Origin of the sequence: Nocardia sp. NPDC056611 (genome assembly GCF_042792755.1) — a bacterium.
Classification (GTDB): domain Bacteria; phylum Actinomycetota; class Actinomycetes; order Mycobacteriales; family Mycobacteriaceae; genus Nocardia.
On record NZ_JBHTVV010000001.1, the window covers coordinates 566394 to 608316 of the forward strand.

At 68.7% G+C, this 41923-nt stretch carries 39 protein-coding genes and 1 pseudogene (1 of these 40 running past the window's edge); 15 read left to right on the plus strand and 25 right to left on the minus strand.

What is annotated here, in order from left to right:
- The 3 genes from mfd to ACFRAQ_RS02480 form a co-directional block, all read left to right on the plus strand.
- Positions 1-1677: the final stretch of a transcription-repair coupling factor gene (gene mfd / locus ACFRAQ_RS02470; protein WP_379093059.1), read on the plus strand. It extends 1941 nt beyond the left edge of the window; the window shows 1677 of its 3618 coding nt (coding positions 1942-3618); its start codon lies beyond the left edge, outside the window; the stop codon is at positions 1675-1677.
- A gap of 47 nt (positions 1678-1724) precedes the next feature.
- Positions 1725-2402, plus strand: coding sequence for a MazG family protein (locus ACFRAQ_RS02475; RefSeq protein ID WP_379095748.1), 678 nt, complete (start codon positions 1725-1727; stop codon positions 2400-2402).
- A 118-nt stretch (positions 2403-2520) separates the two neighbouring features.
- Positions 2521-3531 (plus strand): hypothetical protein, encoded by a 1011-nt coding sequence (locus tag ACFRAQ_RS02480; protein ID WP_379093062.1) that lies wholly within the window; start codon positions 2521-2523, stop codon positions 3529-3531.
- Between the two features lie 4 nt (positions 3532-3535).
- Here the strand turns inward: ACFRAQ_RS02480 and ACFRAQ_RS02485 are convergent, their stop codons facing one another.
- The 5 genes from ACFRAQ_RS02485 to ACFRAQ_RS02505 form a co-directional block, all read right to left on the minus strand.
- Positions 3536-3841 carry an antibiotic biosynthesis monooxygenase family protein gene (locus ACFRAQ_RS02485; RefSeq protein WP_379093065.1) on the minus strand — a complete coding sequence of 102 codons (306 nt, stop codon included), beginning with the start codon at positions 3839-3841 and terminating at the stop codon, positions 3536-3538.
- A gap of 2 nt (positions 3842-3843) precedes the next feature.
- A complete protein-coding gene (locus ACFRAQ_RS02490; RefSeq protein WP_379093068.1) occupies positions 3844-4434 on the minus strand; it encodes a TetR/AcrR family transcriptional regulator in 591 nt (196 codons plus the stop codon).
- A 73-nt stretch (positions 4435-4507) separates the two neighbouring features.
- The gene (locus tag ACFRAQ_RS02495) at positions 4508-4804 is read right to left on the minus strand and encodes an MTH1187 family thiamine-binding protein (RefSeq protein WP_379093071.1); all 297 of its coding nucleotides are present in this window, start codon (positions 4802-4804) and stop codon (positions 4508-4510) included.
- Positions 4801-5376: a TerD family protein gene (locus tag ACFRAQ_RS02500; protein ID WP_379093074.1), complete on the minus strand. Its 576-nt coding sequence runs from the start codon at positions 5374-5376 to the stop codon at positions 4801-4803. The genes ACFRAQ_RS02495 and ACFRAQ_RS02500 overlap by 4 nt, the downstream gene beginning before the upstream one ends.
- Positions 5377-5392: 16 nt before the next feature.
- On the minus strand, positions 5393-5881 hold the full coding sequence (locus ACFRAQ_RS02505; RefSeq protein WP_379093077.1) for a hypothetical protein: 489 nt from the start codon (positions 5879-5881) through the stop codon (positions 5393-5395).
- Between the two features lie 440 nt (positions 5882-6321).
- Here ACFRAQ_RS02505 and ACFRAQ_RS02510 point away from each other — a divergent pair, with 440 nt between their 5' ends.
- The 3 genes from ACFRAQ_RS02510 to ACFRAQ_RS02520 all read left to right on the plus strand — a co-directional run bounded on the left by ACFRAQ_RS02510 (position 6322) and on the right by ACFRAQ_RS02520 (position 9214).
- Positions 6322-7776: a stealth family protein gene (locus tag ACFRAQ_RS02510; protein ID WP_379095751.1), complete on the plus strand. Its 1455-nt coding sequence runs from the start codon at positions 6322-6324 to the stop codon at positions 7774-7776.
- Between the two features lie 80 nt (positions 7777-7856).
- Complete coding sequence (locus ACFRAQ_RS02515; protein ID WP_379093080.1) at positions 7857-8240, plus strand: hypothetical protein; 384 nt, start codon at positions 7857-7859, stop codon at positions 8238-8240.
- A gap of 179 nt (positions 8241-8419) precedes the next feature.
- Positions 8420-9214 (plus strand): DUF4389 domain-containing protein, encoded by a 795-nt coding sequence (locus tag ACFRAQ_RS02520; protein WP_379093083.1) that lies wholly within the window; start codon positions 8420-8422, stop codon positions 9212-9214.
- 17 nt (positions 9215-9231) lie between these two features.
- On the opposite strand, the gene ACFRAQ_RS02525 is transcribed toward ACFRAQ_RS02520, so the two are convergent.
- The 8 genes and pseudogenes from ACFRAQ_RS02525 to ACFRAQ_RS02560 form a co-directional block, all read right to left on the minus strand.
- Positions 9232-11316 (minus strand): hypothetical protein, encoded by a 2085-nt coding sequence (locus ACFRAQ_RS02525; RefSeq protein ID WP_379093086.1) that lies wholly within the window; start codon positions 11314-11316, stop codon positions 9232-9234.
- A 181-nt stretch (positions 11317-11497) separates the two neighbouring features.
- On the minus strand, positions 11498-12601 hold the full coding sequence (locus ACFRAQ_RS02530; protein ID WP_379093089.1) for an esterase/lipase family protein: 1104 nt from the start codon (positions 12599-12601) through the stop codon (positions 11498-11500).
- A gap of 164 nt (positions 12602-12765) precedes the next feature.
- Entirely contained in the window at positions 12766-13719 is a 954-nt protein-coding gene (locus ACFRAQ_RS02535; RefSeq protein WP_379093092.1) for a metallophosphoesterase, read from the minus strand.
- 132 nt (positions 13720-13851) lie between these two features.
- Positions 13852-15270: an MATE family efflux transporter gene (locus ACFRAQ_RS02540; protein ID WP_379093095.1), complete on the minus strand. Its 1419-nt coding sequence runs from the start codon at positions 15268-15270 to the stop codon at positions 13852-13854.
- 446 nt (positions 15271-15716) lie between these two features.
- Positions 15717-16748: pseudogene (locus ACFRAQ_RS02545) on the minus strand (PLP-dependent cysteine synthase family protein); the annotation flags it as partial.
- A gap of 60 nt (positions 16749-16808) precedes the next feature.
- Positions 16809-18185 carry a Y4yA family PLP-dependent enzyme gene (locus ACFRAQ_RS02550; protein WP_379093098.1) on the minus strand — a complete coding sequence of 459 codons (1377 nt, stop codon included), beginning with the start codon at positions 18183-18185 and terminating at the stop codon, positions 16809-16811.
- A 168-nt stretch (positions 18186-18353) separates the two neighbouring features.
- On the minus strand, positions 18354-19343 hold the full coding sequence (locus tag ACFRAQ_RS02555) for an ornithine cyclodeaminase family protein (RefSeq protein ID WP_379093101.1): 990 nt from the start codon (positions 19341-19343) through the stop codon (positions 18354-18356).
- Positions 19340-20428 (minus strand): TauD/TfdA family dioxygenase, encoded by a 1089-nt coding sequence (locus ACFRAQ_RS02560; protein WP_379095754.1) that lies wholly within the window; start codon positions 20426-20428, stop codon positions 19340-19342. The genes ACFRAQ_RS02555 and ACFRAQ_RS02560 overlap by 4 nt, the downstream gene beginning before the upstream one ends.
- 215 nt (positions 20429-20643) lie before the next feature.
- Between ACFRAQ_RS02560 and ACFRAQ_RS02565 the strand changes: the two genes are divergently transcribed.
- The 6 genes from ACFRAQ_RS02565 to ACFRAQ_RS02590 all read left to right on the plus strand — a co-directional run bounded on the left by ACFRAQ_RS02565 (position 20644) and on the right by ACFRAQ_RS02590 (position 26850).
- A complete protein-coding gene (locus ACFRAQ_RS02565; protein ID WP_379093104.1) occupies positions 20644-21396 on the plus strand; it encodes a lytic transglycosylase domain-containing protein in 753 nt (250 codons plus the stop codon).
- Between the two features lie 221 nt (positions 21397-21617).
- Positions 21618-22904: a phosphopyruvate hydratase gene (eno, locus tag ACFRAQ_RS02570; protein ID WP_379093107.1), complete on the plus strand. Its 1287-nt coding sequence runs from the start codon at positions 21618-21620 to the stop codon at positions 22902-22904.
- Positions 22905-22955: 51 nt separating this feature from the next.
- Positions 22956-23636, plus strand: coding sequence for a septum formation initiator family protein (locus ACFRAQ_RS02575; RefSeq protein ID WP_379093110.1), 681 nt, complete (start codon positions 22956-22958; stop codon positions 23634-23636).
- Entirely contained in the window at positions 23633-24181 is a 549-nt protein-coding gene (locus tag ACFRAQ_RS02580) for a DUF501 domain-containing protein (RefSeq protein WP_357091942.1), read from the plus strand. Before ACFRAQ_RS02575 ends, ACFRAQ_RS02580 begins: the two co-directional genes overlap by 4 nt.
- A 52-nt stretch (positions 24182-24233) precedes the next feature.
- Positions 24234-25250 carry an exopolyphosphatase gene (locus ACFRAQ_RS02585; protein ID WP_379093113.1) on the plus strand — a complete coding sequence of 339 codons (1017 nt, stop codon included), beginning with the start codon at positions 24234-24236 and terminating at the stop codon, positions 25248-25250.
- A 133-nt stretch (positions 25251-25383) separates the two neighbouring features.
- Entirely contained in the window at positions 25384-26850 is a 1467-nt protein-coding gene (locus tag ACFRAQ_RS02590) for a peptide MFS transporter (RefSeq protein ID WP_379093116.1), read from the plus strand.
- A 4-nt stretch (positions 26851-26854) separates the two neighbouring features.
- On the opposite strand, the gene ACFRAQ_RS02595 is transcribed toward ACFRAQ_RS02590, so the two are convergent.
- Both ACFRAQ_RS02595 and ACFRAQ_RS02600 read right to left on the minus strand, forming a co-directional pair.
- Complete coding sequence (locus ACFRAQ_RS02595; protein ID WP_379093119.1) at positions 26855-27166, minus strand: YciI family protein; 312 nt, start codon at positions 27164-27166, stop codon at positions 26855-26857.
- Positions 27167-27317: 151 nt separating this feature from the next.
- Entirely contained in the window at positions 27318-28799 is a 1482-nt protein-coding gene (locus ACFRAQ_RS02600) for an MDR family MFS transporter (RefSeq protein WP_379093122.1), read from the minus strand.
- A gap of 308 nt (positions 28800-29107) precedes the next feature.
- Between ACFRAQ_RS02600 and ACFRAQ_RS02605 the strand changes: the two genes are divergently transcribed.
- Positions 29108-31930, plus strand: a complete 2823-nt coding sequence (locus ACFRAQ_RS02605; protein WP_379093125.1) for an ATP-binding protein — start codon at positions 29108-29110, stop codon at positions 31928-31930.
- An 11-nt stretch (positions 31931-31941) separates the two neighbouring features.
- Here ACFRAQ_RS02605 and ACFRAQ_RS02610 read toward each other — a convergent pair whose 3' ends face one another.
- The 7 genes from ACFRAQ_RS02610 to ACFRAQ_RS02640 form a co-directional block, all read right to left on the minus strand.
- Positions 31942-32760, minus strand: coding sequence for an alpha/beta fold hydrolase (locus tag ACFRAQ_RS02610; RefSeq protein ID WP_379093128.1), 819 nt, complete (start codon positions 32758-32760; stop codon positions 31942-31944).
- Between the two features lie 73 nt (positions 32761-32833).
- Positions 32834-33202 carry a nuclear transport factor 2 family protein gene (locus ACFRAQ_RS02615; RefSeq protein ID WP_379093131.1) on the minus strand — a complete coding sequence of 123 codons (369 nt, stop codon included), beginning with the start codon at positions 33200-33202 and terminating at the stop codon, positions 32834-32836.
- Positions 33203-33302: 100 nt separating this feature from the next.
- Positions 33303-33713, minus strand: coding sequence for a hypothetical protein (locus ACFRAQ_RS02620; protein WP_379093134.1), 411 nt, complete (start codon positions 33711-33713; stop codon positions 33303-33305).
- Between the two features lie 205 nt (positions 33714-33918).
- Entirely contained in the window at positions 33919-34764 is an 846-nt protein-coding gene (locus ACFRAQ_RS02625; RefSeq protein WP_379093137.1) for a 3-hydroxybutyryl-CoA dehydrogenase, read from the minus strand.
- 108 nt (positions 34765-34872) lie between these two features.
- The gene (locus ACFRAQ_RS02630) at positions 34873-35553 is read right to left on the minus strand and encodes a hypothetical protein (protein WP_379093140.1); all 681 of its coding nucleotides are present in this window, start codon (positions 35551-35553) and stop codon (positions 34873-34875) included.
- Between the two features lie 9 nt (positions 35554-35562).
- Complete coding sequence (locus ACFRAQ_RS02635; protein WP_379093143.1) at positions 35563-36384, minus strand: SGNH/GDSL hydrolase family protein; 822 nt, start codon at positions 36382-36384, stop codon at positions 35563-35565.
- Positions 36385-36408: 24 nt separating this feature from the next.
- The gene (locus tag ACFRAQ_RS02640; protein WP_379093146.1) at positions 36409-37083 is read right to left on the minus strand and encodes a hypothetical protein; all 675 of its coding nucleotides are present in this window, start codon (positions 37081-37083) and stop codon (positions 36409-36411) included.
- Positions 37084-37155: 72 nt separating this feature from the next.
- Here ACFRAQ_RS02640 and ACFRAQ_RS02645 point away from each other — a divergent pair, with 72 nt between their 5' ends.
- Both ACFRAQ_RS02645 and ACFRAQ_RS02650 read left to right on the plus strand, forming a co-directional pair.
- A complete protein-coding gene (locus ACFRAQ_RS02645) occupies positions 37156-37677 on the plus strand; it encodes a MarR family winged helix-turn-helix transcriptional regulator (protein WP_379093149.1) in 522 nt (173 codons plus the stop codon).
- Between the two features lie 179 nt (positions 37678-37856).
- Entirely contained in the window at positions 37857-40001 is a 2145-nt protein-coding gene (locus tag ACFRAQ_RS02650; RefSeq protein WP_379093152.1) for a LuxR C-terminal-related transcriptional regulator, read from the plus strand.
- A gap of 17 nt (positions 40002-40018) precedes the next feature.
- Here ACFRAQ_RS02650 and ACFRAQ_RS02655 read toward each other — a convergent pair whose 3' ends face one another.
- From ACFRAQ_RS02655 to ACFRAQ_RS02665, 3 genes are all read right to left on the minus strand, one after another.
- Positions 40019-40390 (minus strand): hypothetical protein, encoded by a 372-nt coding sequence (locus ACFRAQ_RS02655; RefSeq protein WP_379093155.1) that lies wholly within the window; start codon positions 40388-40390, stop codon positions 40019-40021.
- A 129-nt stretch (positions 40391-40519) separates the two neighbouring features.
- Positions 40520-41374: a hypothetical protein gene (locus ACFRAQ_RS02660; RefSeq protein ID WP_379093158.1), complete on the minus strand. Its 855-nt coding sequence runs from the start codon at positions 41372-41374 to the stop codon at positions 40520-40522.
- 28 nt (positions 41375-41402) lie between these two features.
- Positions 41403-41923 (minus strand): hypothetical protein (locus ACFRAQ_RS02665; RefSeq protein ID WP_379093161.1); only part of this gene is annotated, 521 nt, incomplete at its 5' end.

Consider the following 41923-nt stretch of genomic DNA (forward strand, 5'->3'; position numbering starts at 1 on the left):
AAGTCCGATATGGAGAAGGCGGTCCCGATGGACCGCGTCATCTGTGGTGACGTCGGCTACGGCAAGACCGAGATCGCGGTGCGCGCGGCCTTCAAGGCGGTGCAGGACGGCAAGCAGGTGGCGGTGCTGGTGCCGACCACGCTGCTGGCGCAGCAGCATCTGCAGACCTTCACCGAGCGGATGGCCGGATTCCCGGTGGTGGTGAAGGGCTTGTCCCGGTTCACCGACGCCGCCGAATCGCGAGAGATCCTGGAGGGCATGACCACCAAGGATGTCGACATCGTGGTGGGCACGCATCGGCTGTTGCAGACGGGCGTGCGCTGGAAGGATCTCGGTCTGGTCATCGTCGACGAGGAGCAGCGTTTCGGCGTCGAGCACAAGGAGCACATCAAGGCGCTGCGCACGCACGTGGACGTGCTGACCATGTCCGCGACGCCGATTCCGCGCACCCTGGAAATGTCGCTGGCGGGCATCCGCGAGATGTCGACCATCCTCACCCCGCCCGAGGAACGGCATCCCGTCCTCACCTATGTCGGCGCCTACAACGACAAGCAGGTGGCCGCCGCCATCCGCCGTGAACTGCTGCGCGACGGCCAGGTGTTCTACGTGCACAACCGGGTGTCGTCGATCGACAAGGCGGCCAAGAAGATTCGCGATCTGGTGCCGGAGGCCCGGGTGGTGGTCGCGCACGGGCAGATGAACGAGGACATGCTCGAGAAGACCGTGCAGGGCTTCTGGGAGCGGGAATTCGATGTGCTGGTGTGCACCACCATCATCGAGACCGGTCTGGACATCTCCAACGCCAACACCTTGCTGGTGGAACGCGCCGACGCCCTGGGCCTTTCGCAGCTGCACCAGTTGCGCGGCCGCGTCGGCCGATCCCGGGAACGCGGGTACGCCTACTTCCTGTACCCGCCGGAGAAGCCGCTCACCGAGACCGCCTACGACCGGCTCGCCACCATCTCGCAGAACTCGGATCTGGGCGCGGGCATGGCGGTGGCCATGAAGGACCTGGAGATTCGCGGCGCGGGCAACGTGCTGGGCGCCGAACAGTCTGGCCACGTCGCGGGCGTCGGCTTCGACCTCTACGTGCGCCTGGTCGGGGAGGCGGTGGAGGCGTATCGCGCCGCCGCCGACGGCCGCCCGATCTCGGTGGACGAGGAGATCAAGGAGGTGCGTATCGACCTGCCCGTGGACGCGCACATTCCGCCGGACTACATCACCTCCGATCGCCTCCGTCTGGAGGCGTACCGCAAACTCGCCGCCGCCCAGGACGATTCGGGACTGTCGGCCGTGGTCGAGGAGCTGGTGGACCGGTACGGGCCGCTGCCGGTGGAGGTGGGCCGCCTGGTGTCGGTGGCCAAGCTGCGGTTGCTGGCCCGCGCCTACTCGATCGCCGAGATCGGCGTCACCGGGACCACGGTGAAGGTGTCGCCGCTGCAGCTGCCGGACTCCAAGCAGCTGCGGCTCAAGCGGCTCTACCCGAACGCCACCTACCGCGCGGCCACCGGCATCGTCCAGCTGCCGCTGCCGCGGGTGGAGGACAGTGTCGGCGCGGCCCGCGTCCGTGACGTCCAGGTGCTGCAGTTCGTGGCCGATCTGCTGCTCGCCCTGGACGGAAAGGCGCCCGGCGCCGTGGATGTCCGGGTTCCGGCCGAGGTGATGGCCGACCGATGACATCGGGGGAAGGTGTCGCCGCCGAGACCGCGGCCGATACCGCGCGCATGACCGAGGCGCTGGGCGAGGCTGTCGAGGTGATGGATCGGCTGTGGAATTTCGGCGGCTGGGAAGTGACGCAGACCCATGATTCGCTGCGCCCCTACCTGCTGGAGGAGACCTACGAGCTGCTCGACGCCATCCAGGACGAAGATGCCGAGACCATCAAGGAGGAGCTCGGCGATCTGCTGCTGCAGGTGCTGTTCCACTCCCGGATCGCCGAGGCCGCAGGCGAATTCACGGTCGCGGAGGTGGCGGCGGCGCTGGTCGCCAAGCTGGTGCATCGCAGCCCGCACCTGAGCGACGCGCTCGACGCCTTCACCGTTCCCGGCGCGTCGGTGGCGGAGAAGATCGCGGCGCAGGAAAAGGCTTGGGAGGAGCGGAAATCCGCCGAGAAGGCGCGGCGCTCCTGCCTCGACGGGATCGCCATGGCGCAGCCCGCGCTGGCGCTGGCGGAGAAGGTGCGCTCGCGCGGCATCAAAGCGGGTCTACCGGAGGAGCTGATTCCCGCTGCCCTGCGGGTGGTGGAGCTCGGCGGGCCCGACAGCGCCGAAGAACGCCTGCGCAAGGCCACTCTCGATTTCGCCGCCACGGTGCGCGCCGCCGAGGACGCCGCGGAAATCGATCGAGGCACGCGCGACGCGCTGACCGCCGAGGATTGGCATCGGTACTGGCCGCACGGCTGACCCGCCGAGCGGACCGGCCTGGAATCATGGTGATTCCTGGCAAATTCGGCATAGCGGTGGCCATGCCGGGCGATAACGGCGGTGTTGCGCGAGGCCGGTTTCGGCTAGCGTCACAGGGGTGCATGCTTCGGGGCGCGAATCGATCACCGAGTACTACCCGCGGAGAACGGGTGCGATCGTCGCGCTGGTCTTCTTCCTGGTGATGACCGTGCTACCGGGTTTCGTGGTGTTCAACGACGCGGAACATCCGGTCATGCGGGTGGTGGCCGGGGTGCTCATGGCGGTGTTCGGTTTCGGGGTCTACACCATGGCCGACGATCTGTTCCGCCCGCAGCCGACACTGCTGCTCAATGATCACGGCTTCACGTATCGCGGTTTCCCGCACGTGGCGTGGAGCGAGGTGGAGCGGATCCGGCTGGGCGTCGGCCGATTACGCAAGGGCGGGCGCACGGAACTCTTCGCCGAAGTGGTGCTGCGTGATCCGGAGGAGTTCCGGCACCGGGTCCGGGCGCTCGGCGATGTGATCGCCCGCCGCCAGGTCGACCGCCCGCTGTACATCGTCGCCGAGCGCCTACCCGTGCCGGTGCCCACGGTCGTGGAGGTCATGCGCGATCACTGTCCCGGCCTGGTGGTCAGAACCGTCGAGGACGCCCCCGGCGCCGCCCCCGAACCGCCCGCCGCGCCCCGCTCGGCCGATCGCGACATGGTGGAGACCGCCCTGGTCAGCGCCCTCACCGACGAGCTACCCACCGGCTGGACCCGCGCGGTGCTGTGGTTCTCCCTGGTCGGCGACGACGGCCACGCGGGACTCCAACTGGAGCTGTCCGGCGCCCCCGTCCCCGAGGTCCCCGAGTCCGGCGTCCCCTCCGAGGAGCTACAACCCTCCGAGGAGGTCCTCATGCTGCTCAACCGCCTCAAGGAAGTCTGCTACGACCAGATGACCGGCACCTGGCTCAGCGGCCAGGTCCTGCTCCGCGCCGACTCCACCAAGGCCCAATTCACCTTGTCCTTCAAGGAAATCCCCGACTGGCTCCCCATTCCCGAGCCCGACGAATGCCGCCGCGAACTCGCCACCTACCCGCGAGCCGGCGACGAGATCCCCGCCTGGCTCCGCCAGCGCATCTCCTGACCGGTCATTTCCCGCCGACCTCGGTCACCGTCGTATACGTGTTCAGCCGGTTGCTCCGGATCGGCGCGTGGTCGGGCCATCGATGAGCGGCGGCAAAGGCGTCCGAGGTCAGGAATTGCGCATATGCGTCCTCGTCGGCGAATTCGAGTATGGACAGGTAACCCCGGCCGTCGTCACGAGGACCGAGCAGCCGCGCGCCGAGCAGCCCCGGCACGCCGGCGAGCGTCCCGTGCATGCTCGCCCCGAAATTCCGCTCGAACACCGGTATATCGGCGTCGGCCACGAACAGTTCGTTGATGACGACGAACATTGCTACTCCTCGAGATTCGCTATCTCCAAAGCGCGACCGATGAATCGCGCGGTGCCGTCGAGAACCCGGTCGAAGCCGTCCCCGGCGTCGATCCGGTCGATGGCGCGTCCGAGCGCGCCGTCCACGAGTTCGGCCATCAGCTCCGGTTCGGCGTCCCCGCGCGCGGCCAGCGCCTGCCGCAACGGCTCCGACAGTTCCCGGTGTGCCCGCGAAATCTGTTCCCGCGCCACGCTATCGGTGAGTCCGTTGCCTCCGAGCACGGCGACGCGATGGGTCCCCGCGCGCGCCGCCTCCAGGCTGGCCCGCACATAGGTCGCGATCCGCGCGTCGGCCCCGTCCACCCGATCCATCGCGGCGCGAACGGCTTCCGCCCACTCGTCGAAGGAATCGGCGACGATGCGCGCGAGGATTTCCTCACCGGACCGGAAGTACTTGTACACACTGCTGCGCGCCAGCCCTGCCGCCGCGCCTACCGCTGCCGGGGTGACCGCTCCGACGCCCTTGTTCAGCAGCAGTTCCCGTGCGGCTCGGAGCAGCACCTGCTCCTGATTGGCGCGATGCTCGGCCACGGTCGGCGCGTCGATCCTGGGCACCGTGAACTCCTATCTTGGCGACGGTGTGTCTCCAAGATAGCACTCTTGGCGACATTCTGTCGCCAAGTTTGGATCAGTCCTCCGCGAGATACCGCTCGACGGTGTCGATCTTGGCTGTCATCGCGTCGGTGACGCCTGGGCGGATGTCGGCCTTGAGGACCAGGCTGCAGCGCGGGGCGACCGCGGTGATGGCGTCGGTGGCCTGTTTGACCACGGCCATGACCTCGTCCCATTCACCCTCGAGGGTGGTGAACATGGAGTTGGTTTCGTTGGGGAGGCCGCTGGCGCGCACGATGCGGACGGCCTCGGCGACGGCGCGGCCCACGTCCGCGCCGACGCCCAGGGGTGTCACCGAGAAGGCGACGATCATACGTTCACGCCGTAGTCGCGGGCGATGCCCGCCAGGCCGGAGGCGTAGCCCTGGCCGATGGCGCGGAACTTCCACTCGGGGCCGTGGCGGTAGAGCTCACCGAAGACCATGGCGGTTTCGGTGGACGCGTCCTCGCTGAGGTCGAAGCGGGCCAGTTCGGAGTTGGTGACCGCGTCGATGACGCGGATGTAGGCATTGCGGACCTGGCCGAAGGACTGGCGGCGGACGTCGGCCTCGTGGATGGAGACGGGGAAGAAGATATTGGTGATGGTCGGCGGCATGGCGGCCAGGTCGACATTGATCACCTCGTCGTCGCCGTCGCCCGCGCCGGTGAGGTTGTCGCCGGTGTGCTCGATGGTGCCTTCGGGGGAGCGCAGGTTGTTGTAGAAGATGAAGTGCGCGTCCGACAGCACCCGCTGATTGGATCCGCAGGCCATCGCGCTGGCGTCGAGGTCATAGTCGGCGCCGGTGGTGGTGCGCACATCCCAGCCCAGTGCCACCGCGACCTTGGTCAGATTCGGGGCCTGTTTGGACAGCGAGACATTTCCGCCCTTGGCCAAGCTGACAGACACACGATCTCCTTCGATCTCAGTTGCGGTCGGCCGCCATTGCTTCGAGGGTGGCGACCCGATTCTCCAGATAGCGTAGTTCGGTGTCGTCGATGACGGTGCGCTGAATTCCCGAGGCGACCGCGAAAGCCGACTGGCGGTGGTCGTCAATCACGTCGACGGTCAATTCCACCGCCACGTAATCGTCGGCGCCGGGCAGCGGATCCGCGATCACCTTGCCGGTGCCGCGGGCGCACAACGCCACATTGCCACCGCCCAGGATGAGCAGTGCCAGCTCCGGCCGTTCCCGCAGCCGGGCCAGCGAACCGCGATCGGACTTGAGGCTGAGCAGGATTCGCCGGTCGCCGGCGCGTACCGGCCAGGAGACGGGGATGGCGTGCGGGGCGGGATCGGTGGTCACCAGCACCGCGATGGTGTCCAGCGGCCACTCGGGTAGAACGTCCAGTTCGGGGTGGTCGGGTTGCGTGTCCGTCGAGGGCTCCTGACGTTCCCGGGCGTCGGCTACCATCTGTGTCCCCTCACCATCTGGGTCCGCACAGCGGGCTGGACTGTGCTGCCCGCAAGTGTATGCCGTTGCCGCACTGGACCGCTGGTCTCCGACGTGGAGCCCGAGCGCGCCAGATACGGGTGTTTCGTCCGTTACGACTGTGAAAACACCTCTGGACCTGCGGGGAAACAGATTGACGAGAAGCGATAACGGTTGCATCATTCGTTACAGTCCCTCGACCCAGCGAGGTCACGCGAGTAGCCGGCCGATGACCGCCCGGTGAAGATCGCCCGTGGAAACACACCCGAAGCACCGTCCGCTCCGTTCTTCTGACTGCACAACAGATTTCACGGCGTGTACCGGCCCGGGCGTGCCCCGGGCCGGTATGCGGCCCTGCCGGCGTGACGCCGCGAAGACGTGAGGTGAACAGCACGAAGAGAGCGGAGACGGCGATGGCGGATATGGGTGCGGGGCAGCAGCCGGAGATGGTGGAGATGGTGGGCAGCGCGACGGTCGCGAATCTGGTGGTGTCCCAACCGGTGATCGACGACCTGCGCTACCTGCGCGCCGAACTGGTCGCCGCGGACGTCCCCTACCTGCTGGTTCGCGATGCCGACCATCGGCTGGTGCTGGCCGTGGACAGTGGTCACCGAGCCGCGCTCAGACGGGTGCTGGGGGCGGCCATGGTCGCCGGATTCTCCTGCAATGAGAAGCCGCACAATGTCTTCCGGCTCGGCCGCGACCTGGATCCGGCGCATCACGTGGAACTGGAACTGTGGGAGTACCACGGCGACACCGTGGAATGCCCACGCCCGAACGCGCTGACCCGCATGGTCTTCGACGTCGCCGACGTGGAGCCCTCGACCGTGCTCCTCTATGACGCCAGCTGGCCCACCCTGGCCGGCATGTTCACCCCCAACACCGCCGACGTCGGCTTCGACATCGACATCGTGTTCTCCTGGGTGGACGGCTCCGACCCCGAATTCCGGGCCCGCCGTGCGGGAATGCTGGCGCAGGTGGTGGTCGGCGAGGGGGACGAGGCCGACGCCCGCATCCGCCAGATCGACGAACTGCGCTACGCCCTGCGCTCGGTGCACAAGAACGCTCCGTGGATCCGCCGCATCTTCATCGCCACCGATTCCCGTGTCCCCGACTGGCTCGGCGACGACCCGAAGGTCACCATCGTCCGTGCCCTGGACCATTTCTCGGATATCAGCGGTCTGCCGATCTTCAATTCGCATGCGGTGGAATGCCAGTTGCAGCACATCGACGGCTTGTCGGAGCATTTCCTCTACTCCAATGACGACATGTTCTTCGCGCGCCCGGTGCGCCCCTCCATGTTCTTCACTCCCGCGGGCATCAGCCGCTACATCGAGGCGGGCACCCGCATCGGCCCGGGCGCGAACAATGAGCGGCGCAGCGGTTTCGAGAACGCGGCCCGCGTCAACCGAGCCCTGCTGTCCCAGCGCTTCGGCCACGTGATCACCCGCCACCTCGAGCACACACCGGTTCCCTTGCGCCGCAGCGTCCTGCTGGAAATGGAGCAGGTCTTCGCCGAGGACTTCGCCCGCACCCGGGCCAGCCGCTTCCGCGCCGCCACCGACATCTCGGTCACCAATTCCCTCTACCACTACTACGCCCTGCTCACCGGCCGCGCCGTCCCCCAGGAAGCCGCGAAGATGCGCTACGTCGACACCACCAGCTACACCGGTCTGGCCCTCCTCGACGGCCTCGCCAAACGCCGCAACGTCGACTTCTTCTGCCTCAACGACGGCAGCTTCCCGGAGGTCCCCGAAGCCGAACGCGTCCGCGCCGTCTCGGAATTCCTGGAAACCTACTTCCCCGAACCGGCCCCCTGGGAAAAGCCCGACACCATCGCGGGGACCATGACGGCCTTCGAATCCGGCGCGGCCTGACCCACCGCGCGCTCCGCCCGGATTCCGGCCAATAGTGTTTGGTTGGAATCCGATTGGTGGCGGCTCCGACCATCGATGGCATGAACAAGAAATTCCTCGCCGCCGCTGTTCTCGCCGCCGCCACGACCACCGCCACCGTTCTCGGCACGGGTCCGGCCGCCGCGGACAGCGCGCATCAGATCCATTTCGCCAAGGGCACCGACAATGCCTTCGTCAGCGGCCACCTGCAGGGGTGGAGCAATGACACCTATCGGCTCGATGCCCGGGGTGGGCAGACGATGATCATCAGCGCCGCGCCGTACTGGTCGGACACCGTGGTCACCATCAAGGGCCCGACCGGGACGCTGGCCAACCAGCAGCAGTGGGCCAAGGTCACCTTGCCGGTGAACGGCTCCTACGAGCTGGTGGTGACCTCGGTCGGTCACAACACCCTCGACTACGGGCTGGGCGTCAAGATCGACTGAATTCCGCCCGTTTCCAACCCATAGTCCTGAATTCGTGGAGCGCGCCCTCGGCGCGCTCCTTAATTCTTGTGGGACGCTGACCAGGAAACGTCTTTTTCCCGTCGTCACGGACCAGGAAGCGAGCGTGCGTCATGGTCGAATATCCGCCGATGCCGCCGGCCTCGATGCCGGTGCAGCCGATGCCGGAACCCAGTGTCGATCTCGACATCTTCCCGCCCGTGCAACAGCGCCGCTGGACCGTGCTGCTCCGCCTGATCCTGGCCATCCCGCACTTGTTCGTGCTGTTCATCCTGACGCTGGGCCAGATCGTGGTGGCGATCTGCGGCTGGTTCGGCGCCTTGTTCACCGGCGCCCTGCCGCAGTGGTGCGGCGACTACCTGCGCTGGACGCTGGCCTACACGGCCCGGGTCGAGGGCTACCTGTACCTGCTGGTCGACGAGTATCCGCCGTTCACCGTCGACACCGATGTGAATTACCCGGTGCGCGTGTTGTTCCCGGCCCCCACCCGCCTGAACCGCTGGGCCGTCTTGTTCCGCTTCATCCTGGGTTTCCCCATCCAGGTGCTGGCCGCCTGGCTGTCCACCGGCTGGATGGTCATCTCCCCGATCGTCTGGCTGATCGTGCTGATCACCGGGCGCATGCCCGCGGCCCTCTTCCAAGCCACCGCGGCCGTCCTGCGCGTCCAGATCCGCACCGAGGCCTACTGGCTCATGCTCACCCCCACCTACCTCAAGCAGGTCTTCGGCGACGGCCCCCTCCCCGAACCGGAGGCCGCTCTCCCGCCCGGCTTCACCCCCGCCTCCCCGACCCGCCCGCTCCTGGTCTCCCAGGCCGGCAAGGTCCTGCTCTGGATCATCCTGGTCCTCGGCATCATCTGGGGCTTCTTCAACCCCAGCCCCGACTTCTCCACCGACGACGACGGCGGCGGCCCGACCCACCCCACCCAGATCGAATGGCCTCGTCCGACTCCCTGATCGGCTTCGGGGTTCGGCTATCGGACGCTGAGCAGCTCGCCGAAATCCGAACCCGCCTCGCCGTATCGATCGTTCGACCCCTCGACGACGGCCGCCTTCAGCACGCGCGTGTCGACGTCTTCCACCCTGCGCGGTGAGGGGTTTCCCGGCGAATTCTCGTAGTTGAAGACGATCACGTCCAGGAACACCGGGCGTCGAAGTCGGTTGCCGTCCAACAGCTTCAGCAGCGCCTCGGCCATCGCCGGGTACGGCGTGAATTCGGGGTCGCCGAGCCAATCGGTCAGCTCGGCTTCCGGCACGCTGAAATCGATGCCGTCCGCGCCCAGCCGATCCAGCATCGTGGGGACCGGTTGAATCTGTGACGACGTGATCTGTAGAAGTGCGTTGCGGCCCTCGGCCTCCAGGCCCGGCAGCTCGTCGAGCAGTCGCACCGCCTTGTCGAACCATCGCACGTCGGCCAGGCGCCGGAGCATCGGCGGCGTCCAGGGCGGATCGGGACTGGGTTTGCGGAACGGGGGCGGCGCGACGCGGTAGCGGTCGGCGATCCGCCGCAGGCAGTTGCCCAGGGCTTCGACGTCATCGGGGTGGATGCCGTCGAACCAGCCCAGGGCGCTGAAGGTGGCGCTCGCCGTGGCGCTGGCGCCGTCACCGGTAACGGTGACCGCGACCGGCGTTTCGTAGCGTTCCCCGCCCCGCGAGGTGAGTTGCAACTCGAACACCACGGGGTCGATGGTGTAGTCGATCGGGAAGCTCACGTCGCCGACGGGTACGTCGACCTTGCCGCTGGGTCCTGGCGCCGGCACGCCGCCCACCGTCCAGGAGACCGTGGCCGCCGGCGCGACGGGCTCTCCGACCCCGCCGAAACCTATTGTGCGCAGGCCGAACTGGTCGGTCGTCGCCGTCGCGAACGAGCCCTTCCGGATGGGGTCGCCGCAGGGGCTGTTCGACTGCTGGAGTTCGCCGATGACACCGACCATGTCGTCGGTGTGGTTTCCCCGCACGATGTCGACCCGGCGTCCGGTGCCGACGGTGACGGCCACGTCGACCCAGTGGTCGTCGACGTTGTCGGTACGGACGACCAGCGGGGTCATGGCGACGGTGACATCGCGGTCCACCGACACCGTCGGGATGCTGCCGCGATACCAGGCGCGTGGGCCGACATTCGGCTGATCGACGAGCGAGTGCACGACCACACCGGAGCGAGACAGGCTGGGGCCGACCGGATCCAATCCCGCGTCCCAGCCTTCCGGGATGCGGTACTCCACGTACACCCGGCCCGCGCCGCTGGGCGGCTCACCCGGCGGATGCAGGATGAGCAGGCACGTACCGGTGGAAGCCGAGACGGGCACCAGCCGGGCGGTGACCGTCGCGCCCGGCTGTGGAAAGGCCTGCTCGACGACCCGGCCGGCCAGCGCATCGGGCAGGTGCAGGTGCAGGTTCGCGCGCGACAGATGCGGTCCCATGGAGAAGGCGCCGGCATTGGGCCAGCCGGCGATGGCCGGTCCGGCGAAGGTCGGCGAGGCCGAGTAGGTCGGCCCCGCGCCCAGCCAGCGGCTGCCGAACGACGCCGAGGACATCAGGTCGTAGGGGGAGCCGTATTCGGGGCCGACGATGATCGTGGCGTCGTTGGGGTCCCAGTCCGTGCCGTTGTTGTCCAGCCCGAAGGTGTGCGGGAAGCCGAGCACGTGACCGGTCTCGTGGCACATGAACGTGTGATTGCTGAAGCCGGCCGACAGGACCGCGGTGGGCAAACCGGCAACGCCGGTGGCACCGGCGCCGAAACCGGCGGCTCCGGGATGGATCAGCACGATCAGGCCGTCCAGCCCGGCCAGCGGGTTGGGATCGGGGAACTTGGCGAGCAGCGCGTCCACGGCGGCCTTGGCCTGTGCCGCCCGGCTGGTGTCGGCGCCCAGCGTCACGTCCACCCACGGAAACATCGGTGAGTCGATGAAATCCAGGTGTCCACGGGTGGTGTTGATCCAGTACTTCAGGACCGCGTGCTCACCGGTCATGAGCATGGCGATGCATGCGGCATCGGGGATGACCGGGACGGCGGAGTTGTGCCGAGCCCGGATGATGCCGAGGCGCACGTTCTTGGTCATGGCTGATCCTCGATCCTCACTCGATGGTCGTGCACGAGGGAAGCTCTGATCATCGTCGTCGGGTAGCGGGGCAGCGCGAGTACTCGACTACTCGAATCGCGCCGCCGGTCGGTCGGACTCCGTCGGCGGTGGAGGCCCGGATCCGACGCTTTACCTTGTGCGTCGGATGCGGGCTCGGGGCTCAGAGGGCGTAAGGGTTGAAGGCGCAGACCAGGTTCGGGTGGCCGGACGGGTCGAGGGCGCGCAGCGCGATGGAGACCGCGCGCTTGGAGTACATCATCGACAGGTGGTCGGAGAGGTCTATGCCGCAGCCGTCCTGGAGGGTCACGTTGTTCACGGTCGCGCCGGGGCCCGCGGTCAGGAAGGTGGCGGTGTACGGGGTGGAGATCTCGTCGTGGTTGGTGGCGACGCTGGTGTAGTGGACGCCGGGGACGGTGTCGCCGGAGGCGTTGAGGGTCGCGTAGAAGGTGGATCCGGCGACCTGTTCGATCAGGCCCTCACCGACCAGGAGCTGGCTGAATCCCAGTGCGTTGAAACCCATATCGGTCAGATGCCTGCCCAGGGTGGCGATGCCGTCGAGGCTGGTGCCGTGGTGCGTCGCGCCGAAGGTGATGAGCTGGTCGACCTTGCTCGCGCCGCCGCCGAACTTCAGATACTGGTCGGCGACCGGGCCGCCCTGGGAGTGGCCGATGATGTCGACCTTGTGCGCGCCGGTCGACGCGAGCACCTTGTCGACGAAGGTCGCGACCTGCTTCGCCGAATCCTCCATGGGGGCAATGCCGTTGACGCCCGGCACCAGCGCGCTCAGGCCGCCCTGCTGGAGCAGGCCCTCCTGGCCGTAGTTCAGCGCGTACACGCAGAAACCGGCCTGCTTGATCTGGGGCGACAGGTAGGCGAAGCCGTCGTAGGCGTTCATCCACGACCCGTGCAACAGCACCACCGGTTCGGGGTGCGCGGCAGTGGGTTTGCAGTTCCAGTCATTGGCGCCGGAGGGGGCCATGTTCGCATTGGCGAGGGAGAAGGTGAAGGCGGCGACGGCGTCGGTCATCTGGGGACCGTTGCCGGAGGGGATGGTCGAGTGCGGGGCGCTGGATATGCCGGTGTCCGCGAGCGCCTTGCCGGCGGTCTTCACGCCGGAATTGATGGCGTCGACGAGGTTCTGGATGGTGGGGGCGGCGGTATCGGCCTGGGCCCGAACGGTATTGACGCCGGTCAGCCCGGTCAGCGCCACCGCGCTCATGATCGCCGCGGCGACGCGCGCCCGCATCCGCTTGCTCGTGGTCATCTGTAGTCCTTCCTGCAGGTGCCGGGCTTCGCTGCCCGAACCTGGATGCCGAAGGTATTGCGATGACCGTGGATGTTCGCCCTGGTTGCAGCTGGATTCGCGGTTCCTACAATCGCACCGGGGGATCGGTGTGAAAAGCGCCAACAGCGCTCGGGTTCAGACCGTCAGAGAACCGTCTCGCCGTCGGACTCGGAGGCCTCGGTCCGGCGGCGCAGGACGTGGGGGATGCGGGCCGCGGGCGGGATGACGATGCCGGCGTCGGCGAGACGGGCGGCCGCCTGTTCCGGATCGGCGGGCTTGCCGACGGTGGGGCCGTGGCCGATCGGGACCACCGAGTGGACGATGGTGTCGGGGTAGATGTGCACGTAGTTGAAGGCCTGCGCGCCGTCGCGGCCGCGCTGGCCGCCCTCGGCGGCCGCCATGTCCTGGCTGTAGCAGGTGGCCGACGCGACCGAGACGGGGATGCCCGCGAAAGTGGCGTGGCTCGAAAGGTGCAGGTGGCCGGCCAGAATGGCGCGCACGTCGGTGCCGTCGAGGACGTCGGCGAGGCGGCGCTGGTCGCGTAGCTCCACCAGGACGGCCAGGTCCTGGACGCAGGGGATCGGCGGGTGGTGCATGGCGAGGATGGTGCCGAAGGGGGCGGGTTCGGCGAGAACGTCTCGCAACCAGGTCAATTGGGCTTCGGTGATCTCACCCCAGTGATGGCCCGGGACCGTGGTGTCGAGGGCGATGACGCGCAGGCCGTCGAACATGTGGACGACGTCGAACGGTGCGGCGGAAGGGGTTTCGTCGAGCAGGTGCTCGCGCAGGGTGCCGCGCTCGTCGTGATTGCCCGCGACCCACACGACAGGCGCACCGATGCGCTCGGCCCAGGGCTCGACCAGGTCCCGCAGCTTGCGGTACGCGCCGGGCTCACCCTGGTCGGTGAGGTCGCCGGTGAAGACGATGGCGGTCGGCGCGATGCCGCTGGCCTCGGCCTGGCCGAGCAGGGTGGACAGCCGCGCCTCGGCGTCGACCGCACCGTAGAGCTCGGTGTCGGCGGCGATCAGATGGGTGTCGCTGAAGTGGAACAGGACATGATCGGCCCTGGCGTGTTCGGCGACTCGCGAGATGTGCACGGACATCCTCCCCGGCATTGGTGGTTTGCGCCCCTGACCGAATTCGTCGCCAGAATAGCGAAAGCCGTTTCTTCCAGGTTGCCCGTGTCCAGTGACGACATGCTTGCGGGAAGGTGAGATTTGGATGTCGGGCTAATGCCCGAGGCTACCGGCCAGCACTCGTGGATGTTCCTGCTCACGTGCGTGCAGCAGGGTGAAGTAGCGCCGCAGCATCAAGGCAGCGGTGGTGGCCAGCCCGGCCGTCAGCCCCCACCACACACCCGCCGCCTCCAGCCCGGCCGGGAAGGCAAGTAGCAGTGCAGTGGGCAATCCCACACCCCAGTACCCCACCAGCGAGAGCCGGAACCCGGCCTTGGTGTCCTTGAGCCCGCGCAGCAATCCCACCCCGATGTTCTGGGCGGCGTCGAAGAACTGCAGCACGATCGCGATCACCAGCAGGGTGTGCGCCAACCGCACGGTGGCGGAATCGCTGTCGGCCAGGAACGGCCTCAACACCCAGTCCGGTGCGAGTACGTACGCCAGCCCGGTGAGCGCCGCGACCAGTCCGGCGTACCGCAGCGCCAGCCACGCCACCGAGCGCGCGTGCGCGTACTCGTCGCGCGCCACCGCCCGGCTGACCAGGATCGACGCCCCGTGCGAGAGTCCGATCGCCACCTGGAACACGATGTACACGATCTGGTAGACGACATTGTGCGCCGCCAGCGCCGCCGCCCCGAGACTCCCCATGACCAGCGCCAGCACCGAGAACATGCCCGCCTCGGACCCGTAGGTGAGCGCGATCGGCGTCCCCAGCCGCAGTTCCTCCCGCACCGTCGCCGAATGCACCGGCCACATCCGAACCGGCAGCGTCGCACGCAGTTTCGGATCCCGCCGCACCATCGCCCAGAACACCCCGAAGGTGATGAGGAAGACCAGCGAGGTCGCAACGCCGACCCCGGTCAACCCGAGCGCGGGCAGCCCGGCCCACCCGTGCATGAACGCCAGCGCCAGGACCAGATTCAGCGCCACCGACCCGAGCGTCACCAGCAGCAGCGCCTGCGGCCGCTGCATCCCGACCGTGTACTGCCGCAACACCTGGAACCACAGGCACGGCACCAGTCCCGGCGCGAGCGCCACCATCATCGGCCGCGCCTGCGCCAGCACGTCGGCGTCCTGCCCCAGCCATCGCAACGCCCACCCCAGCCCGATCAGCAGTGCGCCGCCGAGCAATCCGGCCACGGTGGCGATCAGGAAACTCGACCGCACCACCTCCCGGACCAGGGCCTCGGCGCGCCGCCCCTGTTTCTCGGCGCGACTCACCACGGTCGCCACCTGATTCCCGGTCCCGGTGATCAGCCCGACGCACATGGTCCGAATCTGGTTGAACAGCACCAGCGCCAGCCCGCCCGCGGCCACCTCGCGCACCCCGAGCGTTCCCATCAGCGCGATATTGGTGGTGGACACCGCGACCTGGGCGAGCTGGGTCAAGGCGATGGGGGCGGCCAGCGAAGCCAGTTGCCGCCCATCGGATTGCCGGTGTCGTCGATCGGAATATCCGAGCGCCCCGGTCATTTCGTGGCAGCCCCGTCCTTGGGTACGGGCGCACACGCGGTGGTGGGCACGGCGGTCGAACCGGCGGCGGGCACGGGACCGGTGGTGGAGCCGGGTGCCGAATCGACGGCGGGTGCGGTGTCCGGCATCAGGATGGTGTGGGTGCCGGGCGGTTCGGGCGCGGTGCCACGGAGTTTCGCGAGCAGTTGCGCGACCATGGCGGCCTGATCCTCGAGCCGCTGCCGGTACTTGTCGAGCGCGAGGCAGACCAGCCCGGAGTCGCCGGCGGCGAGCAGTTCGCCGATTTCGTGCGCGGGCATGTCGGCCAGTTCCAGCTGGTGGATCAGGGTGGCCTCGGGGACCTTCTGGTCGGCGTAGTCGCGCAGCGGACGTCCGGTAAGGCCGCGTTCGACGGCGTAGTCGTCGGGCAACGCGTAGTGCAGGTGCCGCAGGGCCGCGCGCTCGCGCGGGTCGGGGCGGGCCGCGGGCCGGTGGGCGGCGAGCAGGGTGGTGACCGCGGCCTCGCGTTCGGTGTCGAGCAGGTCGCGGTCGGCCATCCACTCGTCGTCGAACACCGTGTCCAGGTACTTCTCGCCGTCGTCGTTGATGATCACGACAACGGTGGAGTGGCAGGGGAATTCGTCGATCCGGGTGAGCGCCGCGTACACCGAGCTGCCCGAGGACCCGCCGATCAGCAGCCCCAGGTGGGACGCCAGCGCGCGGGTGGTGGCGAAGGCGTCCACGTCGGACACCTTCACGCGGTCCCGTTCGTCGATCAGGTGCAGGTCCTGGTCCACGTGCACCCCGGGTTCGGCGCCGATCGGCGTCCCCGTGCCGGACTGCCAGTAGTCGTGCCCGGGCCCGCCGAAGGCGATGGACCCTTCCGGCTCGACACCGATCAGCCGCGGATCGCAGCCTTTCTCCCGCAGCCCTCGCGCCGTCCCGAACAGGGATCCGCCGGTCCCGACCGCCGCCACCAGCACGTCGACGTGCCCGAGGTCGGCCACCAATTCCCCGGCGAGCGCGACATATCCGACGCCATTGGCCGGATTGGCGTGCTGCGCCGGGAAGTACGCGCCGGTCTGCTCGGCCATCTCCGCCGCCCGCTCCTCCCGCGCGGAGGTGGACAGTCCGTCGTCACCCTCGTCGGCGACGAATTCGAGCGTCGCGCCCATGGCCCGCATGGCGTTCAGCTTGGCCTTGCACGCGTGATTGTCGACCACCGCGGTGAAGCGATACCCGCGTTCGCGCGCGATCACCGCCAGCCCCAAACCCGTATTGCCGGAGGTCGATTCGATGATGTGCCCGCCCGGCCCCAACTGCCCGCGCCGCTCCGCGTCCAGCACCATGGCCCGGGCCATCCGGATCTTGGCGGTCCCGGTCGGGTTCATGGTCTCGAGTTTCAGGAACAGCCGTGTCCCGGTGGCCGGGCTGACGGCCAGCTCGAACAGCGGGGTCCGGCCGATCAGCTCGGACACTCGCCTGGCGATAACCGGCATCGAGTGTTTCTCCTCGGGAAGGTCGCTGGAGCGGGGCGCGGGGCGGTGACTGAAAACGGTTCAGAACGCGTCGAGAGCGGTATCGAGGCGCCAATTGAATTGTCGTCGATCCGGCGAGCTTCGCAAGACTACCTTCGGCGGAATGGGGAGCCCGTGAAATGAGGACTCGTTGCTGTCCATCTGATAACCGGCGGTATTCGGGTAAATGAGCAGATCATCGGTGGTGGCGGGCCGGGGGAGCGGGATCCGGCGCCAGCTCAGCATGTCATCTTCGAGGCAGGACGACCCGCCGACGCAGGTCGGGGTGAGATTTCCCGGGCGTTGCGGCCACAACACCGGGTCGGGCAGATATTCACTGTTGAACCATTGTTCGGAAAGGCTGAGGCTGGTCCCGTTGGCGGTGAGAATGTCGTACGGGACGCCGTGCGCGTACCGCGTTTTGACGCCCTGGATCCCGAATACGGTGCTGCCCGCGCGGTCCAGCAGCGCCCGCCCGGGTTCGATCGCCAGCCGAATGCCGGTTTCGCGCAGCGTGTCCGCGAGGTCGTCGGATCCGAGGATGGCGGCGAGCATGGCGGGCCCGGGCACGGGGCAGTGATACGGGTAGTAGGAGCCGGCGCCGGGGGCCCGGTCACCGTGGAACCACCGCGGATTGACGCCCTTGCGGAAGGTCTCCCAGTCGTCCCCGGAGACATAGTCCACGCCGAAGCCGCCGCCGATCGAGATGGTGCTGATCGGATGGTCGAGGACGCGGGCCTTGCGGCAGCGTTCGATCAGCGCGTGGGTGAGCGCCGCGCGCGGGGCCGCCTCGTAGCCGGAGAGATGAAAACTGAAGCCGTGCAGGTGCACAACGTTCCGATCGATCTCGGTGAGAGCGAGATCCAATTCCTGCTCGGTCAGCCCGAACCGGCTGGTGGAGCCCGGGGGCAGCACGCGCAGCAGGACCCGGCTCGGTTCCGGGAACCTGCTCAGCCGGGTGAGCTCGTCCAGGTCGTCGACCGCGATCAGCGCCCGCGCCCGGGTCGCGAGTTCGAGCAGCCGATCCGACTTCGCCGGTCCGGTGACCATCAGGTCGGTCCCGGGGATACCGCCCCGGGTGGCGTCGTTCAGTTCGTCGACGCTGGCGACATCGACGCCGCATCCGGCCTCGGCGCAGGCACGGACGACGCAGTCGGCCTTGTTGGCCTTCTTCCCGTAGTAGACGGAGCCCTGCACCCCGGCCCGGGCGAATACCCGCTGGAATCCTCGGATGTTCTCCACGACCTGGTCGGGATACATGACGTGGAACGGTCCGTCGATCTGCCCGGCGATTTGCCGCAGCGCCTCCGGGTGGTCGAGTAGCCCCTGTTCCCAGGCGTGTCGGTGCGCGGGCATCGGGCTGGCGGTAATGGTGGAGATACCGGGAGGGGCGACCACGGTCTCGGCGGAGGCGGACATTTTTCCTTTCGGGCGCGCGGGGCTGCCCCCTCGGGCGCGGCGATAGCCAACATGCATGAGAGTGTCGTTCGAAACGTTAGACCCGAGCGGTTATCGATTGGATCAATGTCGCGAATAACCGTTTCGGGTGAATTTCTGAGGCGAATCCAGCCGGTCAATTCCGGCGAGTCAGTCCCAGAGCGAAACCTCGGTGCCCCGTCCCTCGGCAATGGCGCGATTGGCCAGCGCGTGCGCGACGGCGATATCGGTGAGCACCAGCCCGCTGTTGTACACGAAGATTCGTTCGTCATCGGAGATCCGGCCGACGGCGCGATGCCCCAGGATCTGGGGTAGCTCGGCGTCGACCCGGCGTAGTCGGCCGTCCGGGCCCGCCATATCGGTTCCGGTGAGCGCCATCTGCTCGGCGCTGGTGGCGATCACGCGATCGGCGTGCACCAGGGTGGAGGGGGCCAGGCCGTAGCCGACCAGTACCACGGTCGAGCCAGGCGCGAGATCCTCGGAGTCGATGGCGACCTCGGTACCCGGACCCGCGGTGGCGAGGACGACGTCCGCCTCCCGCGCCGCCGCGTTGGGGTCGTCGACGGTCTCCAGTTCCGCGTGCGGATGGTGGTGCAGCAGTTGCCGATACACGGCTTCCAGGCCTTCGGGGTGGGTGCCGTAGAGCATGAGCCGGTTCAGTTGCGGGTTCGCCGCCAGCAGGTGGGGCAGCGCGTTGCGCCCCTGGGTGCCGGTGCCGATCAGCAGCGCGCTGCGCGCACCCGGCCGGACGCATTCGCGTACCAGCAGAGCCGAGACCGCGGGTGTGCGCAGCGCGCCGACGCGGGCGCAATCCATCAGCGCGATGGGTGTTCCCGTGGAGTCGTCGTAGAGCGAGATGGTGGTGAAATACCGCTTGTTGGAGCGGTCGTGGTGCGGGTCGAACTTGTAGCTGGTTTTCATCGCCACCACCCGGCGGCGGCCGTCGCGGCCCAGCATGGCGTACGCGACCGACCAGCCGTCCGGGTGTGCCACGCTCAGCTTCCGCGGGTTGTCCGAATCGCCGCCCGCCAGTGCGAGATACGCGTCCTCGACCGCGCGTACCACCTCGGCGGGGCTGATCGGGACATCCGCCAGGTCGCTGCGGCTGAGAACCCGGAGCGGGGTGGGGCGATAGTTCACGGGTGCTGTCCTCTGGTCGTGCTGAAGGGGGCGACCACGCGCTGACCGTAGCCGTCCTTCTCGGCTTCGGCGGCGGCGCGGCGGCGTTGGGGCAGACGGATATTCACCCGCTTGAGCCAGCGGTCGGTGCCGTCGTAACGCGGCGCGAAAGGCACCCTGCCGTGGACCACGGAATCATTGTCCACCAGCAATAGCTCGCCGGGAGCCAAAGCGACCGCGCGACTTACCCGGTGCAATTCGCCGGTCAAATGCTGGTAGGCGCAACGAAATTCGTCGTCGGCCTGGTCGAGCGGGGTGTACGCGGGGTCGAAACGCAGTGTCGGCCCGTCGGCGTCGGCTCCGACAGTGGGGATCGGCGGCGCGGTCTCCTCGCCGAAGTCGGCGCCGTAGGAGACGTCGGGCAGGATCGGCAGCCGGGCGGCGCGCAGGATGTCCCATTGCGCCGCATCGAGTTCCACCTGACGGATCGAGGACACGGTGGTGGCGACCCGGTCGGGGTTGCGCAGGCAGCTCAGCATCAGCAGGTTGGCGCGCCGCGGGTGGAAGGCGTCCTCGGTGTGCGGGCTGAGCAGTGCCGTGCTGCTGGCCCCGGACTGCTCGTGCTCGTGCCCGGGAGTGGGCAGGATGTTGTTGACCAGTCGCCCGGCCTGCTGTCCCTGCCAGCCGAACGGCTCACCGGCGCACCGGGCCAGCAGCAGCAGGGCGATGTCGAGTTCGAACGAGGTGGACCGCCGCGACCGGTCTCCGGCCCAGGCCGCGGCCTCCTCCCAATTGAACGGGGTCGGGCCGAGCGCGTCCTCGTCGATCGGTAGCCGGCCGATGACCGCGACGCCCGCGGATGTGGTGGGCGGGCGCATGGCCTCGTGTACGACGTCGGGCAGCCTGCCGTATTTGGCGTCGATGTGGCGCAACAGGACCGGATGCGAGAGGGTGGCCGCAATCGCGGGGGTAGCGCCGACTGTGACGGCGATCTCAGCGGCGAGGTAGTGGATCGCGCGGGTCGCGGATTCCGGCAGGTCGCGCCGTTCGAATGGTTCGAGCTTTTCGGGGTGGAGCGGTTTACGTTCGGAGAGAACGCTTTTCACCAACGGAAGGGCCTTCCTGGCGTGGGCGGGGGCATGGTGATCTTGGCTCGACCGAAGACGGTATTGCCCCCGCGGAATTTTGGCAAGGCTTACCTAAGGGTGTGTCGTAGAAATAGCGAATAGGTATAGGATGCCCGCGCGGAGGGTAATCGAATCGGCCTCGTTCGGGCGAACCGCGTTGACGTTTCTCGCCTGCGCGCCGATCCATCTGGATGATGAACGGTGTGCGTATCCGAATGGCCGGCCTCCGAGCCCCGCTGACCCGCGCCGGCCTGGTGGGCGCGGCCGTCGCTCTCCTCGTGCTGACCGGTTGCGGGACAACCCATCTCACCCCGGTGCCCGACGACATGCCGCCCCGAGCAGGCGCACCGGTGCCCGCGATCGATCTGGATGCCCCGGGCCGCACCGCGATTCAGCTCCGCGACTGGGCGAAGGAACAGCGCGAATCGACCGGCATCCCGGTGCTCGCGCTCGAGGCGTACGGGTACGCGGCCGCGGTGCTGGCCCGCTCCAAGCCCGAATGCGGGATCGGCTGGACCACCCTGGCGGGCATCGCCAGCGTCGAGAGTCAGCACGGCACCCACGCCGGTTCCCGCATCGCCGACGACGGCACGGTGTCGCCCCCGATCCGCGGCCTGGCCCTGGACGGTTCGCCGGGCCGCGCCCGCATCCTCGATGTCGGCGCCACCGACGCGAACCCGGTCTACGCCCGCGCCATGGGCCCGTTCCAGTTCATCCCCGAGACCTGGAAGCGCTGGGGCGTGGACGCCAACGGCGACGGCAAGATCGATCCCGACAACATCGACGACGCCGCCCTCACCGCCGCCCGCTACCTCTGCGCCATGGGTGGCGACCTGACCGCCGCGCCCGGCTGGCAGCAGGCCCTGCTCACCTACAACCAATCGACCAGCTACATGAATACCGTCCGGTATCGCGCCGCCGCCTACAGCGTGGGCCGCACCGTCTGACACCTGGAGTTCGCGGCCCGTCTCGATTCCGGACTGCGGCTGGATAGACCTCCGCCTCGGAGCGGGGGGAGCGAAGCGGAGGAGGGAAAAGTCGAGGCCGCAGGGGCCGCGAACCGGCCCCGGAGCGTAGCGGAGGGGCGAATTCAACACTGCTAGGCTTTTCGGCAGCACGGCGACAGCCGTGCGACCTGCCGAGTCAGCAGCCGAAGGAGTGTCGTTTCGTGGCCATCATCGAACAGGTCGGAGCTCGCGAGATCCTGGATTCTCGTGGCAACCCCACTGTCGAGGTCGAGATCGCTCTCGACGACGGCACCCTCACCCGCGCGGCCGTGCCCTCCGGCGCGTCCACCGGTGAGCACGAGGCCGTCGAGCTGCGTGACGGTGGCGACCGCTACCAGGGCAAGGGTGTGCAGAAGGCCGTCGAGGGCGTCCTCGACGAGATCGCCCCGGCCGTGATCGGTCTCGACGCCGTCGAACAGCGCACCGTCGACCAGACCCTGCTGGATCTGGATGGCACCCCGGACAAGTCCCGCCTGGGCGCCAACGCTCTGCTGGGCGTGTCGCTGGCCGTGGCCCGCGCTGCCGCCGAGTCCTCGGGCCTGGAGCTGTTCCGCTACGTCGGTGGCCCGAATGCCCACGTGCTGCCCGTCCCGATGATGAACATCCTCAACGGTGGCGCGCACGCCGACTCCGGCGTCGACGTCCAGGAGTTCATGATCGCCCCCATCGGCGCGCCGACCTTCAAGGAGTCGCTGCGCTGGGGTGCGGAGGTCTACCACACGCTGAAGTCGGTGCTGAAGGCTCAGGGCCTGTCCACCGGCCTGGGCGACGAGGGCGGTTTCGCGCCGTCGGTCGCCAACACCCGCGCCGCCCTGGACCTGATCGTCTCCGCGATCGAGAAGGCCGGTTTCAAGCTGGGCAGCGAGATCGCGCTGGCGCTCGACGTGGCCGCCACCGAGTTCTACACCACCGGTGAGGGTTACAAGTTCGAGGGCAAGCTGCACACCGCGGCCGAGATGTCGGACTTCTACGCCGGCCTGCTCGGCGCGTACCCGATCGTCTCGATCGAGGACCCGCTGTCCGAGGACGACTGGGACGGCTGGGTCGCGCTGACCGACCAGATCGGCGACAAGGTGCAGCTGGTCGGCGACGACCTGTTCGTCACCAACCCGGACCGCCTGGAAGAGGGCATCGCCAAGGGCGCGGCCAACGCGCTGCTGGTGAAGGTCAACCAGATCGGCACCCTGACCGAGACCCTGGACGCGGTCGAGCTGGCCCACCGCAACGGCTACAAGACGATGATGAGCCACCGGTCCGGCGAGACCGAGGACACCACCATCGCCGACCTGGCCGTGGCCGTCGGCTCCGGCCAGATCAAGACCGGCGCCCCGGCTCGCTCCGAGCGGGTCGCCAAGTACAACCAGCTGCTGCGTATCGAGGACGCCCTGGGCGACTCGGCGCGCTACGCCGGTGACGCGGCCTTCCCGCGTTTCGCGTTCGAAGGCTGACATAGTCGAAGGCTGAGAAGGCAATCGATCAGCTGACTTTCGAGGTGTGAGATGACGGAGCGACGGGCGCGCGGTACCAGTCCTGCGGGACGAAGTGACCGGCGCCCGTCGCGCTCCACCCGGTCCAAGACCGCCTCGGGCGGGAAGCGGACCGAAACCGCCACCGCGGCGTCCAAGTCGGGCGCGGTCCCCAAGACCGCGAGCAAGACCCGGACGGCGGCGGTGAAGGCCACGGCCAAGCGCCGCACCGCGCCCGCCGCGAATTCCGAACGGCACGAACGCAAGATCCTGGGCCTGTCCACGGGTCGCGCGGTCCTGCTGGCCGCGGTGCTGGCGGGCCTGGCGCTCACCCTGGCGGTCCCGCTGCGCACCTACTTCACCCAGCGCACCGATGCCGCCGAACTGGCCACCCAGCACCGTCAGCTGGAAGAGGACGTCTCGGTCCTGCGTGATCGCCGTGCGCAGCAACAGGATCCGAACTACATCAAGGCCGAGGCCCGGGACCGCCTGCGCCTGGTGATGCCGGGGGACACCCCCTACATCGTGCAGATCCCCGAGATCGAGCAGCCGGCCATCCCGACCCAGCCCGCCAAACCGCGGGAGCCCGACCCCTGGTACACGCAGGTGTGGCACAGCATCTCGTCGCCGCAACCGGTCGCCGCCCCCGCACCCACCACCACTCCGGCGCCGCCCCCGCCGCCCGTACCCTCCGAGGAAGGACAACCCAGGTGACCGCAGCCGAGAACGAACCCAGCGAGCGCGATCTCGCGATCGTCGCCGAGCAACTGGGCCGGGCTCCGCGCGGCGTGCTCGCCATCGCGTACCACACCCCGGACGGCCTGCCCGCGGTCGTGAAGACCGCGCCCAAATTGCCCGACGGCACGCCCTTCCCGACCCTGTACTACCTGACCGACCCGCGGCTGACCGCGGAAGCGAGCCGGCTCGAGACCACGGGCTTGATGCGCGACATGTCCGAACGCCTCACCCGCGATCCGGAGCTGGCCGCCGCCTATCGCGCCGCGTACGACAGCTACCTGGCCGAACGCAATGCCATCGAGGACCTGGGCACCGACTTCGCCGGGGGTGGCATGCCCGACCGGGTGAAGTGCCTGCATGTCCTGATCGCGCATTCCTTGGCCAAGGGACCGGGGCTCAATACGCTCGGTGACGAGGCCGTCGCCCTGGCGGCCGACCACGGCCTGCGCGGCACCGCCATCCCCGCCGACTGGCCGAAATACGACCAGTACCGCACCGATTCGGCCACCGGCGACGCCTGACCCGGCGCGTCCGCCGGAGTCGTTCGGCACCACTCGAATTCAGAGGTCACTGATGAGCAATGCGGAATTCGCCCAGAGCTCGGCGGCTGCCGGCGACACGGCGGCCGAAGGACACGAGCGGATCGCGGCGATCGACTGCGGCACCAATTCGATTCGTCTGCTGATCGCCGACGCCACCCGGGACGAGGCGGGCGCGCCGCACCTCACCGACGTGCACCGCGAGATGCGGATCGTGCGCTTGGGGCAGGGCGTCGACGCGACCGGCGCGCTGAATCCCGAAGCGATCGAACGGACCCGGGCCGCGCTGCGCGACTACGTGGACCTGATGCTGAAGCACGGGGTGACCCGGGTGCGGATGGTCGCCACCTCCGCCACCCGCGACGCCTCCAATCGCGATGACTTCTTCGGTATGACCGGCGAGGAGCTGGGCCGGGTGGTGACCGGGGCGCAGGCCGAGGTCATCACCGGTGACGAGGAGGCGCGGCTGTCGTTCGCGGGCGCGGTCGGGGAACTGTCCAGCGCCGCCGGTCCTTTCGTGGTGGTCGACCTCGGCGGCGGGTCCACCGAGGTGGTGCTCGGCGACGCCGCCGGTGTGCAGTCGGCGTATTCGGCCGATATCGGTTGCGTGCGGATCACCGAGCGGTGCCTGCACGGCAATCCGCCCACCCGCGAGGAGGTCGCGTCCGCACGGTTCTTCGCCTCCGAGCGGCTGGCGCAGGCCTTCGGCGTGGTGCCGGTGGAACGCGCGCGCACCTGGGTGGGCGTGGCCGGGACCATGACCACGATCGCGGCGGTCGCGCTGGATCTGCCCGAATACGATTCGGAGCGAGTGCATCTCACCCGGATGCCGCTGTCGGAGCTGCGCCAGGTGTGCGATCGGCTGATCGGCATGAACCACGACGAGCGGGCCGCGCTCGGGCCCATGCACCCGGGCCGGGTGGATGTGATCGGCGGTGGCGCGGTGGTTGCTGAGGTGCTGGCCGATGAGCTGGCGCGGCGGGCCGGGATCTCCGAACTGATTGTCAGCGAGCACGATATCCTGGACGGCATCGCGCTTTCGATTGCCTGATAAGGCCATTCTTCAAGCGAATTCGAGGGCATTTATCCGATGCTGAGGTCGGGCCGACCTTCCCCTGGGAAAATGTGACGTAAGTAAACCCGCGAGGTTGCTGTCAGATTGCCCCATATGGGAGGGTCTCGGTATGTCAGGAGTAGCACACGACGCGAAACCGGCCACTGAACGGACCCTGTTCGGCCATCCCATCGGTATCGCGAATTTGTTCGGCGTCGAGTTGTGGGAACGGTTCTCGTTCTACGGGATGCTCACCATTCTCGGCTACTACCTGTACTACTCGACCACCGACGGCGGCCTGGGCATGGCCGAGTCGACCGGGCTCGGCATCGTCGGCGCGTACGGCGGTCTGGTCTACCTGTCGACGGTGCTCGGCGCGTGGGTGGCCGACCGGCTGCTCGGTTCCGAGCGGACCGTCTTCTACGGCGGCGTGGTCGTCATGGCCGGTCACATCGCACTGGCGATCCTGCCCGGACTGGCCGGCGTCGGCGTCGGTCTGGTGCTGGTCGCGCTGGGTTCGGGTGGTCTGAAGGCCAACGCGTCCTCGTTGCTGGGCACCCTCTACGACAAGGACGACCCGCGCGCGGACGGCGGCTTCACCCTCTTCTATCTGGGCATCAACCTGGGCGCCTTCGCGGGCCCGCTGATCACCGGCCTGCTGCAGGACCACATCGGCTTCCACTACGGCTTCGGTGCGGCGGCGATCGGTATGGCGATCGGCCTCACCCAGTACGTCGTCTTCCGCAAGAACCTCGGCGAGCACGGCCGCGACGTCCCGAACCCGTTGCCGCGCACCGAGATCCCCAAGGTGATCGCCGTCCTGGCCGCCTTCGCCGTGATTGTCGCGATCGCCGCGGCCACCGGGCTGGTGACCCTGTCCAACCTGCCCAATGTCACCACCGGCGTCATCACCGCCGCCTCGATCGTCTACTTCGGCATCATGCTGACCAGTGCCAAGGTCACCCCCGTGGAGCGCACCCGAGTCCGCGCCTACATGCCTCTCTTCATCGCCAACGCCGTCTTCTGGTCGCTGTTCCAGCAGATCTTCACGGTCCTGTCGGCCTACTCCGACAAGCGCATGACCTGGTCCATCCTCGGCTGGACCGCCCCCTCCAACTGGATCGGCTCCATGGAACCGGTCTGGATCATCGCCCTGTCGCCGCTGTTCGCCATCATGTGGACCCGCCTCGGCACCCGCGCCCCCAGTACCCCGCGCAAGTTCTCCCTCGGCGTCATCGGCATGGGCGCGGCCTTCCTCCTCTTCACCCTCTTCTCCGGCACCGAGGGCAAATCGGTGTCCTTCGTCATCGTCTTCTTCATCCTCGGTGCCTTCGCCGTCTCCGAGCTCATGCTCTCCCCGATCGGCCTCTCGGTCACAACGAAGCTGGCCCCCAACGCCTTCCGAGCCCAGATGATGGCCCTCTACTTCTTCTCGGTCGGCATCGGCACCTCCATGTCCGGCGTCCTCGCCAAGTACTACGACCCCTCCCACGAACTCGCCTACTTCGGCATCACCGGCCTGGTGGCCATCGCCGTCGGCATCGTCGTCTGGAGCCTGTCCCCGTGGATCAGCCGTCACATGGAAGGCGTGCACTGATCGGTCACATGCCGGGCATCGCCAGGAACTCGTAAACCTCGATGGTGCCGCCGGATTCGGTGTGCGGATGGTCCTTCAAGACGGCCTGGACGGATTCGCCGGACTCCGCCTGGAGGATCGAGAAGCCGCCGATGCCGCCGTCGGCGTTCACCGAACCGGGTCCCAGCGGGGAACCGAGGTCGACGAGCGCGTCCCCGGCTCGGGCGGCCCAGTCCATCCAGGCCTGCATTCCGGCCGCCATGTCCTCGGGGGAGCTCTGTGCCATCTGCTCCCGGGCGGACTGGTCCGATTTGTAGAGCACGAGGAATTTGGTCATCGGTGGCTCCTGAGTGTCGCCCGGCCGACTCCGGTTGACCGGGTCAATTCCCGATTGTTTGCTCATCGTATGCCGACCGTCCGATGGGTGGGCGGGAACGCGACAGCGCCCGCGGCGGTCGGCCGCGGGCGCTGTCGGTGTGCCGGGAAGGTCAGTCCTTGACCAGCTGCGGGGCGTCGTCGAGCTCGTCCAGGGTGTCCGGGATCTGCTCGCCGTGCGCCGGGGCGTCGGAGCGGTTGGGGAGCAGGACCGCCATCACGATGACGATCAGAGCCAGGCCCGCCGAGACCAGGAAGGCCAGGCGCATGCCGTCGAGGTGGGCGTTGAGCGGGTTCTCGCCGCCGTCGACCAGGTGGGTGGCCCGGGAGGTCATGACCGTGATGACCAGGGCGGTGCCGAAGGCGGCGGCCACCTGCTGGAGGGTGCCGAGCATCGAGCTGCCGTGGGAGTACAGGTGCATGGGGAGCGCGCCCAGGCCCAGGGTGAAGACCGGGGTGAAGGCGGCGGCCAGGGACACCATCAGCAGGATGTGCAGGGCGACCAGGGCGGCGTAGGGGGTGGTGAGCGAGATCTGGGTGAAGCCGACCAGGGCGGCGGTGATGCCGATCGAGCCGGGGATCACCAGGACCCGTCCGCCGAAGCGGTCGAAGATCTTGCCCACGGTGGGACCGAGCAGACCCATGGCCAGGCCGCCGGGCATGACCAGCAGACCGGTCTGCAGCGGGGTGAGTTCCCGCAGGGTCTGCAGGTACAGCGGCAGCAGGATCATCGAGCCCATCATGGCCAGGAAGGCCACGGCCATCAGGACCAGCGCCTTGGCGTAGGTGCCCGACAGCAGGACACGCAGGTCCAGCAGCGGGGTGCCGTTGCGCTGCAGCGAGATCTGACGGACCACGAAGATGGCGACCAGGGCCAGACCGCCGGCCACGAACAGGGCCGGGGTGGCGACGCTGCCGGAACCGAACTTGCTCAGGCCGTACACCAGACCGCCGAAACCGAAGCCCGCGAACACCACACTGAACCAGTCGATCGAACCGGCCTGCGGCTCACCGACATTCTCCAGGTTGCGCAGACCGAACACGGTCACCGCACCGGCGATCGGCAGGACCAGCACGAACAGCCAGCGCCAGGAACCGTAATTGAGCACCGCGCCGGAGATGACCGGTCCCATGGCCGGGGCCACCGAGATGGCGAGGGTGACATTGCCCATCACGCGGCCGCGGTCCTGCTCGGGAACCACGGTCATCAGCGTGGTCATGAGCAGCGGCATCATGACGGCGGTGCCGCCGGCCTGGATGACGCGCGCGATCAGCAGCACGGCGAACGACGGCGCGACCGCGGCGAGCGCGGTGCCGACCAGGAAGACGCCCATGGCGATGGCGTACGCGCGGCGGGTGGAGACCCGCTGCAGGAACCAGCCGGTCACCGGAATGACCGCGGCCATGGTGAGCATGAAGACGGTGGACACCCACTGCGCGGACCGCTCGGTCACGTGGAGATCGGTCATGAGCCGCGGAATCGCGTTGATCATGATGGTCTCGTTGAGGATCACCGTGAAGGTCGCGAGCACCAGCAACCGGATGACCGTTGGTGTCCGCTGCTTGGTCGAGCTCGCGGATAGGTCGGCGGGCATCGGTAAACCTCCGGGGTGATTCGTGTACGAGGGGTGGGGTGGTCCGCGGAATCGGTGATCGCCGTCCGGGTGCCACATCGATGCAGACGGGTACTGATCGCTCAACTCATCGGTCGGCGACAAGTATTCCGGCGGGGTCCGACAGAATTCATCCGATTATCGGGTGTCTCACCGCTGAGCGGGATGCTGAATATGTGCTCTCACCAGTGCTTATGACTGCCGGAAAGATCGAAAGGTGAGGCAGGTCACGATTTTCCGCAGCCGCCGGGCCGGCGGCCCCCGTTCTGGGACCGGCCATGATGGACGGTGTGAGAACGACCGTGGCCGAACAACTTCCGCCGCTGCGTGGACGTGAGCGGGAGCAACAGGCGCTCGGCGCGCTGATCGACGGCGCGCGCGAGGGCCGCAGCGGGGTCCTGGTGTTGCGCGGCGAGGCCGGGATCGGCAAGACCGCGCTGCTGGAGGATGCCGCCGCGGGTGCGGAGGGATTGCGGGTGCTGCGCGGCACTGGTCTCGAGGCCGAGGCGGAATTGCCGTTCGCCGGTCTGCAATTACTCCTCACCCCCGCGCTGGACCGGCTACCCGCCCTCCCCGAACCCCAGCGCGACGCACTGTCCGCAGCCCTCGGACTCGGTCCCGGCGGCCGTGAGCCCATGCTCACCGGCCTGGCCGTGCTGTCCCTGCTCGCCGAGTACGCGGACGGCGCCGCGGTGCTGGTCGTCGTCGACGACGCTCAATGGCTCGACCGCGCCTCGCGGGACGCGCTGTTGTTCGCGGCGCGGCGGCTCCGAGCCGAGGGCGTGGTCCTGCTGTTCGGCGTCCGTGACGGCGAGGGTTCCTTCGAGGCGGCCGGCCTGCCCGAGCTGCGACTGACCGGTCTGTCACCCGAGGCCGCGGCCACCCTCCTCGACGAGCGCGCGTTCCGCGCCGCCGAGAATTCCTCCGGTGCCGACGGGCGTTCGTCCGGCGTGGACGGGCGTTCCTCGGGCGTGGATGGGCTGCGGCTCAGTCCGGCGGTGCGGTACCGGCTGCTCGCGGAAGCGCGCGGCAATCCGCTGGCCCTGCGCGAACTGCCGTTGGCCATGACCACCGAAGCCGCCTCCGATCTCGCCGCGGGCGCGCTGCCGCTGACCGATCGCCTGCGCGTGGCTTTCCACGGCCGGATCAGCCGGCTGCCGGAAGCCACCCGGACGCTGCTCACGGTGCTCGCCACCGACGAATCCGGGGAACCTGGGATCGTCCTGCGCGCGGCGGCGAGTCTGGGCGCGGGTGTCGACGATCTCGCGCCCGCCGAGGCCGCGGATCTGCTGCGGCGCGACACCGGCGTCTCGATCACGTTCCGTCATCCCTTGATCCGCGCGGCCGTCTACCAACGTGCGCCGCTGGGACAGCGTTTGGCCGCGCACCGGGCCCTCGCCGAGGCCCTGGACGCGCCCGAGCAGTCGGATCGGCGCGCCTGGCATCTGGCGGCAGCCGCCCTCGGCCCCGATGCCGAGGTGGCGGATGCTCTGGAGCGCACCGCCATTCGAGCCCGTGAGCGCGGCGGTCATACGGCCGCGGCCGCCGCCTACGATCGGGCGGCCCGGCTCAGCGACCGGCCGGAGGATCGCACGCGCCGGCAGACGCTGGCCGCGCAGGCGGCGCTGGAATCCGGCGATCTGGAGCGGGCCGGAGACCTGGCCCGGCGGACGGCCCGCGAGGTGACTTCGGAGTCGTTGCGCGCCGGCCTCTCCCAGGTGCAGGCGCTGGCCAAGTTCTGGCAGGGCGAGTTCCCCGGCGCGCATCGGCTGTTGATCGACGCGGCCGCGAGCATCGCCGCCGACGATCCGGAGCAGGCCGCGGGAATACTGGTGCAGGCCATCCACACCGGCTGGTACCTGGGCGAGCCGGAACTGGCCGACGTGCTGAAGCGCCTGGGCGACCTGCGCCTGACGGACGAGCCGGCCGTGACACCGGTCGTGCGGTTCCTCGGCAGACTGTTCGACACCGGCCCCGGCTCGCCACTGTCCCTCACCGAAACTCTCGCCGAGATCCGTTCCCGTGGTGAGGTTTCCGACCAGGTGCTGCTGATCCTGTGTGGCGTGGCGTTGGCTCGTGGCCAGGACGGTCCCGCCTTCGACCTGGCGGTATCCCTGGCCGTCCGCCATCGCACGGCGGGTGCGGCGGGCCGCTTGCCGACCGTGCTGTTCTTCGCCGCCGAGGCCGACATCTTCACCGGCCGCCTGACCGACGCACGCACCGCCACCGTCGAAGCCCGCGATCTCGCGCGCGATACCGGCCAACAGCAGTGGGTGCGCCAACTCAGCAGTGTGCTGGCGCATCTCGACGCCTTGCGCGGTGATGAAGCCGAGTGCCGTGCGCACGCCGAACTGGGCCTGAAAGGGGACACCCCCGGATCGATCGCCCCCGGCGCGCCCTGGGCGCACTGGTCGCTGGGTCTGCTCGACCTCGGCGCCGGTCGTGCCGAGTCCGCGCTCTCCCGCTTCGAGCGTTTGACGAAAGTCCCCTTCAGCCACCACATCTGCGCCACCCGCTCGATTCCCGACCTGGTCGAGGCCGCCGTCCGGCTCGGAGCCCCGGATCGCGCCGCCGCACCCGTCGCGAAGCTGGCGGGCTGGGCGGAATCGGTGGGCCAACCCTGGGCCGAGGCCCTGGTGCTGCGCTGCCGCGCCCTGCTCGACGACGACCACGCCGAGGACCTCTACACCCGGGCCCTGGCGATCCACGATCGCGAGGCCCGTCCCATCGAATTCGCCCGCACCGCACTGCTGTACGGCGAATGGCTGCGCCGAGCCCGCCGCAAGTCCGAGGCGCGCACCCACCTGACCGAGGCCCTCGAGGTCTTCGACCGCCTGGACCTGCGCCCGTGGGCCGGGCGAGCCCGCCACGAGCTGTCGGCGGCGGGAGCCCCCGCCGCCGATGCGGCCGGGGCGGGGCCGACCGCCACCGGCCTGACCCCGCAGGAGTTGCAGATCGTCCGCCTGGCCGCCGAGGGCCTGTCCAATCGCGATATCGCCGCCCAGCTGTTCTTGAGCCACCGCACCGTCGGCTACCACCTGTACAAGGCGTACCCGAAGCTCGGGGTGACCTCCCGCGGCGAATTGAAAGGTATTGCCGCGCGGCTGCGTTGATCGCGGTGCCGTCACGCCTTGACGAATTCGAGCAGGTCGGCGTTCACCTGGTCGGCGTGGCTGCGGTACAGCCCGTGCCCGGCGGTCGGGTACTCCTTCAGCACCGCCTCGGGGTAGAGCCGCACGGCCTGGTGGCTGCTGACCTCGATCGGAATGGACTGGTCGTGCAGGCCGTGCAGCAGCAGGGTGGGCACCGCCAGCGCGGCGACATCGGCGCGGTGGTCGGTGCGGGCCACCGCCTTCTGCACCTCGAGCGCCGCGATGGGGGAGCAGCTCATGCTGCGCTGCACCTCGGCCTCGATCGCCGCCGCGGACACCCGAGTGCCCAGGTGGGTGGCGAAGTAGCCCTGCGCCCGGTCGGCCAGCCATTGGGCGCGGTCCGCGCGCAGGTCGGCCGTGGAGGCGTCGATCATCGCGGCGGGGACGCCGACCGGGTTGTCCTCGGTCTGGAGCAGGTACGGAATCGCGGGTCCCAGCAAGGCGATTCGCGCTACCCGGTCCGCGCCGTGGCGGGCGAGGTAGCGGACGGCTTCCGCGGCGCCGGTGGAGTGCGCGATCAGGATCGCGTCCCGCAGGTCCAGATGCTCGAGCAGCGCGGCGAGATCGTCGGCGCGGGTGTCGGTGTCGTAGCCGGACGACGGGCGGTCGGAACGCCCGTGGCCGCGGCGGTCGAGCAGGACACAGCGGTAGCCCTGCTCGAGGAAGAACGGCACCTGGCACTCCCACATGTCGGTGGGCAGGGCCCAGCCGGAGATGAACACCAGCGGCGTGCCGGTGCCGTAGTCCTCGTAGGCGAGCGTGGTGCCGTCGGTGGGAGTGGTGAAGAACATGGGAATCCCCTTGTCGTACCGAAGTTTCGGTGGAGGGCCGGGCGGGATCGCGCGCCGCCCGGCCGGTCGTGGGTCAGAGTCCGGCCGGGACCTGGTCGAGGAAGCCGTAGACGCGCTCGATGCGCCCGTCGGCGGCGAGAGCGGCCACGTCGAAGCCGATCACCAGCGGTTCCGCGCCGGGAGCGCCCAGGTGCCAGGTGAATCGGGCGATGTGGTGGTTGGCGTCCACGGCCCCGCCGAGGGTGAACTCGAGCCCGGCGAACTGCGCCTGCACGGCGGCGATGGTGGCGTCGAGTCCGGCGTGCCCGCGCACCGACACCAGCGGGTCGGTGTATTCGGCGTCCTCGGTGAAGAGTTCGGCGACCTGCGCCGCCCGCCGGGCGGCGTCGGTGGTGTTCCAGGCGGCCAGGTAGCGCTGCACGAGTTCGGTGATGTCACTCATTGTCGTTCTCCTCGGTTCGTGTGAACTTGATGAGGACAACGTTATGAAGATCGCGGCGACCGGGAATCTGTCGTCATTAGGTACTGACGACCGGTCTCGCTCAGCCGAGGTGTTCGATCCGCTTCTTGGTGGTGTTGACCGGCGAATTCAGCGTCAGGTCCAGCACGGTGACCGTCACGTCGGTGAGCGCCCCCGACTGGAACTTGGCCGATTCCCCGAACAGCTGGACCGGATTGACCGTGACGGTGGCCTGCTGCGGCTGCCCGGCGCACACGACCGGCGCGAGCGTGCTGCCATTGACCCCGGACCCCTGATAGGGCGTCGCCCGCACGGTCACCGACAGCGCGGCGGCCGGTCCGGTACACAAATACGAAATCGTGATCACGGCATTGCCATTGGTCTCTCGCGCGCTGTCGACGGCCAGCGCGGGAATGGCCTGCGCGTTACCGGCGGCCAGGGTGACGGCGGCGGCGAATGCGCCGAGGGCGGTGACGAGGCTGCGTGCGTGCACGGTTGTTTCCTTGCTGTTCCGGAACCGATTCACTGTTTCCTGCACCAGATTTCAGGAAGTCAGCGGCGCATCGCGGGTCAGGGTAGTGCATAACAAACCAACCATGCTGGACAATTGACAAGTTCGTGACCGTAATTCGTTCGCCCGCAGCCGGACACGAATCGGCCGCCCGCACTCCGGGTGCGGGCAGCCGAATTCGGGTGAATCAGTAGGTGTAGAAACCGCGGCCGGTCTTGCGGCCCAGGTAGCCCGCGTCGACCATGCGGCGCAGCAGCACCGGCGGCGCGTACTGCGGCTCACCGAACTCGGCGAACAGCGACTCGGCGACCGCGAGGGTGACGTCCAAGCCGACGGTGTCGCACAGGCGCAGCGGGCCCATCGGGTGGGCGCAGCCGCTGACCATGCCCTCGTCGATGTCCTCGGCGCTGGCGAAGCCGGTCTCGAACATGCGGATCGCGCTGCACAGGTACGGGATCAGCAGGGCGTTGACGATGAAGCCCGCCTGGTCCTTGGACTCGATGGTGCGCTTGCCCAGCACGTCGCGGGCGTAGCCGGTGACCTTGTCGACCACCGCGCGGTCGGTCTTGAGGGTGTCCACGATCTCGACCAGCGGCAGCACCGGCACCGGGTTGAAGAAGTGGACGCCGACCACGCGCTCCGGGTGGGCGGTGGCGTTGGCCAGCCGGATCACCGGGATGGAGGAGGTGTTGGTGGCCAGGATGGTCTCGGGGGAGACGATGCCGTCGAGCTTGGTGAAGAAGTCGGCCTTGAGCGACTCGATCTCCGGCGCGGCCTCGATCACCAGCTCCCGATCGGCGAAGTCGTCGATCGAGGTGGTCAGGGCGATGCGGGCGCGGGCCTCGTCGGAGGCGGCCTGCTCGAGCCGCCCGGACTTCACCGCGCGTGCCAGCGACTTCTCGATCCGCTCCACCGCGGCGTCCGCCGCCTGGGTGTCGCGCTCCAGGATCAGGACCGACCCGCCCGCGCGGGCCGCCACCTCGGCGATACCGGCACCCATGGTGCCGCCACCGATCACGCCAATGCGTTCCACGAAATCTCCTTGTACTCGAGTTACTCGGGCACCATCTTCCTGGACCGCCCGCACCCACTCTCAGCTGGGCGGACATTGTGAGGTACACCGCACACCCGGCGCCGGTCGTCAGAGCGGAGCGGTGATGGTGGTGAAGTACTGGACCGCCGCCAGGACCGCCACGGGCGCGGTCACCAGCACTTGGCCGGCGATGGTGCCCAGCGTCCCGATCGCGACCACACCGCCCAGGCATCCGACCACCGCGCCGGGCAGGAACGGGCCGAAGAGTCCGACAATGGTGGCCGCGGCGACCGTGGCCCCGACCGCCGCGCCCAGCACGCAACCGACCGCCGCCCCGCCGACACCGCCGACCAGGGTGCCCAGGACCGCGCCCATGCCGATGGTGCTGTTCATGCGATTCCAGGCGGCCTGCTCGCGTTGATAGGGCGTCTGGAATCCGGCGGAGTCCTCGAACGGCAGCGCGACCGGAGCGTAGACGGCGTGGGTGGGATCGAGGTCGGGGACCAGCGTCGCGGTCCGGTCGGTGATGGAGGCCGCGATCGGGAAGACGAAATCGTCCACCCGGAAGGACATTTCGGCTCCGGCGAGCACGGTGCCGCCGGGCGCGGCGATGGTGAGCACCCCGTCCTGCAGGGCGAGGACGCCGTCCTCCACGGTGATGACCGCGGCATCGCCGACCTGGGCGGCGGTGACCGCCACCGCGTCATCGGATGCGGCGGAAGCGGTCGGCTGGGTCGCGCACACGCCCGCGGCCAGCAGGGGAGCGAGGGCGATCATGGTCATTCGCATGGGATGCCCTCACGCCATCGCCGCGAGCGCCGACACCACGGCCCGGGCGACGGCGACCTGACCCACGGGGGTGAGGTGCACGCCGTCCGGCTCGTAGAGCCGATGACCCGAGTCGGGGCGGGTGACGGTGAGCGTGTCGATCACCGGTTCCGGCCGCTCGCGCAGCGACCGCGCGGTGTCCTCGTGATCGGCCGCGCGCCAGCTGATTCCGGCCTGCCGGAACGGCGGGAAGGACGCGATCAGCGACTCGTCGGCATCGGTCGGGGTGAGCCAGACCCAGCGTGCGCCGCTGAGCCGTACCCCTTCGTCGTGCAGGACGCCCATATTGCGCGCCGTCTCCTCGGCGCTGACCACGCGCGGCCCGTCGGGGCCGAGGCGCTGCGCGTCGTTCGCGCCGAGCTGGCACAGGACCCAGTCGGGGCGTTGGAACCCCAGCACCGCAATGCTTTTCAGGGTGTTCGTGGTGGTGGCGCCGGTGACCGCCAGATTGAGCAGGGTGATCGTGTCTCCCGGCCGTCGTAGTTCGAGCAGGTGGCGCAGGATCTCGAACCAGGACAGTCGATCCGCGGTGCTGCTCTCACCGAGCGCGACCACACGGGCGCCGGGTGCGAACGGGAGCCGGTCGACCTGCTCGGCGACCGCGTCCTCGGTCAGCAGATCCGCCGCCGCGGCTCGCGCCCGCGTCGTGAATTCCTCGCGCAGCGACCGATATCCGTCGGATTCGAGGCCGAACAGCGCGGCCACGTGGGCGTCGTCGATGCCGTTCAGATAGGGGAGCGACAGCTCGGGCCGCTGGAACCGCACCAGTTTGGTGATCATCGGGGTGGTCATCCGGGTTTCTCCTGGAAGTGTGAATTACGAACGGGGAAGTAGGAATCCGGCCGCGATCAGCCAGGCCATGCCGGTGAAGCGCGCGATCGGCAGCAGGAAGGCCGCTGCGGTGAGGGCCAGCGCCGCGGTGGTGCACAGGGCGATGACGGCGATCACCAGGCCGGCGCTGATCAGCCAGGGGGCGAGCAGCCGTCGCGGCATGGCGCTCATTGCGATTCCCGCGACGAGCAGGCCGGTGGCCATCACGTTGGCCGGGCCGCCGCACAGGAACGCGAGCGTGTGCAACCCGCGGACCAGAGCCGGATCGCTCACCACCTCGGGCACGGTGAGCGCCCAGCTGACGAGTCCGGAGCAGATCAGGAACACGACAGCGAGCGCGCCGCCGATCGCGGCGAGCGCGGGCCCGAAGCCGTCGGCGACCCGCCGCAGTCGGGCCGCGGCCGCCGCCGTGTAGAGGGTCAGCGGGATGGCGCTCGCGTACTGCAATACCGCGCCGGTGCGCACGGCCGAGGGGTGGTCGCGGAAGTAGGCGAGCGCGTCCCCGGCCTCCCCGAAGGGTGATGGGAATGGGCTGCCACCTGCGCGGATGGTGCTGATGGCGAGTCCGGCCACGAACAGTCCGGCGACGGCGACGCCGAGACTGCCCAGGGGTGGCTCGAGTGCCGCGGGCTTGGGGATGGCGGGGGATTCGGCAGACATGACGGAGGGTTCCGTTCTCTTACATGAATCGTTCTCTGCTGTGAACGATTGCCTGCCGTGTACGATAACGCCGTGGCCGAGGCGAAGCAAGAGGAATCCGGGCGAGCACAGCCGACCCGCCCGATGCGCGCGGTCGCCTTCCAACTCGCTCAGCTGGGCGCGCAGGCCACGCAACGGTTCTCGGAGCGAATCGCCGAAATCGGGCTCACCCCACCGGAAGTCGGCATCCTGCGGATGATCGGCGCGGAGCCGGGCCGCAGTCAGCGTTCACTCGCCGCCGAACTCGGTGTCGTCCCCAGCCGGGTGGTCGCCCTCATCGACCCCCTCGACACCAAGGGCCTCATCGAACGCCGCCGCAGCCCCGCCGACCGCCGCAACCACGAACTGCATCTCACGCCGGCGGCGGGAGAACTCCTCGCCCAGCTCGGCGCGATCGCCTTCGCGCACGAACGCGAACAGACCGCGGCACTGTCGGACGACGAATATCGGCAGCTCGCCGATCTCTTGGATCGTCTGGTCGCGGCTCGCGACCTGACCCCGGGCGTGCACCCTGGATACGCGTCCCCGACCCCGGAACCGGCGCCCGGGAACTGATCCGGCGCCGAACCGGACAACCTATCCCACCCGCGGTGCCCGGGGACACCGGCAAGTTTCTGCCAGCTCCGTGCCGGTGAAATCAGGGGCACTGTCGAGGCGCGGACCTCGGGAACCGGTCCTAGACTGCGGCTTTGGGGGACGACTGCCGGATTTCGATCGGATGGGATGCCTTCGCGATGCCTGACAGCTACAGAATTCCCGCGCTACTCGAGCGGAAAGGCCAGGTCGACGAGGTTCGGCGGCTCATCGCGGACCCTCGGGTCCGGGTACTGACGGTGACCGGGATCGCGGGGGTGGGTAAGAGCCGACTGGCCGCCGAAGCCGTTCAGGACGGAACGTCGCGGGTGGTCACGGTGGATCTGGCCGAGCCCGCGGATACGCGCGGGGTGTGGTCCGCGATCGAGGCCGAATCCGGAGCCGCGCCCTCGATTCTGTTCCTGGACAATTGTGATCGCCACGTTCGCGCGCTCGCGGACGAGCTTCCGGCTCTGTTGAACCGCTGTCCCGGCCTGACCGTCGTCACCACCAGCCGCCGGGCCTTCGGGCTCTACCAGGAATGCCTGTTCCAGGTGCATCCGCTGCCCACGGCGAGCACCCCGGACATCGAAACGCCGAGCCCGGCCGCGCGATTGCTGCTCGACAGCGTCGAAACCCGTTTCCGGGGAGCGACATCCGTGGACCTCGCGATCGTGGAGGAGATCGCGGCGGCGCTCGGCGGCGTGCCGCTCGCCCTGGAACTGGCCGCGGCCGCCATCGCCCGGTTCGGGGCCGAGCGGACGCTGCGGCGCATCGAATCCGGCCAGCCGCTGCCGCCGTCGCCGTTCGTCGACACGCCTGCCCGGCATCGCACCATCCGCGATTGCCTGGATTGGGGGACAAGCGATCTGGACCCGCTGTCCACCGACCTGCTGCTGCAGATCGCCACCTCCGACGTGCTCACCGATCTGGAGGAAGTGCTGTTGCTGCTGTGCGGTCAGCAGCGCGACGCCATCGTGGATCGGCTCGCGGACCTGGTCAACCGCAGCCTGCTCGACCACGCGGTCGCCGACAACGGGCACTACACCTACGTCATGTCCGGGTTCACGCGCACCTGTCTGCGGCAGCTGCTCTTCGCGGACCCCGAAAGCGCACTGCGGATTCGAGCCATGCGCGCGGCGGGGATGAGTCAGCTCGCCGCCCGTATCGCGCGCATGCTCGACGACCCGGCCCGTCGCCCCGCCGCGGTCCAGCTCGCCGAACGCTGGCACGGCGATCTGGTCGCGACCATCGACTACTTCACGATCCAGGGCGAGGCAGCCCGCGCGGTGCGCATGCTGCGCGAACTCGAGGACGTCTGGATCGAACGGCGCGCGTTCACCTGGGCGGAGGCGACGCTCATCCGGCTGTCGAAGACCGCGGATCCGACGGCGGCCGCGCTGGGCCGGGAACTACTGGGCCACTGGGCCTTACGCTCCGGCCGCTTCGCGGACGCGGTCGGCCTGCTGACCTCGGCCGTGGAGCCGACCGGTTCGGCAGTCTGGCGACTAGCCGTGGCCTGCTACGAAATGGGGGATACGCAGCGGGCCCGAACCTTGATCGACAGCGCCCCACCCGCCACCGCCCGTACACCCCGCGAACGCGAGGTCGGCGCACTGGTCGAAGCGCTGGTCCATGTCGACCGTCCCCACGATGGCGAAGGCGACTGGCAGGCCCTGCGCGACCGCATCGCCGCCCTGCCGCATCGCCGCGACCGCCTCGGCCTCCTCGCCGTCCTCGGCCGCACCCTCCTGCGCGCCGGCGCCCCCCAACACGCTCACGAGGTCTTCCGCCTCGCCCTGCGCACCCCCGACCCGGCCCGCAATCCCGTCGAGATGGTCGTCGCCCTCGAGGGCTGTGCTCGCGCCTATCACGCAGCGGGCGAACACTATTCCGACCACGTACCCCGGCTGTCCGCCGCGGCCCGCTGGATCCGCGACGCCTACGCCCTACCGCAACTCACCGACCACGTGGACATCCCCGATTCCACCCTCGACAGTCATGACCCCGCCATCTCCACCGTCGGCTCCGTCCTCGACATCGACGAGGCCGTCGCCTACGCCCTCTCCACCCCGCCACTCCCCACCGAACTCCCCGATTCCCCCGTCTCCCGCCTGACGAAACGCCAACTGGAAATCGCCCGCCTCGTCACCGAGGGCATGACCAACCGCATGATCGCCAGCCGCCTCGGCATCGCCGAATGGACCGTCGTCAACCACCTTCGCCAGGTCATGACCAAACTCGACTGCCCGTCCCGCCTCCACGTCGCCCTCGTGATCAAACAGCAAGCCCAGCAAACCGCCTGACCCCCGACCCCGCCCGATCAGCTGGGATGCGGCGCACCCCCGAAGTCGAACGCGATGAACAGCAGGGCCAGCGGAAGGGTGACGATCGCGAACGCCATGGTCGCGGGCACGGCGGCAGCCCGTGTGTGCCGATACCGCGACCCCATCACCCCGATGGCGATGATCGCGGCGAACGTCGCGATCCAACTGGCCCAATAGCCGACCGAGCCCACGCCGTACTCGACAGGCCCGTCCTGCGTGACGGTGGCGGGCCGGTGCGGGTCGGTGATCCCCACACTGCGCTGAAGCACGATGATCGCGCACGGGTAGAGGAAACCCATTACCGCCCCGGCAATTCCACCCGCAACGCCCCCGGCCGCTTCCAGCACGGCCCCACGCTTCCCATTCATGCGAGGAACTCTCGCCGCCCCGGCTTACCGAATCCTTAACACCCACAAGGGTTCTACGGACGGCTCACATACATCAGTACGTGTTGCTCCAGAGTGCGAACGGCCGCGGGTCGTCCGGATCGGTCCGCGTCACTCGCGGAATTCGAGGATCGGGCCGAATCCGGCTAGCTGGAACACGATGTCGACGAACAAGTCGGGAGGATGGCTCGCGGCGATCGCGGTGCACCAGGTGTCGGATGCCGGGGTGGGGGTCTGGCCCATCGTGGACCAGCCGGTGAAAGGGGTTCCGGTGTAACGGAAAGTCGCTCCTGTCTCGTGCAATTGGTACAGCTCGCCGCCGGTGGCGGCGATGGCGACCGTGGCGGGGTTGCGGTCGAGTTGTTCCCAGCCGGTGAGCGGGGTTCCGGTGTAGCGGAAGATCGCACCCGTTTCGTGTAGTTGGAAGAGCTTGTTGGCGCCGGCGGCGATGGCGACGGTCGCGGGGTTTCGGTCGAGTTGTTCCCAGCCGGTGAGCGGGGTTCCGGTGTAGCGGAAGATCGCACCCGTTTCGTGCAGTTGGTAGAGGTCGTGGCCACCAGCCGCGATGGCGACGGTGGCGGGGTTGCGGTCGAGTAATTCCCAGCCGCTGAGCGGCGTTCCCGTGTAGCGGAAGATCGCGCCGGTCTGATGTCGCTGATACAGCCGGTCGGCGGAGGCGGCGATCCCGGCCGTCATCGGGTTGGCATCGATCGCCTGCCAACCCGTGAAAGGCGCGGCATCGGGCCCGAGCACGAAAAGCGCACCCGTCTCGTGCATTTGGTACAGGTCGGTGTCATTCGCGGCGATGGCCGCGGTGAGGGGATTCCTGTCCAGCTGCTCCCAACCGGTCATCGCGGGACCGGTGAAGCGGAAGACCGCTCCGGTGTCATGCAATTGGTACAGCCTGCTCCCGACGGCGATCGCGCGGGTCGCCGGATTCTTGTCGATCGCGTTCCACTCGGACATGGTCGGTACCTGCCTGCCGGTGTGGTGGTCAATGGGAGGGCAATGCGAACCAGTCACTGCTCCAGCCGGTTTCGCCCGCACCGCTGAAGGCTATGGAGATCGGCTTGTCATCGTCGCCGACGGCGAAGAAGTCGAGGAGGAACGGCTTGCGGCTGACCGCGGCGAGCTGTTGCGTTCGGTGATCGAGCCGCACGGTCCCGGGCACCGCGCCCCAGCATGGGCCCCAGCCACCGCGGGGACTCCAGCCGTTGCCGAGTTGCCGCCCGTCGGGTGCGACAGCCGTGATGAACATGATCCCGGAAGGCTTGGACACGAGCACCGTCAGCTGCTGGACGGTGTGGTCGAGGACCAGCGTCGTATCACCGCCGAGGGTGCTGGGTAACGTCACCCAGTCCGCCCGCCAGCCGTCGGTGGCGTTCCAGAACGTGCTGATGACCCTGTCGTTGTTGTTGATGACGAACAGGTCCAGGTTTCCGGGCTTGCGGGCCACCGCGCTGATCCGCTGTGTCCGGCGGTCGATGAAGGGGCTCCCGGGCAGGGTCATCCAGT

Coding starts and splice junctions, on each gene's coding strand:
- ACFRAQ_RS02475 (WP_379095748.1), top strand. CDS start 1,725: ATGACCGAGGCGCTGGGCGAGGCTGTCGAGGTGATGGATCGGCTGTGG.
- ACFRAQ_RS02485 (WP_379093065.1), bottom strand. CDS start 3,841: ATGTTCGTCGTCATCAACGAACTGTTCGTGGCCGACGCCGATATACCG.
- ACFRAQ_RS02495 (WP_379093071.1), bottom strand. CDS start 4,804: ATGATCGTCGCCTTCTCGGTGACACCCCTGGGCGTCGGCGCGGACGTG.
- ACFRAQ_RS02505 (WP_379093077.1), bottom strand. CDS start 5,881: ATGGTAGCCGACGCCCGGGAACGTCAGGAGCCCTCGACGGACACGCAA.
- ACFRAQ_RS02510 (WP_379095751.1), top strand. CDS start 6,322: ATGGGTGCGGGGCAGCAGCCGGAGATGGTGGAGATGGTGGGCAGCGCG.
- ACFRAQ_RS02515 (WP_379093080.1), top strand. CDS start 7,857: ATGAACAAGAAATTCCTCGCCGCCGCTGTTCTCGCCGCCGCCACGACC.
- ACFRAQ_RS02520 (WP_379093083.1), top strand. CDS start 8,420: ATGCCGGAACCCAGTGTCGATCTCGACATCTTCCCGCCCGTGCAACAG.
- ACFRAQ_RS02525 (WP_379093086.1), bottom strand. CDS start 11,316: ATGACCAAGAACGTGCGCCTCGGCATCATCCGGGCTCGGCACAACTCC.
- ACFRAQ_RS02530 (WP_379093089.1), bottom strand. CDS start 12,601: ATGACCACGAGCAAGCGGATGCGGGCGCGCGTCGCCGCGGCGATCATG.
- ACFRAQ_RS02540 (WP_379093095.1), bottom strand. CDS start 15,270: ATGACCGGGGCGCTCGGATATTCCGATCGACGACACCGGCAATCCGAT.
- ACFRAQ_RS02550 (WP_379093098.1), bottom strand. CDS start 18,185: ATGTCCGCCTCCGCCGAGACCGTGGTCGCCCCTCCCGGTATCTCCACC.
- ACFRAQ_RS02565 (WP_379093104.1), top strand. CDS start 20,644: ATGAACGGTGTGCGTATCCGAATGGCCGGCCTCCGAGCCCCGCTGACC.
- ACFRAQ_RS02575 (WP_379093110.1), top strand. CDS start 22,956: ATGACGGAGCGACGGGCGCGCGGTACCAGTCCTGCGGGACGAAGTGAC.
- ACFRAQ_RS02585 (WP_379093113.1), top strand. CDS start 24,234: ATGAGCAATGCGGAATTCGCCCAGAGCTCGGCGGCTGCCGGCGACACG.
- ACFRAQ_RS02590 (WP_379093116.1), top strand. CDS start 25,384: ATGTCAGGAGTAGCACACGACGCGAAACCGGCCACTGAACGGACCCTG.
- ACFRAQ_RS02595 (WP_379093119.1), bottom strand. CDS start 27,166: ATGACCAAATTCCTCGTGCTCTACAAATCGGACCAGTCCGCCCGGGAG.
- ACFRAQ_RS02600 (WP_379093122.1), bottom strand. CDS start 28,799: ATGCCCGCCGACCTATCCGCGAGCTCGACCAAGCAGCGGACACCAACG.
- ACFRAQ_RS02610 (WP_379093128.1), bottom strand. CDS start 32,760: ATGTTCTTCACCACTCCCACCGACGGCACCACGCTCGCCTACGAGGAC.
- ACFRAQ_RS02615 (WP_379093131.1), bottom strand. CDS start 33,202: ATGAGTGACATCACCGAACTCGTGCAGCGCTACCTGGCCGCCTGGAAC.
- ACFRAQ_RS02630 (WP_379093140.1), bottom strand. CDS start 35,553: ATGCGAATGACCATGATCGCCCTCGCTCCCCTGCTGGCCGCGGGCGTG.
- ACFRAQ_RS02635 (WP_379093143.1), bottom strand. CDS start 36,384: ATGACCACCCCGATGATCACCAAACTGGTGCGGTTCCAGCGGCCCGAG.
- ACFRAQ_RS02640 (WP_379093146.1), bottom strand. CDS start 37,083: ATGTCTGCCGAATCCCCCGCCATCCCCAAGCCCGCGGCACTCGAGCCA.
- ACFRAQ_RS02650 (WP_379093152.1), top strand. CDS start 37,857: ATGCCTGACAGCTACAGAATTCCCGCGCTACTCGAGCGGAAAGGCCAG.
- ACFRAQ_RS02655 (WP_379093155.1), bottom strand. CDS start 40,390: ATGAATGGGAAGCGTGGGGCCGTGCTGGAAGCGGCCGGGGGCGTTGCG.
- ACFRAQ_RS02660 (WP_379093158.1), bottom strand. CDS start 41,374: ATGTCCGAGTGGAACGCGATCGACAAGAATCCGGCGACCCGCGCGATC.